This window comes from Streptomyces sp. NPDC015032, assembly GCF_043080425.1.
Taxonomy (GTDB): domain Bacteria; phylum Actinomycetota; class Actinomycetes; order Streptomycetales; family Streptomycetaceae; genus Streptomyces.
This window is the reverse complement of record NZ_JBIBVN010000007.1, coordinates 119,634-175,459: the sequence shown is the minus strand read 5'-3', so window position 1 is coordinate 175,459 and position 55,826 is coordinate 119,634. Positions and strand designations below refer to the sequence as shown.

Annotated in this window: 51 protein-coding genes and 2 pseudogenes (2 of these 53 cut by a window edge); 32 read left to right on the top strand and 21 right to left on the bottom strand. The window is 70.3% G+C overall.

Annotated elements, in window-relative coordinates:
• The 6 genes from ACF08M_RS13905 to ACF08M_RS13880 all read left to right on the top strand — a co-directional run.
• Window positions 1-772, top strand: partial view of an MCE family protein gene (locus ACF08M_RS13905; RefSeq protein ID WP_392185460.1) — the 3' portion only. The gene continues 491 nt to the left of window position 1, outside the view; the window shows 772 of its 1,263 coding nt (coding positions 492-1,263); its start codon lies off the left edge, out of view; its stop codon occupies window positions 770-772.
• A complete protein-coding gene (locus tag ACF08M_RS13900; protein ID WP_392185459.1) occupies window positions 769-1,290 on the top strand; it encodes a hypothetical protein in 522 nt (173 codons plus the stop codon). Before ACF08M_RS13905 ends, ACF08M_RS13900 begins: the two co-directional genes overlap by 4 nt.
• A complete protein-coding gene (locus ACF08M_RS13895; protein ID WP_392185458.1) occupies window positions 1,287-1,904 on the top strand; it encodes a hypothetical protein in 618 nt (205 codons plus the stop codon). The genes ACF08M_RS13900 and ACF08M_RS13895 overlap by 4 nt, the downstream gene beginning before the upstream one ends.
• A gap of 87 nt (window positions 1,905-1,991) precedes the next feature.
• Window positions 1,992-2,489 (top strand): hypothetical protein, encoded by a 498-nt coding sequence (locus ACF08M_RS13890; protein ID WP_392185533.1) that lies wholly within the window; start codon window positions 1,992-1,994, stop codon window positions 2,487-2,489.
• Window positions 2,490-2,528: 39 nt separating this feature from the next.
• The gene (locus tag ACF08M_RS13885; protein WP_392185457.1) at window positions 2,529-3,287 is read left to right on the top strand and encodes a hypothetical protein; all 759 of its coding nucleotides are present in this window, start codon (window positions 2,529-2,531) and stop codon (window positions 3,285-3,287) included.
• 22 nt (window positions 3,288-3,309) lie between these two features.
• Entirely contained in the window at window positions 3,310-4,524 is a 1,215-nt protein-coding gene (locus ACF08M_RS13880; protein ID WP_392185456.1) for a lytic murein transglycosylase, read from the top strand.
• Here the strand turns inward: ACF08M_RS13880 and ACF08M_RS13875 are convergent.
• Window positions 4,507-5,574 (bottom strand): ATP-dependent DNA ligase, encoded by a 1,068-nt coding sequence (locus ACF08M_RS13875; protein WP_392185455.1) that lies wholly within the window; start codon window positions 5,572-5,574, stop codon window positions 4,507-4,509. The genes ACF08M_RS13880 and ACF08M_RS13875 overlap by 18 nt on opposite strands.
• Window positions 5,575-5,672: 98 nt before the next feature.
• Between ACF08M_RS13875 and ligD the strand changes: the two genes are divergently transcribed.
• Window positions 5,673-6,683, top strand: a complete 1,011-nt coding sequence (gene ligD / locus ACF08M_RS13870) for a non-homologous end-joining DNA ligase (RefSeq protein WP_392185532.1) — start codon at window positions 5,673-5,675, stop codon at window positions 6,681-6,683.
• A 115-nt stretch (window positions 6,684-6,798) separates the two neighbouring features.
• On the opposite strand, the gene ACF08M_RS13865 is transcribed toward ligD, so the two are convergent.
• Together ACF08M_RS13865 and ACF08M_RS13860 are read right to left on the bottom strand one after the other, a co-directional pair.
• A complete protein-coding gene (locus ACF08M_RS13865) occupies window positions 6,799-8,952 on the bottom strand; it encodes an OmpL47-type beta-barrel domain-containing protein (protein WP_392185531.1) in 2,154 nt (717 codons plus the stop codon).
• Between the two features lie 74 nt (window positions 8,953-9,026).
• Complete coding sequence (locus ACF08M_RS13860) at window positions 9,027-11,522, bottom strand: ThuA domain-containing protein (protein WP_392185454.1); 2,496 nt, start codon at window positions 11,520-11,522, stop codon at window positions 9,027-9,029.
• Between the two features lie 329 nt (window positions 11,523-11,851).
• Here ACF08M_RS13860 and ACF08M_RS13855 point away from each other — a divergent pair, with 329 nt between their 5' ends.
• Window positions 11,852-13,051, top strand: a complete 1,200-nt coding sequence (locus ACF08M_RS13855; protein WP_392185453.1) for a multicopper oxidase domain-containing protein — start codon at window positions 11,852-11,854, stop codon at window positions 13,049-13,051.
• Window positions 13,052-13,056: 5 nt separating this feature from the next.
• Here ACF08M_RS13855 and ACF08M_RS13850 read toward each other — a convergent pair whose 3' ends face one another.
• Entirely contained in the window at window positions 13,057-15,279 is a 2,223-nt protein-coding gene (locus ACF08M_RS13850; protein WP_392185452.1) for a DEAD/DEAH box helicase, read from the bottom strand.
• A 96-nt stretch (window positions 15,280-15,375) separates the two neighbouring features.
• Window positions 15,376-16,158: an IclR family transcriptional regulator gene (locus ACF08M_RS13845; protein ID WP_392185451.1), complete on the bottom strand. Its 783-nt coding sequence runs from the start codon at window positions 16,156-16,158 to the stop codon at window positions 15,376-15,378.
• Window positions 16,159-16,577: 419 nt separating this feature from the next.
• Here ACF08M_RS13845 and ACF08M_RS13840 point away from each other — a divergent pair, with 419 nt between their 5' ends.
• The 3 genes from ACF08M_RS13840 (at window position 16,578) to ACF08M_RS13830 (ending at window position 18,362) form a co-directional block, all read left to right on the top strand.
• Window positions 16,578-17,408: a VOC family protein gene (locus tag ACF08M_RS13840; RefSeq protein ID WP_392185450.1), complete on the top strand. Its 831-nt coding sequence runs from the start codon at window positions 16,578-16,580 to the stop codon at window positions 17,406-17,408.
• Between the two features lie 85 nt (window positions 17,409-17,493).
• The gene (locus ACF08M_RS13835) at window positions 17,494-17,748 is read left to right on the top strand and encodes a WhiB family transcriptional regulator (protein ID WP_392185449.1); all 255 of its coding nucleotides are present in this window, start codon (window positions 17,494-17,496) and stop codon (window positions 17,746-17,748) included.
• Window positions 17,685-18,362 (top strand): tetratricopeptide repeat protein, encoded by a 678-nt coding sequence (locus tag ACF08M_RS13830; RefSeq protein ID WP_392185448.1) that lies wholly within the window; start codon window positions 17,685-17,687, stop codon window positions 18,360-18,362. The genes ACF08M_RS13835 and ACF08M_RS13830 overlap by 64 nt, the downstream gene beginning before the upstream one ends.
• Before the next feature lie 142 nt (window positions 18,363-18,504).
• Here the strand turns inward: ACF08M_RS13830 and ACF08M_RS13825 are convergent, their stop codons facing one another.
• Complete coding sequence (locus ACF08M_RS13825) at window positions 18,505-19,479, bottom strand: acyl-ACP desaturase (protein ID WP_392185447.1); 975 nt, start codon at window positions 19,477-19,479, stop codon at window positions 18,505-18,507.
• Window positions 19,480-19,695: 216 nt separating this feature from the next.
• Window positions 19,696-21,990: an ATP-binding cassette domain-containing protein gene (locus ACF08M_RS13820; RefSeq protein ID WP_392185446.1), complete on the bottom strand. Its 2,295-nt coding sequence runs from the start codon at window positions 21,988-21,990 to the stop codon at window positions 19,696-19,698.
• A 401-nt stretch (window positions 21,991-22,391) separates the two neighbouring features.
• Here ACF08M_RS13820 and ACF08M_RS13815 point away from each other — a divergent pair, with 401 nt between their 5' ends.
• Window positions 22,392-22,865, top strand: a complete 474-nt coding sequence (locus ACF08M_RS13815) for an ATP-binding protein (RefSeq protein WP_392185445.1) — start codon at window positions 22,392-22,394, stop codon at window positions 22,863-22,865.
• Window positions 22,866-22,960: 95 nt separating this feature from the next.
• Here the strand turns inward: ACF08M_RS13815 and ACF08M_RS13810 are convergent, their stop codons facing one another.
• A complete protein-coding gene (locus tag ACF08M_RS13810) occupies window positions 22,961-23,377 on the bottom strand; it encodes an SsgA family sporulation/cell division regulator (RefSeq protein WP_392185444.1) in 417 nt (138 codons plus the stop codon).
• Window positions 23,378-23,562: 185 nt separating this feature from the next.
• Between ACF08M_RS13810 and ACF08M_RS13805 the strand changes: the two genes are divergently transcribed.
• Window positions 23,563-24,663: a WD40/YVTN/BNR-like repeat-containing protein gene (locus ACF08M_RS13805; RefSeq protein ID WP_392185443.1), complete on the top strand. Its 1,101-nt coding sequence runs from the start codon at window positions 23,563-23,565 to the stop codon at window positions 24,661-24,663.
• A gap of 123 nt (window positions 24,664-24,786) precedes the next feature.
• Here the strand turns inward: ACF08M_RS13805 and ACF08M_RS13800 are convergent, their stop codons facing one another.
• On the bottom strand, window positions 24,787-24,993 hold the full coding sequence (locus ACF08M_RS13800) for a hypothetical protein (protein WP_392185442.1): 207 nt from the start codon (window positions 24,991-24,993) through the stop codon (window positions 24,787-24,789).
• A gap of 191 nt (window positions 24,994-25,184) precedes the next feature.
• Between ACF08M_RS13800 and ACF08M_RS13795 the strand changes: the two genes are divergently transcribed.
• Entirely contained in the window at window positions 25,185-26,213 is a 1,029-nt protein-coding gene (locus tag ACF08M_RS13795) for an MFS transporter (RefSeq protein ID WP_392185441.1), read from the top strand.
• On the top strand, window positions 26,210-26,383 hold the full coding sequence (locus tag ACF08M_RS13790) for a hypothetical protein (protein ID WP_392185440.1): 174 nt from the start codon (window positions 26,210-26,212) through the stop codon (window positions 26,381-26,383). The genes ACF08M_RS13795 and ACF08M_RS13790 overlap by 4 nt, the downstream gene beginning before the upstream one ends.
• Window positions 26,384-26,452: 69 nt before the next feature.
• Here ACF08M_RS13790 and ACF08M_RS13785 read toward each other — a convergent pair.
• A pseudogene (locus tag ACF08M_RS13785) lies at window positions 26,453-26,666 on the bottom strand (transposase); the annotation flags it as partial.
• A 568-nt stretch (window positions 26,667-27,234) separates the two neighbouring features.
• On the opposite strand from ACF08M_RS13785, the gene ACF08M_RS13780 reads away from it, so the two are divergent.
• Both ACF08M_RS13780 and mmpA read left to right on the top strand, forming a co-directional pair.
• Window positions 27,235-27,912 (top strand): endonuclease V, encoded by a 678-nt coding sequence (locus ACF08M_RS13780; RefSeq protein ID WP_392185439.1) that lies wholly within the window; start codon window positions 27,235-27,237, stop codon window positions 27,910-27,912.
• Between the two features lie 49 nt (window positions 27,913-27,961).
• Window positions 27,962-28,105: a morphogenic membrane protein MmpA gene (gene mmpA / locus ACF08M_RS13775; RefSeq protein ID WP_392185438.1), complete on the top strand. Its 144-nt coding sequence runs from the start codon at window positions 27,962-27,964 to the stop codon at window positions 28,103-28,105.
• Between the two features lie 48 nt (window positions 28,106-28,153).
• On the opposite strand, the gene ACF08M_RS13770 is transcribed toward mmpA, so the two are convergent.
• Window positions 28,154-29,155, bottom strand: a complete 1,002-nt coding sequence (locus tag ACF08M_RS13770) for a peptidoglycan-binding protein (protein ID WP_392185437.1) — start codon at window positions 29,153-29,155, stop codon at window positions 28,154-28,156.
• 257 nt (window positions 29,156-29,412) lie between these two features.
• Between ACF08M_RS13770 and ACF08M_RS13765 the strand changes: the two genes are divergently transcribed.
• Together ACF08M_RS13765 and ACF08M_RS13760 are read left to right on the top strand one after the other, a co-directional pair.
• Window positions 29,413-30,225 carry a glycoside hydrolase family 25 protein gene (locus ACF08M_RS13765; protein WP_392185436.1) on the top strand — a complete coding sequence of 271 codons (813 nt, stop codon included), beginning with the start codon at window positions 29,413-29,415 and terminating at the stop codon, window positions 30,223-30,225.
• 251 nt (window positions 30,226-30,476) lie between these two features.
• The gene (locus ACF08M_RS13760) at window positions 30,477-31,505 is read left to right on the top strand and encodes a peptidoglycan-binding protein (protein WP_392185435.1); all 1,029 of its coding nucleotides are present in this window, start codon (window positions 30,477-30,479) and stop codon (window positions 31,503-31,505) included.
• A 70-nt stretch (window positions 31,506-31,575) separates the two neighbouring features.
• Here ACF08M_RS13760 and ACF08M_RS13755 read toward each other — a convergent pair.
• Window positions 31,576-31,923: pseudogene (locus tag ACF08M_RS13755) on the bottom strand (saccharopine dehydrogenase); the annotation flags it as partial.
• 181 nt (window positions 31,924-32,104) lie between these two features.
• On the opposite strand from ACF08M_RS13755, the gene ACF08M_RS13750 reads away from it, so the two are divergent.
• The 5 genes from ACF08M_RS13750 (at window position 32,105) to ACF08M_RS13730 (ending at window position 38,174) form a co-directional block, all read left to right on the top strand.
• Window positions 32,105-33,247, top strand: a complete 1,143-nt coding sequence (locus tag ACF08M_RS13750) for a CaiB/BaiF CoA transferase family protein (protein ID WP_392185434.1) — start codon at window positions 32,105-32,107, stop codon at window positions 33,245-33,247.
• On the top strand, window positions 33,247-33,411 hold the full coding sequence (locus ACF08M_RS13745; RefSeq protein WP_392185433.1) for a hypothetical protein: 165 nt from the start codon (window positions 33,247-33,249) through the stop codon (window positions 33,409-33,411). The genes ACF08M_RS13750 and ACF08M_RS13745 overlap by 1 nt, the downstream gene beginning before the upstream one ends.
• Entirely contained in the window at window positions 33,411-34,553 is a 1,143-nt protein-coding gene (locus ACF08M_RS13740) for an acyl-CoA dehydrogenase family protein (RefSeq protein WP_392185432.1), read from the top strand. The genes ACF08M_RS13745 and ACF08M_RS13740 overlap by 1 nt, the downstream gene beginning before the upstream one ends.
• Before the next feature lie 36 nt (window positions 34,554-34,589).
• Entirely contained in the window at window positions 34,590-35,804 is a 1,215-nt protein-coding gene (locus tag ACF08M_RS13735; RefSeq protein ID WP_392185431.1) for an acetyl-CoA C-acetyltransferase, read from the top strand.
• 198 nt (window positions 35,805-36,002) lie between these two features.
• Complete coding sequence (locus ACF08M_RS13730; protein ID WP_392185430.1) at window positions 36,003-38,174, top strand: 3-hydroxyacyl-CoA dehydrogenase NAD-binding domain-containing protein; 2,172 nt, start codon at window positions 36,003-36,005, stop codon at window positions 38,172-38,174.
• A 21-nt stretch (window positions 38,175-38,195) separates the two neighbouring features.
• Here ACF08M_RS13730 and ACF08M_RS13725 read toward each other — a convergent pair whose 3' ends face one another.
• On the bottom strand, window positions 38,196-38,927 hold the full coding sequence (locus tag ACF08M_RS13725) for a MerR family transcriptional regulator (protein WP_392185429.1): 732 nt from the start codon (window positions 38,925-38,927) through the stop codon (window positions 38,196-38,198).
• A gap of 486 nt (window positions 38,928-39,413) precedes the next feature.
• Between ACF08M_RS13725 and ACF08M_RS13720 the strand changes: the two genes are divergently transcribed.
• Window positions 39,414-39,890 carry a macro domain-containing protein gene (locus ACF08M_RS13720; protein ID WP_392185428.1) on the top strand — a complete coding sequence of 159 codons (477 nt, stop codon included), beginning with the start codon at window positions 39,414-39,416 and terminating at the stop codon, window positions 39,888-39,890.
• Between the two features lie 109 nt (window positions 39,891-39,999).
• On the opposite strand, the gene ACF08M_RS13715 is transcribed toward ACF08M_RS13720, so the two are convergent.
• On the bottom strand, window positions 40,000-40,332 hold the full coding sequence (locus ACF08M_RS13715) for a hypothetical protein (RefSeq protein ID WP_392185427.1): 333 nt from the start codon (window positions 40,330-40,332) through the stop codon (window positions 40,000-40,002).
• A 520-nt stretch (window positions 40,333-40,852) separates the two neighbouring features.
• On the opposite strand from ACF08M_RS13715, the gene ACF08M_RS13710 reads away from it, so the two are divergent.
• Window positions 40,853-41,698, top strand: coding sequence for a hypothetical protein (locus ACF08M_RS13710; RefSeq protein WP_392185426.1), 846 nt, complete (start codon window positions 40,853-40,855; stop codon window positions 41,696-41,698).
• Here the strand turns inward: ACF08M_RS13710 and ACF08M_RS13705 are convergent.
• On the bottom strand, window positions 41,620-42,516 hold the full coding sequence (locus ACF08M_RS13705) for an aminoglycoside phosphotransferase family protein (protein WP_392185425.1): 897 nt from the start codon (window positions 42,514-42,516) through the stop codon (window positions 41,620-41,622). The two genes, ACF08M_RS13710 and ACF08M_RS13705, sit on opposite strands and share 79 nt — an antisense overlap.
• Window positions 42,517-42,946: 430 nt before the next feature.
• Here ACF08M_RS13705 and ACF08M_RS13700 point away from each other — a divergent pair, with 430 nt between their 5' ends.
• Complete coding sequence (locus ACF08M_RS13700) at window positions 42,947-43,150, top strand: hypothetical protein (RefSeq protein WP_392185424.1); 204 nt, start codon at window positions 42,947-42,949, stop codon at window positions 43,148-43,150.
• On the opposite strand, the gene ACF08M_RS13695 is transcribed toward ACF08M_RS13700, so the two are convergent.
• Window positions 43,131-44,072, bottom strand: a complete 942-nt coding sequence (locus ACF08M_RS13695) for an SDR family NAD(P)-dependent oxidoreductase (protein ID WP_392185530.1) — start codon at window positions 44,070-44,072, stop codon at window positions 43,131-43,133. The two genes, ACF08M_RS13700 and ACF08M_RS13695, sit on opposite strands and share 20 nt — an antisense overlap.
• A gap of 370 nt (window positions 44,073-44,442) precedes the next feature.
• On the opposite strand from ACF08M_RS13695, the gene ACF08M_RS13690 reads away from it, so the two are divergent.
• Window positions 44,443-45,357 (top strand): oxygenase MpaB family protein, encoded by a 915-nt coding sequence (locus ACF08M_RS13690; protein ID WP_392185423.1) that lies wholly within the window; start codon window positions 44,443-44,445, stop codon window positions 45,355-45,357.
• Here ACF08M_RS13690 and ACF08M_RS13685 read toward each other — a convergent pair.
• Window positions 45,320-46,375 carry a LacI family DNA-binding transcriptional regulator gene (locus tag ACF08M_RS13685; protein ID WP_392185422.1) on the bottom strand — a complete coding sequence of 352 codons (1,056 nt, stop codon included), beginning with the start codon at window positions 46,373-46,375 and terminating at the stop codon, window positions 45,320-45,322. The genes ACF08M_RS13690 and ACF08M_RS13685 overlap by 38 nt on opposite strands.
• Before the next feature lie 161 nt (window positions 46,376-46,536).
• On the bottom strand, window positions 46,537-48,030 hold the full coding sequence (locus ACF08M_RS13680) for a M1 family metallopeptidase (protein WP_392185421.1): 1,494 nt from the start codon (window positions 48,028-48,030) through the stop codon (window positions 46,537-46,539).
• Between the two features lie 209 nt (window positions 48,031-48,239).
• Between ACF08M_RS13680 and ACF08M_RS13675 the strand changes: the two genes are divergently transcribed.
• A complete protein-coding gene (locus ACF08M_RS13675) occupies window positions 48,240-50,234 on the top strand; it encodes a Xaa-Pro dipeptidyl-peptidase (protein WP_392185420.1) in 1,995 nt (664 codons plus the stop codon).
• The gene (locus tag ACF08M_RS13670; RefSeq protein WP_392185419.1) at window positions 50,231-51,544 is read left to right on the top strand and encodes a M14 family metallocarboxypeptidase; all 1,314 of its coding nucleotides are present in this window, start codon (window positions 50,231-50,233) and stop codon (window positions 51,542-51,544) included. The genes ACF08M_RS13675 and ACF08M_RS13670 overlap by 4 nt, the downstream gene beginning before the upstream one ends.
• A gap of 190 nt (window positions 51,545-51,734) precedes the next feature.
• Here the strand turns inward: ACF08M_RS13670 and ACF08M_RS13665 are convergent, their stop codons facing one another.
• Both ACF08M_RS13665 and ACF08M_RS13660 read right to left on the bottom strand, forming a co-directional pair.
• Window positions 51,735-52,235 carry a DinB family protein gene (locus ACF08M_RS13665; RefSeq protein ID WP_392185418.1) on the bottom strand — a complete coding sequence of 167 codons (501 nt, stop codon included), beginning with the start codon at window positions 52,233-52,235 and terminating at the stop codon, window positions 51,735-51,737.
• Window positions 52,236-52,279: 44 nt separating this feature from the next.
• Complete coding sequence (locus tag ACF08M_RS13660) at window positions 52,280-52,906, bottom strand: class I SAM-dependent methyltransferase (protein WP_392185417.1); 627 nt, start codon at window positions 52,904-52,906, stop codon at window positions 52,280-52,282.
• Between the two features lie 88 nt (window positions 52,907-52,994).
• Between ACF08M_RS13660 and ACF08M_RS13655 the strand changes: the two genes are divergently transcribed.
• A complete protein-coding gene (locus tag ACF08M_RS13655) occupies window positions 52,995-53,603 on the top strand; it encodes a helix-turn-helix domain-containing protein (protein WP_392185416.1) in 609 nt (202 codons plus the stop codon).
• Between the two features lie 188 nt (window positions 53,604-53,791).
• Entirely contained in the window at window positions 53,792-55,429 is a 1,638-nt protein-coding gene (locus tag ACF08M_RS13650; RefSeq protein ID WP_392185415.1) for an ABC-F family ATP-binding cassette domain-containing protein, read from the top strand.
• Window positions 55,430-55,813: 384 nt separating this feature from the next.
• On the opposite strand, the gene ACF08M_RS13645 is transcribed toward ACF08M_RS13650, so the two are convergent.
• On the bottom strand, window positions 55,814-55,826 hold the 3' portion of the coding sequence (locus ACF08M_RS13645; RefSeq protein ID WP_392185414.1) for a Tex family protein. 2,387 nt of this gene lie beyond the right edge of the window; 13 of the gene's 2,400 nt are visible here — the last part of the coding sequence; its start codon lies off the right edge, out of view — the gene reads right to left on this strand; it ends in the stop codon at window positions 55,814-55,816.

Here is a 55,826-nt window from a genome sequence, read left to right as displayed (position 1 = left end):
CGAGTTCGGCACCGCGTTCGAAGGGCGCGGCGACGATCTCCAGGTCCTCCTGGACACCGGGAGCGACTTCGTGCGGGCGGCCGACGACGCGCTGCCCGTCAACACCCGGCTGCTGGCCGACGGCGAGACCGTGCTGCGTACCCAGGCCGAACAGGGCGAGGCGCTCAAGGGCTTCGCCTCCGGCGCCGAGCAACTGGCCGCCGAACTCAAGGGATCCGACGCCGACCTGCGCAGGCTGATCGCGGTCGCACCCGGCGCGACCGGCCAGATCAGCGGAGTGCTGCGGGACCTCGACCCGAGCTTCGGCGTCGTCGTCGCCAACCTCCTCACCACCTCCGAGGTCGCCGTCACCCGGCAGCGCGGACTGGAGGAGCTCCTGGTGAAACTGCCCGCGGTGGCGGCCGCGGGATCGAGCGCGGTGGACGAGAACGGGGCCCGGTTCGGCATGTCGGTCACCTTCTTCGAACCACTGCCCTGCACCGCCGGATACGGCTCCACGGTGTACCGCAACGGTCTCGACACCTCGGCCGGGCCGCCCGTCAACACCAAGGCCCGCTGCACCTCGTCGCCCGGCACCGGCATCAACGTCCGGGGCAGCGCCAACGCACCGAAGGGCGGCGCCGTGCCCGAACCCGCCAGGCCCGGATCGATGCTCCTCGGACACGGTGCGGCGGGCCGGCTCCCCGGCACGCTCGGTGTCACCGGGGACGCCACGCCGGCGTCCGGCGGCATGGCCGGCCTGCTGGGACTCGGACAGGGAGGCGGCGCATGACGTCCCGTACGAAGACCCTGAGCGGCTGGGCGGTGCTGCTCGCCGCCGCGGTGGTCTGCGCACTCGGCGGCTGGTCGTACGCCGACGCGCGCGGCGACGAGGACCTGTCGTACGCGAAGAACCGCGATGCCGCGCTGGCCGACGGAGAACGCCACCTCGCCCGGCTGAACAGCCTCGACGGCAAGGACGCCCGGAGCGTCGACGCGGGCCTCGGGGCCTGGCTCGACTCGTCGACCGGGCCACTGCACGACCAGTTGGGGCGCACCCGCAGCAAGGACGCGAGCGCACTGACGAAGTCCGGTTCCACCGCGCGGGGCAAGGTCACCGACGCGGCGCTCACCGCACTCGACGAGCGCACCGGTACGGCGGAACTCATCGCGACCGTCGACGTGGACATCACTCCGCGCACCGGAAAGGGCGGCACCGAACGCAAGCGCTTCGAGGCCACCCTCGTCCGGACCGCGGACGGCTGGAAGGTGAAGGCGCTCACGGCGATTCCGGTCGGGGGCGGCGCATGAACGAGCGGGGAGGAACGATGGCCGTGAGTACGGACGTGGACGCGGAGGCCGTCGAGAACACGGCGGAACCCGGCGCGGCCGCGGACGAGGACGGCACGGACCCGCCCGAGTCCGGTCGCCGGTGGCCCCGCATCGTGGCAGCGGTACTGGTCGTCGCACTCCTCGCGGCGGGCGGCGGACTCTTCGCCGCGGGCAGGCAGATGCGCGACACCCCCGCCGCCTCGAACCGGGCCCTGACCGACAGCGCGGCGACCACCCGGGTCGTCGGCGATGTCGGCAACGCGCTCGGCAAGGTCTTCTCCTACAGCCCGCAGGCCACCGGTGTCACCAAGGAGTCGGCGAAGCAACTCCTGGCCGGCAAGGCACTCCAGCAGTACGCGGCCCTGTTCGGCCAGGTCGAGAAGCAGGCCGCCGACCAGAAGCTGACGCTCACCACGCATGTCGTACGCGCCGGAGTGACCCGGCTGACGGAAGACAGCGCCCACCTCCTCGTCTTCCTCGATCAGGTCTACGAACGCGAAGGCAGGCCGGCCACCACGGCGGCGGCACAGCTCTCCGTCACGGCCGAACTGCGGGACGGCCACTGGACCGTCGTCGAGATCACCTCCAGATAGCAGAGCCCACACTCGTCCAACTCAACACGGACCGGCCGCAGGGGAGAGACAGCAATGGCACGGATACGGAAGACGGGGAACCCGCTGATGGCGGTGGCGATCGTGCTGACGCTCGCGGCGGCCGTCGCGGCCGGATGGGGCGGAGTGTCCCGGTACGACGCCGCGCACGACGAGGCGGCGGTGTATGCGCAGGCCCGCGACGACGCGCTGGCCGCCGGCCAGCAGGCCGTGCAGAACATGAACACCCTGGACCACCGGAAGCTGGAGAACGGCCTCGACAGCTGGGAGAACTCCACCACCGGTGAGCTGCACAAGCAACTCGTCGACGGACGCGACGCGTTCGTGAAGCAGATCCAGCAGGCGAAGACCGTCAGCACGGCCCAGGTCCTGTCCGGGGCGGTGACCGAACTCGACAACCGGGCCGGCAGGGCCGGCGTCATGGTGGCGCTGCGGGTCACCGTGACCGCGCCGAAGGGCAAGCCCGCGGTGAAGGAGAGCCGGATGCTCGGGCAGCTCACCCGCACCTTTGAGGGGTGGAAGCTCAACGCCCTAGGCCAGGCACCCGTCGGCAACACGGCCGGCTGACGCCCCGACTGTCACCCGCCACCCGAGAGGACCCCGGACATGTCGACGACCCGCCACCTCGTCAACCGTCAGCGCCGTCTGGCCACCGTCGCCGCGGAGCGCGCCACCACGACCGCGCCGCCGCGCAAGCCCGCGCCCCCGGGCCCCTCACCCGGCGAACCCGGCGGGACCGGGGCCGCACAGAACACCGCCGCCGATGCCGCGGTCACCGACGACGCCGGTCCGGGGGCGGGCCAGGAGAGGGAGCGGGAGGAGGCGGAACCGCTACGTGACCGGCCGCTCCGTCTCCGTGTCCGGCTGCCTGCCGTCCTCTGCGCCCTCACCGTGCTCCTCGGTGCCTTCGCCGCCTGGGCGTTCGGCTCGGCCGCGAGCCTGCGCGACGACCCGGCCCGGCGGAACACGGCCCTCACCGACACCAGCCGTACCAGCGAGGTGAAGGGGCAGATCTCCGAGGCGGTGGGTGCGGTGTTCTCGTACAACTACGCCTCACCCGCCAAGTCCGAGCGCGCGGCGAAGAGTTATCTGGTCGGCAAGGCCGTCCGGCAGCACGAGGACATGCTCGCCCAGGTACGTGCCCAGGGGCAGAAGCAGAAGCTCGTGCTGACCACGACCGTCACGGACAGCGGTGTGGAACTCCTCGACGGCGACCGGGCCCGGCTGCTGATCTTCGCCGACCAGAGCAACACCCGTACCGGCACGTCGGACGAGACGACCTACGCGGCGGCCATGTTCGCCGTGGACGCCGTCCGACGCGGTGACACCTGGCGGATCTCCGGCATCGATACGTTCGCCCGGTGACCCGGGGGAAAGGGGAGCACGCATGAGATTCCACGGCACCCTGCGGCGTGGACTGGGCGGCACGGCAGCCGCGGTCGCCGCGATGGCCGCGCTCACCGCGTCCCAGGCACCGGGACCCGTCCGCCACGAACGGACCGCGAAGGAACGTCAGGAGGCGGACGAGGTCAGGTGGACCCACGTGGCCAACGACGACTCCTACCACACCGAACTGCCGCCGTTGCAGTCGCCGGAGCCGCCGAGGGCGGGCGTGAAGCAGAGCCCGGCCGCCGCCCGCTCCTGGGCCGAGGCGGGCATCCCGGCCACGGTGCTCGCCGCCTACCGCAAGGCGGAGGCGGCACTGGGACGCACCGACCCCGGCTGCCGTCTGCCGTGGCAACTGCTCGCGGCGATCGGCAAGGTCGAGTCCGGTCAGGCGGGCGGGGGACGGGTCGACGCCCACGGCACCACGTTGACCCCGATCCTCGGACCGGTGCTCGACGGCGCGGGTTTCGCCAAGATCCCGGACACCGACGGCGGCGTGTACGACGGCGACACCACCTACGACCGGGCGGTCGGCCCGATGCAGTTCATCCCGTCCACCTGGGCCCACTGGGGCAAGGACGGCAACGGTGACGGCCGTCGCGATCCCGGCAACATCTACGACGCCGCCCTGGCCGCCGGGTACTACCTCTGCGCCGGACCGCGCGATCTGTCGGTGAAGGCCGATCTGGACCGCGCGATCCTCAGCTACAACCACTCCGACACCTATCTGCGCACGGTGCTGTCCTGGCTGGAGTTCTACCGCAAGGGCATTCACCCGGTGGCCGACGGCAGGGGCACCGTCCCGAAGAGCCCGGGGGCGGGCGGACCGAACAGGCCGACGCACCCGGTGGGCGGTCCCGGCGCCCCGGGCGGCGGCATCATCGTGGGTCCGCAGCCCAGCGGTTCGCACGGCCCCTCGCCCTCCACGTCCCCGAAACCCTCCGGCTCACCCACCGGCTCGCCGGATCCCACCGGCTCCCCGGACCCCACCGATCCGGGCACCGGCTCACCCGATCCGACCGGCAGCGGCCCCGCCACCCCGGGCCCCGGTACGAGCCCCGACCCGGGCACCTCGGAGCCCGCCCCGGGCTGCCCGACGGGCACGCCGTCGCCGGATCCTACCGACTCGACCGGAACCACCGGGCCCCCGTCGCCCGAACCGGGCACGACCGAGGACCCGTGCCCCACGCCCTCAGACTCAGCGCCCGCCGGCTGACAGCACCTCGGACAGGTCGTACCGCACCACCTCTTCCAGCTGTGCGTACGTGCAGCCGCCGGGGGTGCGGTCCGGCCGCCACCGGCGGAACTGCGCGGTGTGCCGGAACCGGTCGCCCTCCATGTGGTCGTACGCCACCTCACAGACCCGTTCCGGACGCAGTGCCACCCATGACTGGTCCTTCTTCCCGGACCAGCGGCTCGGCGTCCCGGGCAGCCGGGCGTGTTCGTGCGCCTCGGCGTCCGCCCACGCCGCCCACGGATGACCGGCGAAATTGATGCGCAGCGGCGCCAGCTCCGCGACCAGCTCCTCACGCCGTCTCATCGGGAAGGCCGCACAGACGCCGACGTGCTGCAAAACCCCTTCGGAGTCGTACAGACCGAGCAGCAACGAGCCGACGACCGGGCCGCTCCTGTGGTGGCGGTACCCCGCCACCACACAGTCGGCGGTCCGCTCGTGCTTGATCTTGTACATCACCCGGGTGTCGGGGCGGTACGGCAGATCGAGCGGCTTGGCGACCACACCGTCGAGCCCCGCGCCCTCGTAGTGGTCGAACCACTGCTGGGCGACCGCCGGATCGGTGGTCGCCGGCGCGAGGTGGACGGGGGGCGAGGCGGCGGACAGAGCCGCCTCCAGTACGGCACGCCGGTCGGACTGCCGGACGGAGAGCAGCGAATCGTCGCCCACCGCCAGGATGTCGAAGGCGACCAGACTGGCCGGGGTCCGCTCGGCGAGCAGCCGCACCCGGGAATCGGCAGGGTGGATACGCTCGCTGAGCCGGTCGAAGTCGAGCCGGCCGCCGTACGCGACGACGATCTCACCGTCGATCACACAGCGCGGCGGCAGATTGTCGCGGACGGCGGTGACCAGCTCGGGGAAGTAGCGGGTGAGCGGCTTCCCGGTGCGACTGCCGATCACCACCTCGTCGCCGTCGCGGTGCACGATCGCGCGGAAGCCGTCCCACTTGGCCTCGTACTGCATACCGGGCGGGATCTTCGAGACGGACTTGGCGAGCATCGGCTTCACGGGCGGCATCACCGGCAGATCCATGGCCATGATTGTCGCCCATGAGTGAGCGCAAGTCTCCCAATATGCGGCATATGTGAACCCGGCCTACCGTGACCGTCATGGGCGCAGCAGGAACAGCGGTGGAGCTGGAAGCCGACGGACGGGCCGTACGGCTGTCCTCTCCGGACAAGGTCTACTTTCCGGAGAAGGGCTACACGAAGAGGGACGTGGCCGAGTACTTTCTGGCGGTGGGTCCCGGCATCACACGCGCCCTGCGCGATCGGCCGACCACCCTCCAACGCTTCGTGGACGGTGTCGACGGAGAGTTCTTCTACCAGAAACGGGCCCCGAAGAACCTTCCCGACTGGATCCCCACCGCCCGGATCGACTTCCCCAGCGGCCGTTCTGCCGACGAGATTTGCCCCACCGAGCTTGCCGCCGTCATCTGGGCGGCCAACCTCGGCACGCTCACCTTCCACCCCTGGCCGGTCCGCGCCGCCGACACCGACCACCCGGACGAACTGCGCATCGACCTCGACCCCCAGCCGGGAACGGACTACGCCGACGCTGTGCGGGCCGCCCACGAGCTGAGGTCCGTCCTCGACGACCACGGCCTGCGCGGCTGGCCCAAGACCTCCGGCGGCCGGGGCATCCACATCTTCGTCCCGATCGAGCCGCGGTGGACCTTCACCGCGGTCCGCCGCGCCGCCATCGCCACCGGGCGCGAACTGGAACGCCGGATGCCGGACCGGGTGACCACCGCGTGGTGGAAGGAGGAGCGCGGCGCGCGGATCTTCGTCGACTACAACCAGACCGCCCGCGACCGCACGATCGCCTCCGCCTACTCCGTACGTCCCTTCCCGCATGCCCCGGTCTCGGCCCCGCTGCGCTGGGAGGAGATCGACGACGCCGAACCGCGCGACTTCGACATCAGGACGATGCCGAAGCGCTACGCCGAGGCCGGCGACGTGCACGCGGACATGGACGAGCACGCCTTCCGGCTCGACGGGCTGCTCGAACTGGCCGACCGGGACGAGCGGGAGCACGGTCTCGGCGACCTGCCGTACCCGCCGGAGTACCCGAAGATGCCGGGCGAACCCAGACGGGTCCAGCCCAGCCGCGCCCGGCGCGTCGAGGGCGGCGACGCATGAGAAGAAGGTCTTCACGATCGTGCGGTCGGAGCGACGCGGGGTGACCCTGGATGTCGCCGCATGCCGGGGCCGCATGCCCCGGCATGCGGCCCCGGCCACCTGACGCCGGTCCGGGCTACAGCTCCCTGATCCGGATGTCGCGGTACGAGACCACGTCCGTGGTGCTGTGGACCTGGAGCCCGATGTAGCCGGAGGCGTACCGCCGGCCGTCGGTGCCCGGGTCGTCGCCCCGCGGCGGCTCGAAGACCTGGCCGCCGGTGTTGTCGAACTCGTTCAGCAGGACACCGTTGCGGTAGACCGAGTAGTGCTGGTCCACCACCCGGATCTCGTAGTCGTTCCAGGTGCCCTTGGGGGTGACCCCGGCACCGGCCAGACCGATCCGGTCGAATCCGTAGACGGAGCCGGTCTTGTACATGTCGCCGTCCGGGCGGTCGAGGATCTGCACCTCGTGCCCGTACTTGATGGCGACCCACTCCGGTCGTGACTCCTCGGGGTTGTCGTGGACGTTCGGGAAGCGCACGAACACACCGCTGTTGGCATTGCCGGTGCCGGGGGCGTCGTCGCGCCACTGGAGCTTCAGCGAGAAGTCGCCGTACTGCCGGCCCGGGAACCAGAGCATGCCCATGCCGTCCACCGTGGTGGAGCTGGTGATCGTGCCGTCGGCATTGAGTCCGAACCTGCCGCCACCCACCTGCTGCCACTTGGCGAAGGACGCCGCCGTGCCGTCGAAGAGCTTCTTGTAGCCCTCGTCCTGGCCCGGCCTGCCGATCCCGGACTCCTTGGCCGCCCGGTAGATCCTCTTGTGCTCGCGGGCGTCGATCACACCGGCCGTGAGCAGCTTGTCCAGGACGGTGTCGACGTGCTTGAGGAACAGGGCGTGCGACGACCAGTCCTTCTCGTCCTCGATCAGCTCGTTGATCGTGCAGCGATTACCGGTCATCCGGTTGGGAACCCCGGTGTCCACCGTGCCGACGATGACGGTGAGCCGTTCGTCGAACTCCGGGCAGTTCGGCGCCGGTACGCCGCCGCTCTCGGCGACGGTGAACGACACCTGCTTCGCCGTCGAGGTGTTGCCCGCCTTGTCCGTCGCCCGGTGGGCGACGGTGTGATAACCGACACGGTCGACGATGACGGTGGTGGTGTACGCGAGGTACGGACCGCCGTCGAGCGAGTACTCGATCCTGTCCACGCCCGACTCGGTGTCGGTCGCGGTGATGGTCACCTCGGCGCTGGTGATGTAGGCGTTGTCGGAGTTCTTGTCGCCCGCGACCGCGGCCGAGGTCTCCGGCGGCGTCCTGTCCTGCGTCGGCGGCGCGACGACGGTGAAGTCGACCGCCTTCTCCGCGGCCGCGTTGCCCGCTCTGTCGGTGGCCCGGTAGCGGACCTGGTGCGTGCCGGTCTCGTGCACCATCACCGGTGCGGTGTACGGCTGCCAGGCGCCGTCCGCCCCGATCGCGTACTCGATGGTGTTGACGCCGGACCCGGTGTCGGAGGCGGTCACGGTGACCGTTGCCATCCCCAGGTACCGTCCCTGGTCGTCCTTCTCGCCGGAGACGGTCGCCGAGGTCTCCGGCGGTGTCGTGTCGTCCGTCGGCGGGGCCGCGACCGCGAAGTCGACGGACTTCTCGGCGGCCGTGTTGCCCGCCCTGTCGGTGGCGCGGTACCGGATGGTGTGCGTCCCGACCTCGTTCACCACGATCGGAGTGGTGTACGGCTGCCAGGCGCCGTCCGCCCCGATCGCGTACTCGACGGTGTCCACACCCGAGCCGTCGTCGGTCGCCGAGACGGTGACCGTCGCCTGGCCGATGTAGGCGCCGTCGGCATTCTTGTCGCCGTCCACCTTCGCCGAGGTCCCGGGCGCGGTGGTGTCCGTACCGCCGCCGTCCGTCACGGTGAGGATGCCCTGCATCGCCTCGTGCCCCGGCATGGTGCAGTGGTAGAAGTACCGGCCGGGGGAGAGCGTGACTTCGGCGGTGTGCCTGCCGCCCTGGTCGTCGGCGGGGTTGGCGAGGATGTTCAGTGTGACGTCGTTGTTGAACTCAGGGTCCGAGACGCTGAAGGTGAGGGTGTGCGGCATCCCCGTGGTGTTGCCGGTCGCCGCGCTGTTCTCGAAGACAATGGTCGCCTTGCCGGCCACCGCGGTCTTCGGGGCGGACAGATAGCGGTCGATGGGGTCGCCCGCCGTCCAGGTGAGGACCTGGTCGGCCGCCGCGGCGGCGGAGCCCGCCGTGCGGCCGTACGCCGCCGTCGAGGTCAGCCCCAGCACCATCAGGAACGAACCCAGCAGCGCGAGCCACAACCGGACGGGCCGGTACCGCTGCCGCGAGAAGATCGAACGGTGTCTCACCGCGCTGCCGCCTTCCTGGCCAGGTCCTCGGCGGCCGGGGTCGGGCCGCCGCCCTTGTACGTCACACGCCACAGCGCGGACTTGGAGTCGGAGGTGAAGAAGCCGCGCCCGTAGTCCAGGACATACAGCGAACCGTCCGGGGCGAACTTCCAGTCCATCAGGTTGCGGATGCCGTCCGCGCCGACCGGGATGATCTTCTTCAGGGACTCGGCGTGCGTGGGCAGGCCGCCCTTGCCGGCCGTCTTCGGGTCGGTGAGCACGGCGTGCCGCGGCTGGGTGTCGTCGTAGAAGTCACCGACGAACCACTTGCCGTCCCAGTAGGAGGGCCACTTGTCGGCACTGGTGCTCGCTGCGTCGTACCGGTAGACCGGGCCGTTCATCGTGGCCTGACCGCCGCCCTTCAGCCACGGCAGCAGCTGCTTCTGCTCCTCCGCCCGGTAGCTCGGGATGCCGTTCGCGTCCCGCGGGTAGTCCACGCCACCGCCCTGCGGGGAGTACCAGATGGTGTTGGAGGTGATGGGCGGCACGTTCACCAGGCCGTCGTTGTTCGGCGACTCGTTCCTGGGGTGGTCGCAGTCGTACCAGCCGAGCGGCTTGGCCGGATCGGGCAGATTGCGGTCCCGGTAGGGCTGCTTGTTGCCCATGCAGTACGGCCAGCCGTGGTTGCCCGCCTCGGTGATCGCGGCGAAGGTGTCGTACTTGGCCGGACCCCAGGTGGTGGAGGGCGAGCCCGCGTCGGGGCCGACCCAGCCCGCGTACAGCGTGTCGGTCGCCTTGTCGACGGAGATCCGGGCGGGGTTGCGCACGCCCATCACGTAGATCTCGCCGCGCGTCCTGCCGCCTCCCTCGTCCGGCTCCTTGCCGGTGAAGAGATTGCCCTCGGGCAGTGTGTACGTGCCGTCGTCCTCGGGGTGGATGCGCAGGATCTTGCCGTTGAGGTTGTTGGTGTTGCCCGCGGTGCGCCGGGCATCGGCGAACGAGACGCCCTTGTAGTTCGGCGCCGGGTTGTTGCCGGAGTAGCCGTCGCTGAATCCGGAGGAGTTGTTGTCACCGGTGGCGATGTACAGATTGCCCTTGGAGTCCCAGGCCATCCCACCACCGGCGTGGCAGCAGCTGTGGATCTGCACCGGCCAGTGCAACAGCACCTTCTCGGAGGACAGATCGAGCTTGTCGGTGGCCGGGTCGAGGGTGAAGCGGGAGACCTGACGTACCGCCATCTGCTTGTCACGGTCGATCTTCGCGTGCGGTGTGTAGTGCAGATACACCCAGCCGTTCTTCTCGAAGTCCGGGTCCAGCTCGATCCCGAGCAGCCCCTCCTCGACCTTGACCAGCTCGTCGCCACCGCCCTTGTTGCCGAAGACCGTCAGCGCGCCGGCGAGGGTGACCTTCTTCGTCGCCGGGTCGTAGACATGGATCTCTCCCAGGCCCTTGCCGATGTCCGGGTCGTTCCAGTCGGTGACGACCGGTTTGCTGCTGTCGGCGCCGCCGCGACCGATGTACAGCACCCGTCCGTCCGGGGCGACGACCAGTCCGTGCGGCTCGCCGATCTGGTCGTTCCGGCCCGGCTGATTGGGCCGGGTGACGCGCTCCGCCCGGTAGTTGGAGGTGATCGTCGCCCTGCAGTCGGCCTGCGAGATCCGCGTCGTCCAGTTCAGCGCGCCGCGAAGATGGTCGCGGAAGTCGGTCTCCGCGAAGCTGTCGACCGTACCGCCCATCGCCGTGTAGAAGGACCTGCCACCGTCGTAGTCGCGGCACCAGGAGACCGGATGGTCCCAGCCGTTGGCACTCGCGCCCGGCTTGTACGTGAGCTCCCGTACGCGGGCCACGGTGTGCACATCGCCGGACGGATTCTTCGTCCAGTTCAGCCACCTGTCGGGACGCTTCCACTCCAGTGGCAGGTTCCTGGTCGCCGGATGCCGGCGGTCCCCGATCTCGACCGTCGCACGTTGTACGCCGGTTGGGCTGCCGACCGCCGGACGGGCCCCGACCAGACCGGTGAACCAGTCCGAGTACGGCTCGGTGCGGGCCGCGTCATGGATGCCGAGGAAGCCGCCGCCCGCCTCCATGTACGCCTCCAGGCCGGCCTCCTGCTCAGGGTCGAGCACATCGCCGCCACCGGTAAGGAAGACGACGGCGTTGTACGAGCCGAGCTGCTTGCCGTTGGTGAAGACGGCCGGGTCGTCGGTGGCGACGGTCCTGAACCGGCCGGACTCAGGTCCGGTGAGCCCGATCCTCTCGATGGCCGCGATCCCGGCGTCGACGGTCGGGGACTCCTCGGTGGCGGAGGCATGGAACACCAGCACCTTCACGTTGGCGCCGCCGGGCGGCGACGGCAGGGACAACGTTGTCGCCGCACGGTGCGGCCCCGGTTCCGGATAGGGCCTGGCACTGGCGGCGTTGCCGCCGAGCAGGGAAGCGGTCAGTGCGCCGGCCGCCAGGACCGCCGCCAGTCCACGTCGCGATCTGGACCTGTGATGTGGTGTGCGCTGCATGTGGTCACCCACCCCTCTTTGGTCGCTGCAACAGCGGATGAAGCTAGACCTCTTTTCGCGACTCGCCAATAGCTATGGCAGCAATGGCACGAACTTTGTCCTGGCTGTGGATAAACGTTGATCCCCCGGCTACGGTGTGGGCCGTCCGGGCGGCACCCGCGCCTCGCCAACCCCGGCAGCCTCTGAAGCCGCCGCGATCGCCGTAACCTCCGTATCTCCGTAGTCCCGCAGTCTCCGCGACCTGGCAGTTCCCGTGATCCGGGGGGACCCCGCGATCCGGGCATGTTCGCAAAACTCGGTAATTTCCTTAGTGCAGTGGGGAGTTCGTCATGGACAGAAGGAGCTTCAACCGGCGTTTCCTGGTGGGCGGCGGGGTGGCGGCCGCGACCGGCCTGACATCGTTGTCTCTCGGTACGATCGAGGCCCGTTCGGCGGAACCGCCGCCGAGGACCGCGCCGGCGGGAGGCGTCGTCCGCCATCTCAGGCTGTACGCGGAGAAACTGGCCGACGGTCAGATGGGATACGGCCTGGAGAAGGGCAAGGCGTCGATCCCGGGTCCCCTCATCGAGATCAACGAGGGCGACACCCTGCACATCGAGTTCGAGAACGCGATGGATGTGCCGGCCGGCCTGCATCCCCACGGCGTCGACTACGACATCGCGAGCGACGGCACCCGGTTGAACAAGAGCATCGTCGAGCCGGGCGGCACCCGCACCTACACATGGCGTACCCATACGGCGGGCCGTCGCCAGGACGGCACCTGGCAGCCGGGCAGTGCGGGCTACTGGCACTACCACGACCACGTCGTGGGTACGGACCATGGCACCGGCGGAATCCGGAAGGGCCTCTACGGTCCGTTGATCGTCCGTCGCAGGGGCGACATCCTGCCGGACAAGACGATCACGATCGTCTTCAACGATATGACGATCAACAACAAGGCGGCTCACAAGGCCCCCGACTTCCATGCCACGGTGGGGGACCGGCTCGAAGTGGTCATGATCACGCACGGCGACTACTTCCACACGTTCCACATCCACGGTCATCGCTGGGCGGACAACCGGACCGGCCTGCTCACCGGCCCGGACGATCCGAGCCGCGTCGTCGACACGAAGACCGTCGGTCCCGCGGACTCCTTCGGCTTCCAGGTCATCGCGGGCGAACACGTGGGAGCGGGTGCCTGGATGTACCACTGCCATGTGCAGAGCCACTCCGACATGGGCATGGCCGGGCTGCTGCTGGTCGCCAAGGCCGACGGCACCGTGCCCGGCTACGACCCGAACGCCAAGGCGACGCACGACAAGCCGGCGCCGAACAAGCCCGCGCCGGACAAGACCACGCCGAAGAAGACCACGCCGGACAAGCCCGCGCCGAAGAAGACCACGCCGGACAAGCCCACGCCGGACAAGACCACGCGGGGAGGGGCGCCTTCGGGTGGAACGGCTTCCGGCGGGACGGCGTCGGGCGACAGCGCTCCCGGCGGTACGGCGAAGGACATGGCGGCCCACGACCCGGTGGCGCACGGATCCTGAGCCGGTCAGGTCTCCGGCGCCGCTCCGACTGCCCCGGCGGCCCCGGCCGCTCCGGTGGCGAGGCGCAGCTGTTCCTCCTCGACGATGCGTCGGGCGAGTGCCCCGTCCGACACATCCACCGCGTCCGGCGTCGTCTCGGCGACGTCGCTGCGCCGTGCGTACAGGTCGAACAGCCGCTCCTTGCGGGCCAGGATGTTCAGCATCCGTTCGTCGACGCTGTCGGCCGCGAGGAGCCGGTGCACCCGGACCGTGCGTATCTGCCCCATCCGATGGGCGCGGGCCACCGCCTGATGTTCCATCGTCGGCTTGATCTGCGGCTCGCAGAGGATGACGACCGAAGCGGCCTGCATGTTCAGCCCGACACCGCCCGCCTGGATCTGGCTCAGCAGGACGGCATGTCCGTCGACGGCACCGAACCCATCGATCATCTCCTGGCGGCGGGCGGCCGGGAGACTTCCGGAGAGCGGGCCGAACACGCCTGTGCCCAGAGCCTGTTCGACGGTGCGGAGCACCTCGCGGAAGTACGAGAACACGACGACCTTGAGCCCGTTGTCCGCGGCCTCGGCGACCAGCTCGCGCAGCCGATTGAGCTTCGCGGACGTCGCGGGCCGGTCGTACGCGGCCCGGCGCATCCGCATGAACTGCCCGGCGCCCACCGCCTCACGGTAGGCGTCGAGATCCTCCGCGCTGAACTCCTCCCACTCGTCGGCCTGCACCAGCGCCGGGAGTTCGGTCAGCACATCCTCCTGGTTGCGCCGCAGGTAGGCCGGGGAGACGGCCCTGCGGAACGCGTGCGATCCGGCCGCCCCGTGGGTGATATGGATCGACGGGGCCAGTTCCGGCTGGAGATGGCGGACGAGGCTGCGGAACTCCTCGACCCGGTTCTCCATCGGCGTACCGGTCAGGAACAGCACGCGCTCGGTGCGTTGTGTCCAGCCGGACACGGCCCGGGAGCGGCGGGTCTCGGGGTTCTTGACGTAGTGGGCCTCGTCGACCACCAGCATGCCGGGCCTCATGTTGCAGTCCCGGGCGGCCGGCAGGGTGTGCAGGGCGTCGAACGTGGTGAGTGCGACCCCGCCGCTCTCGCGCCACTCGGCGAAGGCGCCCTGCCGCTCCGGGCCGTGCACCGGCAGCGCGCGCAGGGTGGAGCGGGCCCGGACCTCGCGCGCCCAGTTGATCAGCACACTCGCCGGGCAGACCACCAGGAAGTGTGTCTCACCCCGTGCCGAGAGGTGCGCGAGCGCGGCGATGGCCTGGACGGTCTTGCCCAGCCCCATCTCGTCACCGAGGATCACCCGCTTCTGCGCGAGCGCGAACCGTGCGCCGAACGACTGGTAGCCGCGCAGGGAGACTCGCAGATGGGCGTCGTCCAGCCGCAGATCGCGCACCCGGTCCGCGATTTTGGAGGGCAGGAACCCCTCCGCCGCGTCCCGGTCGGGGCCGGTGCCCGACATCTCGGCCAGCAGGCTGTAGTACTCGGCGGACCGCAGCTCGAAGTCGACCCACGCCGCAAGGTCCGACTCCGGGGCCCGCAGCAGATCGACCGACACCTGCCCGAACAGCAGGGGAAGCTCACGTGCGGTCGCCTCGGCGACGGCGGTCCGCACCGAGGCGACGGCCTCCAGCGCCTGGGTGCGGCCCGGGCGCCGGGTGAACAGCATGCGCAGCCGTCCCCGCGCGGGTCCCGCGGAGGCCACGAGGGGACCGAGCTGTCCGACGAGCCGGCCCGCCGCGTCCACGGCCCGGCGGACGTCGGGGCCGGCCTCGACCAGCCGGTGCAGGGCGGTGACGAGTGCGGTGGTGGAGTCGTCCGGGGCGTCCACGTCTATCCGGACCGTGACCGTGTCCCGTACCGCGTGGGCGATCTGCCCGGCCGCGGCCAGTGCCTGGTCGGCCGTCTGCGCGCCGACGCCGGGGATCTGGCGGAGCTCGTAGCGGTTCGCTTCATGGACCTGGCCCACGGTCGTGAAGCCGGCCTGTTCGACCGCGCCCAGCCGCAGTCGGCCCTCGGTGACGTCCTTGAGTCTGGAGACCGGGATGCCCGACAGCTCGTGGCGGATGAGGGAGTCGAGCAGCGGCGACAGCGCGGCGTGCACCGCATCGACGGCCCGGGCGTGATCGGCCACCACCGCGCGCGCCGTGTCCAGCAGCTGCTCGGCCTGCGCCAGCAGCTCCCGGGCCGCCCTTCCCGTGGGCGCCCGGACCTCCGTCGGTCCGGCCTCTGTCATGTACGTCCCTCTGTCCACGCAGCCGGGCTGTCCTCCCGCCCGGCACCTGCCCGAGCGATTCCTATCGTGCCACGCGGCGCGGACAGTCCCTCCGGCTCAGCTCGCCGACGGTCGGCGTTCCGCCGGGGAGAGCAGCAGGACCTCCAGGGCCCGCGCGCAGGAGCGGGCCTGCGAGAGGAACCACTGGGTGCGCGCTGCCGTGATCACGGACGGTGTGGCCCGGACCGCCAGAGCGAAGCGGGCATGCCCGCCGCCATCCAGTACCGGGACGGCCAGGGTCCGTACCCCGTAGGCCGACTCACCGTCGTTGAGCGCGTGCCCGGCGGACCGTACCTTCGCCAATTCGGCCTCCAGCGCGGCCGGTTCGACGATCGTACGGTCGGTGAACGCGGGTAGTGGAGGCAGCGAGGAGGGCCCGCCCTCGCCGGGCCGGGCCCAGGCCAGCAGCACCTTGCCGAGCGCGGTGGAGTGCAGCGGCCTGCGCAGCGCCACCTTCGGAGCGACCGAACCACCGGCGACGATCACCGCGTGGGAGCCGCTGCGCAGCGCCAGGTCGGCGGTGGCGCCCGTGCGCTCGGCGAGGTCGGTCAGTTCCGGGGCGGCCAGATGCAGACCGCGCTGGTGGTACGAGAGCCGGCCCAGCTCGGTCACTGCGGGGCCGAGCCGGTAGCGGGACGTGCGGGCGTCCTGTTCGAGGAAGCCCGCGCCGAACAGCGTGCGGGCCAGCCGGTGTGCGGTGGAGACCGACAAACCGAGGCGGCGGGCGAGGTCGGAGGCGCTGAGATCGGCGCCGTTGTCATGGAAGCAGTGCAGGACGTCCAGGGCGCGCCGTACCGCCTGCGCTCCGTCGGGAGCACGCGCCGTCGCGGCCTCGGTCATATCGGGTCACTCTCCGCTCGTGAGGGGGATGGCGGGCCATGTGATTGCCACATTACGGGAGCTCAGAAGCGGTAAGGTGCGGCTCCGAATCACTCCGTCCACACTCAATCCCATGTCAGGGGAGGTGAGTTGTCGGTCGGTGTGCGTCCGTGGCAGGGGCTGCAGGTCAGCACCGACGAAGCCGAGGGGAGCAGTGCCATGACCGGCCGCCGAACCGCGACCCACCGGGTGGCGGAGGCGGTGTTGCCGGCGTTGAGGTGAAGGGCTGAGACGCCGCGGACGTCTTTCCCGTACGGCGTACAGGGGGGCCACCCGCCCGTCGGGCGCGGGCTGCGGTTGTCGGCGCCCGGTGCGAGACTCGGAGCGTCAGGAATGGCGTGCCTGCACCGAGAGAACGGGCCCCGTCGAAGGAGTTCGACATGCTCACCACCCGTGGTGTCACCGGAGAGCCCAACTGGATCGACCTGGGCACGCCCGGCCTCGACGGGGCCATCGCGTTCTACAGCGGCCTCTTCGGCTGGGAGTACCGGCCCGGCGGCCCGGAGACCGGCGGTTACGGGCTGTTCACGCTGGGCGGGAAGACGGTCGGGGGCGTGACGGCGGTCACCGCAGAACACGCGAAGCCGTCCTGGTCGGTGTGCTTCCGGTCGCCGGACGCCCACGTCACGGCGAAGGCCGTGGAGCAGGCCGGCGGCAGTGTCCGGTTCGCCCCGACGGACATCCTGGACTTCGGCACGATGGCGGGTTTCAAGGACCGGGCGGGGGCGTTCTTCGGGCTCTGGCAGCCGAAGGAGGTTTTGGGCCTCGGCGTTGTGGGCGTCGCGGGCTCCCTGTGCTGGGCCGAGCTGTACACCCCGGACGTGCCCGCGGCCGCCGCGTTCTACGGCGCCGTGTTCGGCTGGGAGACCGAGCGGACACCGTTCCCGGGAGGCGGCGGTTCCTACACGGTGATCCGGCCTCGGGGCGGCGGTGAGGAGGCGGGCTTCGGCGGTCTGGTTCCGCTCGACGCCGTTGCGGCCAGAGCGGTCGCCGGACCGCACTGGCTGCCCTACTTCGAGGTCGACGACTGCGACGCGGCCGTCGCCGAGGTGCAGCGGCTGGGCGGCAGACTGACGCTGGAGCCGATGGAGATGGCAGGCGTCGGCACATTCGCCGATGTCGCCGATCCGGACGGCGCGGAATTCGCCCTGATCAAAAGTGCGCAGCCGCCCGGCACACAGCTGCGGGGGACACAGCCGCCGCAGGGCTGACCGGAAGCCATCGGCGCGCCGCATTGCGCACCGCATTGATGGCGCGTTGATCAGTCGTTTATCGCGACCGGGCACTGTGGGTGCCATGCTGATCAACACCGCGGCCGACCCCGCGCTCGCCTGGCAGGAGACGGCGCTGTGCGCACAGGCGGGGCCCGAGTTCTTCTTTCCTGCCCCCGGCAGCTCCACCCGTGAGGCCAAGCAGCTCTGCAATGCCTGTGAGGGACGCGAAGCCTGCCTGGAGTACGCCCTCGCCAACGACGAGCGGTTCGGAGTGTGGGGCGGGCTCTCGGAGAAGGAGCGGGAGCGGCTGCGCAGAACCGATCGTGCGCGGGCCTGAACACACCTTGTCCGTGCGATGCGCTTCGGCCCGCCCGGAAGACGGGCGCACACCGATGTGCGCAGGGCGGTCCCACAGCTGGACGGACCCAGCTGACCCGGGATTATGTCCGCATGAACGATGACGACAGAGACGCCCTGCTCGCGACGGCCGTGCGGCTGCGCACCGATGGCCGCCCGGAGGAGGCCCGACAGCAACTGCTCGCCCTCTGCGAAGCCTTCCCCGCGGACGCGGAAGTGGCCTACCAGACCGCCTGGGCCCATGATGTGCTCGGTCTGGAAGCCGAGGCCGTGCCGTTCTACGAGCGCTGCCTCGGCGGGACCGGGCTGTCGGAGGAGGACCGTCGCGGTGCCCTGCTCGGGCTCGGGAGCACCCATCGGGTCCTCGGACAGTACGAGAGAGCCGTCGAGGTCCTGCGCGGCGGCGTCGAGCGGTTTCCCGACGACGGCGCGATGCGGACGTTTTTGGCCATGGCCCTCTTCAACACCGGCGAACACCATGAGTCCACGCAGTTGTTGCTGAGGCTGCTCGCCACGACCAGCGAGGACCCGCAGGTACGGCAGTACCGAAGGGCGATCGAGCACTACGCGCAGGACCTGCACGCGACGATGTGACCCGGGGCGGGCCGAGAGCGGGGCGTGGCGCCCGGCCCCGGCCGCCGGACAGGCCCCGGGGCGGCGCCGTACAGTCTCACGGCCGCCGGGCAGGTCTGCGGAGCAGTGGCCCGTCCGGCGGCCGACGACGGCCGGGCGGACGTCAGGCCTGGGCGCGCGCCGCCATCCGCGCCTTGCGGGCGGCGAGCTTCTCGTCGAACTTCGACGCCTCGTTGTCCAGGCCGCCCATGTACAGGCCCAGCTCCTCCTGAGCCTTCAGCCCGTCGGGGCCGAGGCCGTCGATGCCGAGGACCTTCAGGTAGCGCAGCACGGGCTGGATCACGTCGTCGTGGTGGATGCGCATGTTGTAGATCTCGCCGATCGCCATCTGCGCGGCGGCCCGCTCGAAGCCCGGCATGCCGTGACCGGGCATCCGGAAGTTGACGACGACATCGCGCACGGCCTGCATCGTCAGGTCCGGGGCCAGCTCGAAGGCCGCGGCGAGGAGATTGCGGTAGAAGACCATGTGCAGGTTCTCGTCGGTCGCGATGCGCGCCAGCATGCGGTCGCAGACCGGGTCGCCCGACTGGTGGCCGGTGTTGCGGTGCGAGACGCGGGTGGCCAGCTCCTGGAAGGCGACGTACGCCACGGAGTGCAGCATGGAGTGACGGTTGTCGGACTCGAAGCCCTCCGCCATGTGCGCCATCCGGAACTGCTCCAGCTTGTCCGGGTCGACGGCGCGCGAGGTGAGCAGGTAGTCGCGCATCACGATGCCGTGCCGGCCCTCCTCGGCGGTCCAGCGGTGCACCCAGGTGCCCCAGGCGCCGTCACGGCCGAAGAGGGAGGCGATCTCGTGGTGGTAGCTGGGGAGGTTGTCCTCCGTCAGCAGATTCACGACCAGCGCGATCTTGCCGATGTCGGTGACCTTGGACTGGTCGGCCTGCCAGGCCTCGCCGTCCTCGAAGACGCCCGGGAAGTTCCGCCCGTCGGAGAACGGCACGTACTCGTGGGGCATCCAGTCCTTCGCGGCCTTGAGATGGCGGTTGAGCTCCTTCTCCACCACCTCTTCCAGGGCGTACAGCAGCTGGGCGTCGGTCCACGCCTTCGGACTGCCGAGGTGGGGAGCGGTGATCGTCACGGGGGACTCCTGGGGACGGGAGAATTACCTACGGGTACGTAGGTTACGAGACCGTAGGTTAAAGCGGCGGTAAGCCCACCGCCAATCCGGCCTCCTCGATGCCCGACTACGTAACGTTATGTGCGCAGGTGGAGAGGGTTTGGCGGCGCCGGTCCGGCCGGCTGACGGGTGTTCGTCCCCCCTCCCGGATCCACCGGTACGGAGTCGAGGGCGCCGTCATGACCCGTCGCCGGGGCGGCTCTCCAGGCCCAGATCGCGGCGCAGGTACTCGGCCGTGAACGAGGTGCGATGACCGAGCAGTGCCGCCGGTGTCCCCTCGAAGACCAGTTCGCCGCCGTTTCTGCCGCCCTCGGGGCCCAGGTCGATCACCCAGTCGGCGCGCTTGAGCACATCGAGGTTGTGCTCCACGCAGATCACGCTGTTGCCCGCGTCCACCAGCCGGTCCAGCAGATCGACGAGTGTGCCGGTGTCCGCCATGTGCAGTCCGGTCGTCGGTTCATCCAGCACGTACACACTTCCCGTCCGGTGCAGCTGGGTGGCGAGCTTGATGCGCTGGCGCTCACCGCCGGAAAGGGTGCTGAGCGGTTGCCCGAGCGTCAGATACGTCAGACCGACCTCGTCGAGCGTGTGCAGCTTCCGCAGCAGTGCCCGGTCGTCGAAGAGTCCGGCCGCCCGGGCGGCCGTCATCTCCAGGACGTCGACGATGGACGCACCGCCGACCCGGTGCTTCAGTACGTCGTCGTGGAAGCGCCGGCCCTCGCACTCCTGACAGGTGGTGGTCACCGGATCCATGAACGCGAGATCCGTGTGGATGACACCGCGCCCCTGGCAGTGCCCGCACGCCCCCGACGAGTTGAAGCTGAACAGGCCCGGCTCGACGTTGTTCTCCCGGGCGAAGGCCTTGCGGATGGAGTCCAGCGCGCCGATGTACGAGGCGGGGGTGGAGCGGGACGACGCGGTGATCGCCCCCTGGTCGATGACCACCGCCTCCGGGTACGCCGCAGTGAACACCCGGGAGACGAGTGTGGACTTGCCGGATCCGGCCACCCCCGTCACCACCGTCAGCACACCCTCGGGAAACGCCACGTCCACGTCCTTGAGGTTGTGCAGTGCGGCGCCGGTCACCGGCAGTCGCCCGGTGGGGGAGCGGACGGTCTCCTTGAGCGGCGTCCGGCGGCGCAGACACCGGCCGGTGAGGGTGTCCGCCCGGCGCAACCGGTCCACCGGGCCCTCGAAGACGACGTGTCCACCGTCCGCGCCGGCCCTCGGGCCCATGTCGACGATGTGGTCCGCGACGGCCATCACGTCCGGGTCGTGCTCGACGACGACGACGGTGTTGCCCCGGTCGCGCAGCCGTACCAGGAGATCATTCAGCCTGCTGACGTCGCGCGGATGCAGACCCACGCTCGGCTCGTCGAAGATGAACGTCAGACCGGTCAGTGAACTGCCCAGGTGCCGGACCATCTTGAGCCGCTGCCCCTCGCCGCCCGACAGCGTGGTGGTCTCCCGGTCCAGGCTGAGATAGCCGAGACCGATCCCCACCAGCCGCTCCAGTCGTGCGCGGGCGGCCGAGGCGATCGGACCGGCCACCGGATCGTCGATCCCGGCCAGGACATCCACCAGGTCGGCCACCTCCATCCGCCCGTAGTCGGCCACGGAGAGGCCGTCGATGCGGGTGGCGAGCGCGGCCGCGTTCAGCCGAGCACCGTCGCAGGACGCGCACACCGACTCGGTCGTGAACCGTCGGGCCGCCTCGCGCCGCCGCTCGGAGAGCGCCTCGGTGTCCCGCTTCAGGTAGAGCCGGGTGAACCGTTCGACGATCCCCTCGAACCGCATGTCGGCCGAGGACGACTTCAGCCGCAGCCGTACCGTGAAGCCCCCTCCGTACAGGAGAAGGCGGAGCTCCTCCTCGGTGAACTCCGCGAGCGGCCTGTCGTTGTCGAAGCGTCCCGATCCGGCGTAGAGCTGCCACTCCCAGCTGCCCACCGACAGGCCCGGCAGCAGCAACGCGCCCTCGTTGAGCGACTTCGTGACGTCGATCGCCCGGTCGATGTCGAGACGGACGGTGCGCCCCACACCGTCGCACTCCGGGCACATTCCGCTGGGGTCGTTGAAGGAGTACGCCGTCGCCGGGCCCGCGCTCGGCGTCCCGTACCGTGAGAACAGCACCCGGATCACCGACCAGATGTCGGTCATCGTGCCGACGGTGGAACGGGCGTTGCCGCCGAGCGGCTTCTGATCCACGACGATCGCCACCGAGAGGTCGTCGATGGAGTCGGCATGGGGCCGCTCGTACTTCGGAAGCCGGTTCCGGATGAACCAGGTGAAGGTCTCGTTCAGCTGCCGCTGCGATTCCACGGCGATGGTGTCGAAGACGATCGACGACTTGCCCGACCCGGAGACTCCGGTGAAGACGGTGATCCGCTCCTTGGGGACGCTGAGGGAGACCTCGCGCAGATTGTTCGCGCGTGCCCCGGTGATGACGATGCTCCGGTTCGCTTTCCGATCCATGCGCCCGAAGCTAGCCGCGATACCGGACATCTTCTGTCTGGATTTTCCGGGACGTGCTCCCCGGTCTGCAGCAGACCGGGGATGTGCGTGGTCGTCGAGGTTGTCAACTCCACTGTGTGGTGCTCCAGTTCGGCGATGTCGAGGAGCCCGGGAAGCAGCAGTCCGCGATGCTTCTCCCGCCAGCCACTGGCCCGCTCCTGGGCCATCTCGGCGAGCAGATCGACCAGGCCGGTGTCCGGGCAGCCGTAGTTGAAATTCCCTTCCAAGGGTGGAGATTGAGTGAAATGACCGGAACCGTACAAGTAGTAGCACTGTGCTCCAGTGTGCGCTACCGTCGGTAGCGCACGTCTCACGTGGGGCGACTGCGCCTATGCGTGATCGCTAACACAATTACCGGAAATGTGAGCATCTTGATGAAGGGCGCACTGCGTTGTCTGCCGGCTTTCGCGAAATCCGGACCCCACCCGCCGGTGGCGGACAATCTCAGTTATTCGTTCGCGCTCCCGGGCGGCGCCTTCTGCGCCGGTCTCGCACGTAGTGCCGTGGGGGAACTCATCGCCCGGCACGGCCTCGCGGAACTCCGTGAACCGGCTGTCCTTGCCGCCTCCGAACTCGTCGCGTCCGCCTACCGGTTCACCCCGGACCGGGAAATGCTGCTGCGGGTCCACTGGCAGTTCGACGCGTTGCGCATCATCCTTTATGACCAGCACCCGTCCCATTCCTCGGCCGCGAAGTCCGAGGAATGCCGTGAGCGCCGCAGCGAGAGCATGTGGCTGCTGGCGGCCGCGGTCGATTCGCATGGCGGGGACTGGGGACTGACGCCCGCGCTGACCCCGTCCGGCGGCTGCAAGACCTGGGCCTTACTCCACAGGTGACCGCCCCACGGACCGTTCCGCAACACTCACGCTCCCGCGCATCCCTGTACGGCCGCGATGCGACCGCGAAAAAACGCCGCCCGCCCCATGTCCGGTCAGCAGGCTCCGCCGAGCAGGTCGGTCAGGCTCCGGTCGAGATCCAGGAACCGGTGTTCGTCGCCGACCGGCACCAGTTCCTGCGCCCGTTCGAGGAAGCGGCGCAGCTCCCCGGTACGGACATGCACCATCGCGATTCCCTCGGCGGCGTGGAACTCCAGGACCGTACGGTCGTATCCGAACGGCCTGATGCGTACGTCGCCGACACCGGCGGTTCTGTGCAACCCCGCCGAGAGCAGTTCGCGGGCGAACTCCCAGGACACATCGGTGCCTTCCAGGGTGGCCGTCGCGGGGAACGTCATGCGCACGGCGAACGGATCCCTCCGGTCGTAGTGCAGGGTGGCAGGAAGGGTCTCCATCCGCGGCGCGGAGGCGACCATGCGGGCCTGCACGGACTGCTCGATAACGGTGGACAAGACCTGCTCCCTCTCGCGGCCGGACGAACGGTTCCCGGCACTGAGGGAGACGACGGAACTCCCGCATCCGTGCACCGGGGAGGGGCGTGAGGTGCATCACCGCACGCCGCCGCACCGATCGTGTGCCCGCTGCCCGCCGGTGCCCCCCTGGACGGAGCGCGACTCGTGGGCTAACTTCCAGCGCCATGAGAGCCATGGGGAAGATGAGACGACTGATGTCATGGGGGCTTTGTGTGGCGGCGGTGACCGCGACACTGGCCACACCGGCAGCCGCGGTGACACCGGGGGAGCGGCACCGGCCCGGGGAACGGCCGGTCTGGACACTCACCGAAACAGGGACCGACGCCCGCTTCCGCGGCCTCGCCGCCGTCAGTCGTCGCACCGCCTGGGTCGCGGGCTCCGGGGGGACCGTGCTGCGCACCTCCGACGGCGGCCGCCACTGGCGCGACGTATCACCTCCCGGTGCGGCTCAAGAGGCGCTGGAGCTCCGCGACATCGAGGCATTCGACGGCCGGCGCGCGGTGGTGCTGGCCGTCGGGGAGGGCGAGGCGTCCCGGGTCTTCCGCACGGACGACGGGGGCAGGACCTGGACGGAGTCGTTCCGTAACACCGACGCCCGTGCCTTCTACGATTGCCTCACCTTCTTCGACAGCCGGCACGGACTCGCGATGAGCGATCCCGTCGACGGGAAGTACCGCATCCTGTCGACCGCGGACGGTGGCCGCAGCTGGCGGGTGCTGCCCGCCGCGGGAATGCCGGACGCCCTGGCCGGTGAAGGGGCGTTCGCCGCCAGTGGTCAGTGCCTGGTCGCATCGGGCCCGAAGGACGTCTGGCTGGCGACCGGGGGCGCTGCGACCGCACGGGTGCTGCACTCCGCCGACCGCGGGCTGACCTGGACCGCGTCCGATTCGGGGATCCCGGCCGGCGCCCCGGCGCGCGGCGTCTTCGGTCTGGCCTTCCGCGACCGTCACCACGGCATCGCCGTCGGCGGCGACTACGAGGCCGGCCGGCCGTCGCCGAACGCCGCGGCGGTGACGGGCGACGCGGGCCGCAGCTGGCAGCGGTCCGCCAACCCGCCGACCGCCTACCGCTCGGGCGTCGCCTGGCTGCCGCACAGCAGGTCGGGCGCGCTCGCGGTCGGTCCGACCGGTACGGACCTCACCCTGGACGGCGGCCGTACCTGGCGCACGGTGGACACGGGGTCGTACGACACCGTCGACTGCGCACCGGACGGCGGCTGCTGGGCGGCGGGCGAGAGCGGACGCGTGGCGCGCGCGGGCTTCTAGCAGCTCGGCCACGCGCGCCGCGCGGACGTCGGCGGGCCCCCGCCCGGCCGGGACAGGAAGCGGAACGGGGCAGCGCGGGGGCATCCGCTCAAGTCACCTGTTCAGGAGCTGCGCTCGTACGGATCAGTGGTCGGCGAAGCTCCAGAACAGGCCCGCTTCGCTGGCCGGGACGACGCCGGCCCAGCCCCGGGGGTCCGGGACCCGCGCCATCACGAGGACATCGCACGTCCAGTCCTTGTGGCGGCGCGGGCCTGTGGAGATGTATGCGTACGGGCCCTCATAAAGGTGGTGCACCACGGCTTCCCGGGACCTCCGGTCGACGGACGGCATGTGGTGCAGGGTCCGCAGTCCGCTAAAATTTCCGGATGCTCATCGTGATGTTCATCTGACGGTCCTGGGTCTCTCCCGCCCAGGTTCTGATCCGCTGAGGGTGCGGTTTGTTGTGCTCTCCGGACCTCGATAGCCGTCAGATTCTGCCGACCGCGCATACGACGCCGGTTGCACATCATCGGAGCTTCTTCGTGCTCGCAGTGCTTCTCCTTCCTGGCGCGCTTCGCGCCTTCCTCCCCGCCTTGATCGGTCGGTCCGCTCTCGCGATGGGCGGTCTTGCCCTCCTCCTGGCCGTCCAGGACAGTACGGGTTCGTACACGCAAGCCGGTTTCGCAACAGCGGTGTTCGGAATCGCCAACGTCATCGCTGCCCCCTGGCGGGCCCGGGCCGTCGATCGATTCGGTCAACGAATCGCCCTCACCGTCATGGCATCGGGCCAGGCCTCAGGGTTCATCGCTCTCGCGCTCGTCACGGAAGCCGAGGGAACTGCGGATATCTGGTTCCTCGTTCTCAGCGCGTTGATCGGCCTCTCATCGCCGCCCCTGGGGGCGGCGATGAGAATGATCTGGGCGTCGCTCACGACGGCCGGTGACCAGCGAACGAAAGCCTTCAGCATCGACGCGGTGTGCGAAGAGCTCCTCTTCGTCGCCGGCCCCGTCGTCATCACCGCGGTCATTGTCGCCAGTTCTCCCAGCACCGGGCTCTGGCTGACCGCGGCAGCCGTTTTCCTCGGTACCGCAGCGATGACGTCCAGCGCGTCGGCGCGGGCACTTCGCGGAACAGGAGGGGGCGTCGCGCGAGGTGATCGCCCGCTGCGCCGACCGGGTTTCGCAAGGGTGTTGATCGTCCTCCTGGGCGTCGGTGGTGTACTCGGCGTCGCGGAGATCGCAGCACCGGCAGCCGCTGCGCACCATGATGCTGTCGCAGCTTCGGGCTGGCTTCTGGCAGCCTTCGCCGGCGGAAGTGCTCTCGGCGGATTTCTCTACGGGCAGCTGAACCTCAAGGCGGGAATCGGCAAGAGACTGTTCGCCCTGTGCGCAGGCATGGGGTTCGCCGCGGTGCTCGTGTCGCGGCTGGACACGCTGGGTCTGTTCGCTGCGGGCCTCGCGCTCGTCGGCCTGTTCCTCGCTCCGTCTCTCATCACCGGTACCTCATCGCCGACACCATCGTTCCGGAATCCAGCCGGACGGAAGCGTCGACATGGATCAACACCTCCGTGAACCTCGGCGCATCGCTGGCGTCCGCGGCAGCTGGAATCGTCATCGACGGTTCTGGCGCATGGTTCGCCCTTCTGCTCGTGGGAGCGATCGCTCTCGTGCTCGCCTCAGCTGTGCCATTCGCGCAACTGCGCAAGATCGAGCCGCCTGCGGCCCACGCACTCGATCGTTGAGAGCACAGCTGATCAGCAACCCTGCGGGCCGCGGGCCCGTGCGCTTTGCGGCGAGCGCTGTGTCCACTCGGCCGTGACGGTGGCGGCGTCGTCGCCCGGGGCCGGCCGCGCGGCGCGTCCAGCGGCGCGGTCCACGAACTGCGGCCCGTTTCCAGGGCGCAGAGCACCAAGTACGGCCGGGGCCGGGAACAGGGAAGTGCTGGTCCTCGCCCCGGCCCTGGGGATGGCACAGGATCTGCTGCGGTGAGGTGTGCGCGCTGGGTCGCAGCCGGCAGGTGATGTCGGCCAACGTGAAGTCGCCGGTCAAAGGGCTGGTGTGACCCGTGCTCGGGGTACTCACCCTGGTCGTAAAAGGCAGTCCGAGGAGTAGACCGTCCGTCAGCGTGGTCCGTTCGCTTGTTGGCCTGCTTACGAGTTGCGCGAGTTTGGCGGCACTGGGGTACTCGCTGCGCATGTGGGGTGGGTCCTGTCACCAGGAGCCCCGTCCTGCCGCAGCGGTGGTCTGCCGAGACTTGTTGTGTGCTATTTCAGACATTGTGTGTTCCGAAACTGCAACGGAACCAGATTCAGGGTGGTGGTGTTGCAGATAGTGCCGGTGATCCGAGGAGAGTCGACAACGGGGGATGAGGTATGACCAGGAATCAGTGGATTGGCAACGCCCCTACCGGCATCCTCTGGCGCCCCGACGCCTTCTACCTCACCGCCCCCACCGTCCACACCGCCCGCGCCTGCACCGCCTAGAAGATCACGGAAAACGTTTCGGGGTCCGGCCTCGCCCGGTCCGGCGACGATGGCACCGGCAAAGGGACGATGACACCGGCAAAGGGACAGCCCTTAGACTTGACAGCACTATGACAACGCTCCCGATGCCCGCCGGCGAGGCCGAAGCCCGAGCCGTTCAGGACACCCTGCGTTCCCGTGTGGTGCTCGACGAACCGGGCCCACCGCCCGGATCCGGCCGGGTCACGGGGGTCGATGTCGCCTACGACGACGAGCGCGATGTCGTCGTGGCGGCAGCGGTCGTCCTGGACGGCACGACGCTCGACGTGGTCGCCGAGGCCACCGCCGTCGGCCGGGTCACCTTCCCGTACATCCCTGGTCTCCTCGCCTTCCGGGAGATCCCGACGGTGCTGTCCGCGCTGGAGTCCCTGCCGGTCGACCCGGGACTGGTGATCTGTGACGGATACGGCCTGGCGCACCCGCGTCGTTTCGGACTCGCCAGTCACCTCGGGGTACTTACCGGGCTCCCCGTGATCGGCGTCGCCAAGAACCCGTTCACCTTCTCGTACGAGCAGCCGGGACCCCGCCGGGGCGACTGGTCTCCGCTTCTCGACGGCGAGGAGGAGGTGGGCCGGGCACTGCGTACCCAGGACGGCGTCAAGCCGGTCTTCGTCTCCGTCGGACACCGGACAAGCCTGGACAACGCCTGCGCCCACACTCTGCTGCTGGCACGGGATTTCCGGCAGCCGGAGACCACTCGCAGGGCCGACGCGCTCTGCCGTCGGGCCCTGCGGGAAGCGACCGCCTGAGTACATGTACGGATATCGCCCGCCGATCACGACGGGCAGACTGGTACCCATGACCGAACATCGAACGTCCACGCGACCAGGAACCGTCTACCTCGCCCAGCGCCGGGTCGCGGTGGGGATGACGCTCGGCATTCTGGCGGGAGCGGCCTGGGTCGTCTCGATGATCTGCACACTGGTGGCCTGGGTGTTCTGACCCCCTGGGAACTCCGGCCCGATAGAGCGCGTCGCTCCGCCACCGCGGCTACTTGTGCTGGTCAGGGCCTTGCGCATTGAGCAGGGCGCGCCAGGTGCCCTCGTCCCCGATGCCCGTCACGGGCAGATTCCGGGACGCCTGGAACTCCTTCAGCGACCGCATGGTCGAAAGGGTGTACGTGCCGGTGCTGTCGGTCGGTACTCCGGCTTGGTGCAGCAGGTACTGCACGGCCGTGATGGCCTCGGGCTTCGACGTACGCGAGTCGACCGTCACGATCAGCAGGGGCCAGGTGTCCTTCCCGACCTTGCCGTCGGCCGTCAGGCCATGAGCGGTCTGGAACTTCTTCACCGCCTCCGCCGTGGCCCGTCCGAAATCGGCGTCGACCTTCACGTCGAAGCCGTTCGCCCGGAGCAGGTATTGCACGGTACGGGCTTTCCAGAGCACATTGCCCTTGCGTACCAGCGGCCACTCGGTGCCCTCCGACGGACGGTCCGACACCTTTGCGGTGGCCTTGGCATCGTTCTGTCCCGTGGTCGGAACCATCCACCACGCGAGACAGCCGAGCACGACGAGGAGAAACACCGAGACGGCCAGGGTGGGGAACGCGACGGGGGAGCGGTCCCACAGACGGGCCGCCGGATCGCGCCCCGCGGCCGGGCCGGCGGATGATACGGACGTGCCGGTGACCGTCTCCACCGGTCCGGGCGCGGCGGGCATCGGGCCGGGCGGCGGCGTGGGCGCCGGGCGTTTCCTGGCCGGCGAGGCCCCGGCCGCGGCGTCGGCCAGGGCGCGCGCCCGGACCAGGTCATCGGCCGGTGCCCGGAGCACCGCATGCAACTGCTCGACGATCCTGCGCGGGGCGTTGGACGCGTGAGCGGGATTCAGGTAGCGCGACAGAGTGGTCTGGTCGACCCCCAGCCGCTTGGCGAGGGACTGCTGGGTGGGCTTCTCACGGCCGTCGCGCGCAGACGACTCCCACCAGTTCCTCAGTAATTCGGCGAGAGTACGCCCCGGATGTTCCTCGTGGCCGGCCGCAGTGCTGTCCGTCATTGTTCCTCCCCGGCTTCCTGTGTGCATAGCCGCAGGTCAGAACCGTGCATCGTGGTGATGCATAGGTGCATCGACCTGCGGGACGCAGATCGTAGTGAAAGCTCCGTTCCGTGCTGCACAGTTGAAGAGCGGCCGGCCCGGCGGGCCCCGCGAACCCACCCCGTTCCCACCCCTGTCAGGGGGTGCTCCTGCCTGCGCATTCGCGGCGGACGGGGATGCCCACGGCCTTCTCGCCAGAGGAACAAGGAGACCTGAATATGCCTCAGACATCACCCGTAAGAGTGCGCGTAGCCCTGACCGGCACCGCCGTGGGAGCGGCCCTGCTCGCGCTGGCCGCGATCGCTCCGACCGTCGAGGCCGCGCCGCCCTCGTCGTACGGGGTCAGCGGTGTGGACACCAGTCATTACAACCACGAGTCGAAGGGGAAGCAGCAGACGACGGCGATCGACTGGAACCGCGTGGCCGCCTCGAACAGCTTCGCCTTCCTCAAGGCCACGGAAGGGGCGTCCCGCAAGGACGGCTGGTTCGCCCGTGACTACGCCGCCGCTGCCAAGACCTCCTTGCTCCGCGCCCCGTACCACTTCTTCCGCCCTCGGACCACGGACGACGGAGCCGCGCAGGCACGGCACTTCGTCGCGACGGCCCGAGCGGCCGGCTACCAGGGAAACCTGGCGGGTGAGCTGCCACCGGTGCTGGATGTGGAGAAGCTTCCCGCGGGCCGCACGGAGGTCTGCCCGAAGGCGCTGCGCCCGGACCAGCTGCGGATCTTCCTTCGCGATGTGCAGAAGGCCTTCGACGTCACCCCGATCGTCTACACCCGGGCGTCCTTCGTGAAGGAGTGCCTGGGCGGCAAGGGCGAGGTGTTCGCCGGATATCCGCTGTGGCTCGCCCGGTACGACAGCCACGCGAACGAACCCCAGCAGGTGCCCGGCGCCAACCGTTCCTGGACCTTCTGGCAGTACACCAGGACGGGAACCGACCCGGGGATCACGGGGCCGGTGGACCGCAACGTCTTCCGCGGCAGCCAGGCCGAACTGCGGGCGATGGCGAAGGGCGGGGCCCGGTCGTGACAGCGGCCCGGCGCCGACCGGCCGGCAAGCGAGCCGCCCACACAGGCACCAAGGACACCACAGGCACCAAGGGCACAACAGGCACTACAGGCACCAAGGGCACCACAGGCACTACAGGCACCAAGGACAACACAGACCTCGCAGACCTCATGGGCGTCAGGAATCTTACGAGGCGCACGGAGCCCATGAGGGAAGCCGCCGCCCCGACCCGCCACCGAATGATCACCACCACGCAAACCGAGGAGTCACCCATGTACGCATCTCCCACCCGGACCCGCCGCACCGCAGCCCGCCTCGTCGCCGGAGTCGTCGCCATCGCCGCACTGACCGGCCCGGCGACCTCCCTCGCCGCTGCGGGCGAACTCCCGACGACGGCCCCGGTCGCCGCCGAGCGCCCGGTCCGGCTCGCCGCCGTCGGCTGGCCGACCCTGAAGGCGGGCAGCAAGGGCGCCGAGGTCACCGCGCTCCAGTACCTGCTGAACTCCCGCGGGCAGGCGCTGGCGGTCGACGGAGCCTTCGGCCCGTCCACGACGGACAAGGTGAAGGCCTTTCAGAAGGCCCGGCACCTCGCCGTGGACGGCGTCGTCGGGGCCGGGACCTGGACGGAGCTCGTCGCCACCTTGCGCAGCGGCGCGAAGGGCCCGGCCGTGAAGGCCGCACAGACCCTGCTGAAGGCGCGGGGGCAGGCGGTGGCCGTCGACGGGTCCTTCACCGCGGCCGTGGCGGACAGGGTGAAGGCGTTCCAGAAGTCCGCGGGGCTCGCGGCCGATGGTGTCGTCGGCGCCCGGACGTGGGCGGCCTTGCTGAACGGCGCGCCGTCCGGCGGCAACAACCGGGCGGCCCTGGCCAAGCAGATCCTGGCCCGGAAGCAGATCACCCTGGCCACCGTCCACCCGGGCGGCACGCACGCCGGGTCGACGGCGCGGCAGAACATCGTCGATACGGCGAACGGAAAGGGAGCGCTCACGAGCCCGTGGGGCGACAGGCCCAACCGGCGGGTCGCCCTCGATCCCCGGATGCTGAACGGCCTGTTGAAGCTGAGCACCCAGTACAGCTACCGGCTCTCCGTCTCCGAGATCGTCGGCGGCGACCACAGCGGCAACTCCCGGCACTACGCCGGAATCGCCTTCGACATCACGTACATCAACGGCCGCCACGTCGGCAGCGGTGCCCCGCACAAGCAGCTCATGGCGGCCTGCAAGAAGCTCGGTGCGCCGGAGGTCCTCGGCCCGGGCGACGCCGGACACAGCAGGCATGTGCACTGCGGCTGGTCCCGCTGACCCCGACCCGCAGGAGAAGGACAGGTGTCCGGCCACCCCACCCGGGGCGGCCGGACACCGCCACGTGGTTGCCCGGCTGGTGGCGGCCCATCAGCCAGGACCGTGCCGCCGGTACCTGCGCGGCACCGAGGAGGGCGCCGATCGCGGCCGTGCCGCCCAGCGCTACGGACAGTTGCCGCACCGAGGCGAAGTGCCGGTCACGGAAGTCGGGGCCGTACCGGGCAAGAACCCGCGCCGAACGCTCGACGACCTGCGGGTCCAGTGCCGGCAGCGGCAGCGCCCAGGTGCCGGTCTCCGTACTGAAGTGCGGGGCGCCGTACGGGACGTGGGCGCGGCGGACAACCGGACGGGGTTCGTGCAGACGGCGTTCCCGCGCGGCGCTCAGCATCCGAGGGCCGCGGTCCATCGCGGTGAGCGCGGGGCCGGCGCCGATGTGGCAGGCAGAGGTTGGCGGAGGGGGCCGTGGCGGTGTGCGGCCGGGCGGTGCTCGTGGGGGAGGATCCCCTAAGCGCTTGCTCGGCCCAAAGGGTTGTGCGGAGTGCGATGCCTTCTTAGCATCATCGCTGTTACATCAGTTGTGTCATACCGATGGGGGCTTGATGACTACGACGGAGCACGGCCCGCTGGCAGGCGTGCGCGTGGTCGAGCTGGCAGGCATCGGACCCGGTCCGTTCGCCGCGATGCTCCTCGCGGACCTCGGCGCCGACGTCGTCAGGGTCGACCGGCCCGATGGCTCGGGGCTCGGCATCGACTCCGCGTACGACCTCACCAACCGCAACAAACGCTCCGTGCTCATCGACCTCAAGGCCGCGGACGGGGCCGCCAAGGTTCTCGATCTGGCCGAGCGCGCCGACATCCTGATCGAGGGATACCGGCCGGGAGTCGCCGAACGTCTCGGCGTCGGCCCCGCGGCCGCGCTGGCCCGCAACCCGCGGCTCGTCTACGGACGGATGACCGGCTGGGGCCAGGACGGACCGCTCGCCGAACGGGCCGGCCACGACATCGCCTACATCGCCCTCACCGGCACCCTCTCCGTGATCGGCAAGCCGGGGGAGCCGCCCACCGTCCCGGCCAATCTGGTCGGCGACTACGCGGGCGGCTCGCTCTACCTCGTCGTCGGTGTCCTCGCCGCCCTCCAGCACGCCCGCACCCCCGGCGGCCGGGGCCAGGTCGTGGACGCGGCGATCGTCGACGGCGCCGCCCATCTCGCCACGATGATCCACGGGATGCTGGCGGCGGGCGGCTGGCAGGACCGGCGCGGCTCCAACCTCCTGGACGGCGGCTGCCCGTTCTACGGCTCGTACGAGACCGCCGACGGCCAGTACATGGCGGTCGGCCCGCTGGAACAGCGGTTCTACGACGAATTCAGCACCCTCCTCGGCATCGAGGACGAAGCACCGGACCGGTGGGACACCGCCCGCTGGGAGGAGCTGCGCACGCTCGTCGCCGAACGGTTCAGGACCCGTACGCGCGCGCAATGGACCGAGGTGTTCGAGGGCACGGACGCCTGTGTCGCCCCTGTCCTCTCGCTCCGCGAGGCGCCCCGCCATCCGCACATCGCCGCCCGCTCCACCTTCGTCGAGCACGGCGGACTCACCCAGCCGGCCCCCGCACCCCGTTTCTCCGCCACCCCGGTCTCCGTACGCAGCGGGCCGGCGCGGCCCGGCGCGGACACCGAGGCCGTCGCCGCCGACTGGGACGTACCAGGCATCACGAGGACCCGGAAGGACCCCGACGGCTGATGGAACTCTCCCCGCCGCTGATCCGCGCGGGTGACCCGCGCGCCGCGTGCGACCAAGTCGCGACCGGTGCGGCCATCCTCGACGTGTACTCCCGCGACCTTGTCCTCATCGCCCGTACCGGTGAGGGACCCGACGTCAGGAACCGGCTCCAGGAGGCCCCGTAGTGCAGCGGCAGATCTTCACAGAAGAACACGACGCGTTCCGAGAGACCGTCCGCACCTTTCTCACCAAGGAGGTCCTCCCGGACTACGAGCAGTGGGAGAACGACGGCATCGTCTCCCGCGAGGCGTGGCTCGCCGCAGGCCGGCAGGGGCTGCTCGGCCTCGCCGTACCCGAGGAGTACGGAGGCGGCGGTACCACCGACTACCGTTACAGCGCCGTCCTCGCCGAGGAGTTCACCCGGGCCGGTGCCCCCGGACTGGCGATCGGGCTGCACAACGACGTCATCGGCCCCTACCTCACCGGCCTCGGCACCGAGGAGCAGAAGCGGCGCTGGCTGCCCGGCTTCTGCAGTGGCGAGATCATCACCGCCATCGCCATGACCGAACCCGGAGCCGGCTCCGACCTCCAGGGCATCCGCACCACCGCCGAGGACAGGGGCGACCACTGGCTGCTCAACGGCTCCAAGACCTTCATCTCCAACGGCATCCTCGCCGACCTGGTGGTGGTGGTCGCCAGGACCACCCCGGAGGGCGGCGCCAAGGGGCTCTCGCTGATCGTCGTCGAACGAGGCGCGGAGGGCTTCGAGCGGGGCCGCAACCTCGACAAGATCGGCCAGAAGTCCCAGGACACCGCCGAGCTGTTCTTCAACGACGTCCGTGTCCCGAAGGAGAACCTGCTCGGCGAGCGGGACGGCGCCTTCATCCATCTGATGACCAACCTCGCGCAGGAACGCCTGGGCATAGCGGTCGCCGGGATCGCCGCCGCCGAACATCTGCTGGAGATCACCACGCGGTACGTCAAGGAGCGCGAGGCCTTCGGGCGCCCGCTCTCCAAGCTCCAGCACATTGGGTTCGAGATCGCGGAGATGGCCACCGAGTGCACCGTCACCCGCACCTTCGTCGACCGCTGCATCGTCGATCATTCCGACGGAAAGGTCGACGCCGTGCACGCCTCGATGGCCAAGTGGTGGGCCACCGAACTACAGAAGCGCGTCGCCGACCGATGCCTCCAACTCCACGGCGGATACGGCTACATGGCGGAGTACCCGGTGGCCAAGGCATTCACCGACGGTCGTATCCAGACCATCTACGGTGGCACGACCGAGATCATGAAGGAGATCATCGGCCGCGCGCTGCTCGCCTGACCCTCGTCGCACAACCACCCCCGAAAGGCTGCTGACTTGAGCACCGAAGCGTTTGTCTACGACGCGATCCGCACCCCGCGCGGCCGCGGCAAGGCCAATGGCGCCCTGCACGGCACCAAACCGATCGACCTCGTCGTCGGCCTCATCCACGAAATCCGCAGCCGCTTTCCCGGCCTGGACCCGGCGGCCATCGACGACATCGTCCTCGGTGTGGTCAGCCCGCTCGGCGACCAGGGGTCCGACATCGCCCGGATCGCCGCCATTGCGGCCGGCCTCCCGGACTCCGTCGCGGGCGTCCAGGAGAACCGCTTCTGCGCATCGGGCCTGGAAGCCGTCAACCTGGCGGCCGCCAAGGTCCGTTCGGGCTGGGAGGACCTGATCCTCGCGGGCGGCGTCGAGTCGATGTCCCGCGTCCCGATGGGCTCCGACGGCGGCGCCTGGGCGATGGACCCGATGACCAGCTTCGACACCGGCTTCGCCCCGCAGGGCGTCGGCGCCGACCTCATCGCCACCATCGAGGGCTTCTCCCGCCGCGACGTCGACGAATTCGCCGCGCTCTCCCAGGAGCGCGCCGCCCAGGCATGGAAGGACGGCCGCTTCGCGCGCTCCGTCGTCCCGGTCAAGGACCGCAACGGCCTCGTCGTCCTCGACCACGACGAGCACCTGCGGCCCGGCACCACCGCCGACACGCTCGCCGCGCTCAAGCCGTCCTTCGCCGCGATCGGCGAGATGGGCGGCTTCGACGCGGTGGTCCTGCAGAAGTACCACTGGATCGAGAAGATCGACCACGTCCACCACGCGGGCAACTCCTCCGGCATCGTCGACGGCGCCGCGCTCGTCGCGATCGGCAACCAGGAGATCGGCGAGCGGTACGGACTCACCCCGCGCGCCCGGATCGTCTCCGCCGCCGTCTCCGGCTCCGAGCCCACCATCATGCTGACCGGCCCCGCGCCCGCCACCCGCAAGGCCCTCGCCAAGGCCGGACTGACCATCGACGACATCGACCTCGTCGAGATCAACGAGGCGTTCGCCGGAGTCGTGCTGCGCTTCGCCAGGGACATGGGGCTCTCCCTCGACAAGATCAACGTCAACGGCGGTGCCATCGCGCTCGGCCACCCGCTCGGCGCCACCGGAGCGATGATCCTCGGCACGCTCATCGACGAACTGGAGCGCCAGGACAAGCGGCACGGCCTCGCCACCCTCTGCGTCGGCGGCGGCATGGGCATCGCCACCGTCATCGAGCGTCTCTGACCGTCCCCCGGCCCCCGCGAGGGGCCGGCAGCGGGTGGCGTGGCGTCGCGGGGTCGGGGCACGCGCCTCGCGGCGTTGTCGTCCCTCACCATGGCTCCGCCATGGATCGGTCCTCCGCCTTGCGATCCACGCACCCCGACCCCGCTCCTTCACCCACGCCATCCCCTGCCGGCCCCTCTCTTACGGAGAAGAAGAGCAATGACCGAGAGCACGACCATCCGCTGGGAACAGGACGAGACCGGCGTCGTCACCCTCGTACTCGACGACCCCGGCCAGTCCGCCAACACGATGAACCGGGCATTCAAGGACTCCATCGCGGCCGTCGCCGACCGCGCCGAGGCCGAGAAGGACTCCATCCGCGGCATCATCTACACCTCCGCCAAGAAGACCTTCTTCGCGGGTGGTGACCTGAAGGACATGATCAAGGTCGGCCCCGAGAACGCCCAGCAGGCCTTCGACACCGGCACCGCCATCAAGAACTCGCTGCGCCGCATCGAGACCCTCGGTATCCCCGTCGTCGCCGCCATCAACGGTGCGGCGCTCGGCGGCGGCTACGAGATCGCCCTCGCCTCCCACCATCGCGTCGCCCTCGACGCGCCCGGCTCCCGGATCGGCCTGCCGGAGGTCACCCTCGGCCTGCTGCCCGCGGGCGGCGGCGTCACCCGCACCGTACGTCTCATGGGCATCGCCGACGCGCTGCTGAAGGTCCTCCTCCAGGGCACTCAGTACACCCCGCGGCGCGCCCTGGAGAACGGCCTGGTCCACGAGGTCGCCGCCACCCGCGAGGAGATGCTCGACAAGGCCCGCGTCTTCATCGACGCCCACCCCGAATCCCAGCAGCCCTGGGACGTCAAGGGCTACCGGATCCCCGGCGGCACCCCGTCCAACCCGAAGTTCGCCGCGAACCTGCCCGCCTTCCCGGCCAACCTGAAGAAGCAGATCGCGGGCGCCCCGATGCCCGCGCCCCGCAACATCCTGGCCGCAGCCGTCGAGGGCTCCCAGGTCGACTTCGAGACCGCACTGACCATCGAGGCCCGTTACTTCACCGAGCTGGTCACCGGCCAGGTTTCGAAGAACATGATCCAGGCGTTCTTCTTCGACCTCCAGGCCGTCAACTCCGGGGCCGGCCGCCCCAAGGGCATCGAGGAACGCCAGGCCCGCAAGGTCGCCGTCCTCGGCGCCGGGATGATGGGCGCGGGCATCGCCTACTCCTGCGCCCGCGCCGGCCTCGAGGTCGTCCTCAAGGACATCTCCGCGGAGGCCGCCGCCAAGGGCAAGGCGTACAGCGAGAAGCTCCTCGACAAGGCGCTCTCCCGGGGCCGCACCACCGAGGCCGAGCGCGACAAACTGCTGGCCCGCATCACCCCGACCGGCGATCCGGCCGATCTGGCGGGCTGCGACGCCGTCATCGAAGCGGTCTTCGAGGACACCGCGCTCAAGCACAAGGTGTTCCAGGAGATTAGGGACGTCATCGAGCCGGACGCCCTGCTCTGCTCCAACACCTCGACCCTGCCGATCACCGTCCTCGCCGAAGGCGTCTCGCGCCCCGCCGACTTCATCGGGCTGCACTTCTTCTCGCCCGTGGACAAGATGCCGCTGGTCGAGATCATCAAGGGCGAGCGGACCGGCGATGAGGCCCTGGCCCGAGCCTTCGACCTGGTCCGCCGGATCAAGAAGACCCCGATCATCGTCAACGACTCCCGCGGCTTCTTCACCTCGCGCGTCATCGGCCAGTTCATCAACGAGGGCGTCGCCATGGTGGGCGAGGGTGCCGAGCCCGCCTCGGTCGAACAGGCCGCGGCGCAGTCCGGCTACCCGGCCAAGGTGCTCTCCCTGATGGACGAGCTGACCCTCACCCTGCCCCGCAAGATCCGCAACGAGACCAAGCGGGCCGTCGAGGAGGCCGGCGGCACCTGGGCCGGGCACCCGGCGGACGCGGTCATCGACCGGATGGTCGACGAGTTCGACCGGCCGGGTCGCAGTGGGGGCGCGGGCTTCTACGAGTACGACGAGAACGGCAAGCGGACCCGCCTCTGGCCCGGACTGCGGGAGCACTTCACCAAGCCCGACAACGACATCCCCTTCATCGACATGAAGGAACGGATGCTGTTCTCCGAGGCGTTGGACAGCGTCCGCTGCCTGGAGGAGAACGTCCTCGTCTCCGTCGCCGACGCCAACATCGGCTCCATCATGGGCATCGGCTTCCCGCCGTGGACCGGCGGCGTGCTCCAGTACATCAACGGGTACGCGGGCGGCCTGCCCGGCTTCGTCGCCCGTGCCCGGGAGCTCGCCGAGCGCTACGGCGACCGGTTCCTGCCTCCGGCGCTGCTCCTGGAGAAGGCGGCGAAGGGCGAGACCTTCCACGACTGACGCTCACCCCGCGGGCCGTGTTCACTCCGCCGTGAACGCGGCCCGCAGCTCCTCCTTCAGCGACCGCTGGAACGCGGTCACCAGGGCCTGCAGCACCATCGGCTGCATATCGGCCGACAGCGACTTCATGGCCGCCACATGCTCCGGGTCCGACTCCCGTTCCCGGTACGGACCCCACACCTCGTCCCGGAACAGCCGGGTCAGCTCCTGTGCGGCGGACCGGGAGTGCTCCAGCAGAACCGTGCGGGCGGCCAGGATCGTCTCGTGCGCGATGGGTACGCCGAGCAACTCGACGCCCAGCCGCAGCAGTCCCGGATCCACCCGGTACCTGCCGTCGGCCGGCTCCGCGCGCTCCAGCACGCCCATCGCGGCCAGCCGCGCCATGTCCTGCCCGGTCAGCGCCCGGCCCGCACGCCGCTCCAGCTCCGCCCGTGTCGCGTCCTCCGCCGTGTCCGGCGCCCAGGACGCCACCAGCGCCCGGTGGATCGCCAGGTCGTGCGCGCTCAGATCCGGCGGAAGCTGCTCCAGATAGCGTTCGATCGCGGCCAGCGTCATGCCCTGATGCTGGAGTTCCTCGATGAGCGCGAGCCGGGAGAGATGCTCATGCCCGTAGTGCCCGACCCGACGCGGCCCGATCACCGGCGGCGGCAGCAGGCCCCGGGTGCTGTAGAAACGCACGGTGCGTACGGTCATACCGGCGCGCGCCGCCAGCTCGTCGACGGTGAGCGTCGGGTCCTCGGTCCCGGTCGCCATGTCTGCTCCTCGCCTTCCGGCCCGGCGGCGGACTGCCGTGCCTGCACCGATCAGGTGGAACAGTATTGCTGTCTCACCACTGTTGTGAAAGTGTCCGGCAGGATCCCGGCGCAGTCCCCCTGCGGTACGGACCCGTACGGTCCGGCCGACGGCGACAGAAGGCGGTCGTGGCCATGCCTCTGCGCCCCCACGGAAACCGGGCAACTCACCCTGCCCGCCCTCATACCGCCTGCCGGGAGCGGGGTGAACGGCCACCCGCCCCGCTCGAAGCCGCGTACCGGCGGGCCAAGTCCACGCCAAGTGCCACCGGCCGCTCCCGGAGGAATGGGGCCCCGGGACGGGCGAACCGACCCCCTCGCTGAAACTGTGCCGACATGTGATCCGTGACAAGTACGCCGAACTGACCGAGGCGTTGCACGGGGAGGCCGACGGCCGGGGCTGACGGGACCCGGCGCAGTTGTCAGTGGTGGCTCCTACGCTGGTGTCATGGCAGGGATCACGTATGTACGAGGGGACGCGACCGACCCGCAGGGCAAGGGCGTCAAGCTGATCACGCATGTCTGCAACGACCTGGGCGGCTGGGGCAAGGGCTTTGTCCTGGCCGTCTCACGCCGCTGGCCCGAGCCGGAGGCGGCCTACCGCAACTGGCACCGGGGGCGCGCGGGAAACGACTTCGCCCTGGGCGCTGTGCAGTTCGTCCAGGTGAGCCCGTACCTCTGGGTGGCGAACATGGTGGGCCAGCGGGGGATGCGCACGGGCAGCAAAGGGATACCGGTGCGCTACGAGGCTATCGACACGGCCCTGGGGGCCGTGGCCGACCGGGCCGCCGAGCTGGGGGCGTCGGTCCATATGCCGCGGATCGGCTGCGGGTTGGCGGGCGGCACATGGTCGAGGATCGAGCCGTTGATAGAGAAGCAGCTGCTGAGCCGGGGAACGGCGGTGACGGTGTACGACTACGCGTAGGGGGCTGCCTGCCGATCGCTTCATGGGCGACCGCACCGCTCTTGTACGGGGCGGGCGGTGTCCATGGGGGAGACGGCCTGCCGATACCGGCCAGGGCCGGTCACACGCGTCAGGCCGCGAAAGCTCTCCAATTGCTCCAGCAACCGCCGCATACCTTCCCGGCCAAGGCGGGCAGCCGGACGGTGTCCGCGAGCCCGTCCGTTCCCGCCGGCCGGAAGCCCGTCAGCAGGTCGGCCACGACGACCGGCTTCCCGGACCGGAGCGGATCCAGCAGCCGGGGCAGGCCACGGGGGGTCGCGGCGCTCGCCACGGCGTGCCCGTTGGCGGCACAGGCCGTGCCCGCGGTGTCCGCGGTCCCGAGCGGGACCCACCGGACGTCGCACCTCGGGTCGGCCTCGACCATCGCGTCGTCCGCCAGCCGCCGTGGGGATGGCGGCGTCACCGGTCCGGCATCGCCGATGGATTGCCCAGTTCGTCGATGAGGCGCCGGTATGTCTCGAAAGCCGGCTTGGGGGTGTAGTCGTCGCGCAGAAGACCGAAGCGGTGGAAGCATGACAGCGCTGCACTGCGCGCACGCGAACGCGAGATCAGCGAACGCGCCGAGGCCGCGCTGACGACTGCCCTGGCCGAACACCGCTACCGGACCGGGCCAGAGCAACCACCTGATGCCCGCACTCCTCGCAGGCGCTATCGCCGGAACACACCGCGCCGTCCTGCGCGAGCTTCAACGATGCATCTTGTCCGGCGAGTCACTCACCGACGCCCGCGACAACGTCGCCACAGTGGCAGTTCAGGCATTCAACCTGCTCTGCTCCGGAATCCACACAGCCACCGACCAGACGTCCCAGGAGCTACAGCTCCCTCGGTAACCCCGTAGCCCGGCTATACCTGGCAGCAGCGCTGGATGGCCACGGGGGCCGAGGACTTGTCCGGAGCCGCCTGGGTGGTGCTCCCTGGGTCCGTTGAGCATCGAAGGGCCGGTGGACCGCTACCGGATCCGTTGCAAGCCGGTACGCGATTTGATCGTTGACTATCTGCGCGAGCGCCAACCATCGCTGGACTTCGCCGGCCTGGACGCGATCTCGCGCACGCTCGCGGGCCTGATCCGGGCCCGGATCGAATCGCTGGCACCGGGAATCGACTCACTGCGGCTGCCCCCGGTGGCGGCTCGCGCTTGGAAGGACGACCTGAAGGTCAAGAAGCGCACTGCCGTCGGCTCCGACGGCAAGAGTGCCGAGGTCTCCAGCCCGCGACTCGACGCCAAGGACGAACACATGCGCGTTCGGGCGTTCTACCTCGACATCCCGCAATGGGCCGCTGAGGAACCGGCCCGCCGGGGGCCATGGGCCGTGCCCTGCCCGATCAGCGACGACGAGATTCACAAGGCCGAGGAATTCAAGCGGCGCAAGGCCCGGATGGATCAGCGCACCCGCGAGCGGTTTCCCGTCCTCCCCATTCTGGTCAGCACTACCGAGCGGCGGCGCCGAGAAGCCGCCGGCCTGCTCCAGGCGGCGGGGGACCCCGGGCCCGGGGCGCTGATCCCCGCCACCGGCGGCGCTCTGCGCAGAGCCATCGCTCCGAAAGCCGCAGGCCACCTCAGCTGGGTCGAGGTAGCATGCGGCCGTGGGCCTTGGCATCCCCATCCATGCGTGGTGATCGATGAACTCACGAAGGTGGGCTGCCGCATGGCCCTCAAGCAAGATCGAGGACCAGTTCAAAGAAGCGTGTATCAAACGCCCTTCAGAACGCGATCAAGTGCCGCCCGGCCCGCAGGTCCCCAGTGCGGCTTGCCGCCGGGAAGGCCCTGATCTCCGTTCTGCCCCATGAGCATCAGGAAGAGGCTCTTCATAGCGGCCAGTCCGCGGGCACGCCGGATCGCCGCCTCGTCTGCATGTGCGTACATGTCGAAGAACCGTGAGGCCGTGCCCGCGGGTAGCAGCACCCATGCGGCGGCGAGGTCCCACGCCGGATCGCCGGCGAACAAGCAACCGAAGTCGACGATGCCCGAGAGCGTTCCGTCCGAGACGACGACGTTCGCGGGATGGAGGTCGCCGTGCACCCATACCGGCGGGCCCTCCCACGCGTGGGCCGCAACGGCGTCGTCCCAGACGGCGCGGACCTCGGCAGCGATGTCGTCGGGGGCAACGGCCTGGAAGAAGGTCTCGAAGCCGTCCGTGCAGTTCCTGGGATGGGCACCGCGGTCCGTGGTGATGGGCGCCCCGGCGGGCGCTTCCACATGGAGCGCCTGGAGGAAGCCTGCCAGCGTGTCGGCCGCGTGGGCGCCGCGGCTGATCGAGCTGTGGTCCAGCGGCTCGCCGGGAACCCACGTCATCACGGTCCAGTGCTTGGGGAAGCGCTCGGACGGTTCGCCGAGCCGCACCGGGGTCGGCACCGGGAGCGGCAGGCGCGGGGCCAGCACGGGTAGCCACCGCCGCTCGTTGAGCTGGAGCTCCGGGGTGGGGTCCATGCGCTGCATGCGCACGGCCAGCTCGTCCCCGAGGCGCCACATTTGGTTGCCCCAGCCGCCCGCCACCTCACGGATGGCCAGCCCTGCAAGGTCTGGATGTTGTTCCTGCAGCAGGTCACGGACCAGGTCTGCGGTGATCTCGATCTCGGTGTCGGTCATGCGAAGTCACAGTACTGCGGCGGCAGGCGGCAGGCGGCAGGCGGAGCGGCTCTCGCTCTCCGGATCATCTCGCTGTGATTCCTCCGGCATCACCGACTCGGCTTCAGAGAGCTGCAGATCAGAGGCTTTGGGACGGACCGGCCCCAAAGTTCGGAGAAGCCTGCATCCGCTGCCCTGTGCTCCAGCTCGATCCGCAGCAGCGGCCCCGCCTCATCGAGATCATCCGCAACCTCCGTGAGCGCATCACCGAGGCCCGTGCCAACGGCCGGCGCGGCGAGGGCGAGTGACTCCAGGTCAGTTTCGATGCCGTCATGGCCAAGCTCATCAGCCTCAACCGGACTTCCACCGACGGCCGCCCCGGCTGGTCGACCTCGGCATGCCCCTCTTCACCGGCCAGCCGGCACATCAGTCCGACTGACAGGAGATCCGCATGCAGCCAATCCGCCTGATCTCGTTCGGCTACCTGCACCTCGACGACGGGCCACCGCCCACGGCCGTCCGGGCCGAAGACGTCCGCGACCGCCTGCGCGGTCCGGCAGCCGCCCGCGGCATTCTCGACCTCGACGGCTGGCACCCACCCATCCAGGCTGTTGACCAACGCGCCCGCGCCCGAGCTATCCGGAGATGGTGCTGAGGTCGGCGCCGGTCAGATCGCAGCTTGCGTCCCACAACCGCGCCGCGACGGAGGGATCGGCAAGGTGGTTCCACACCGGTTCACGTCGGGGCTCGCCGCGCAGGCCGAAGACGCGCGGTCCCCACATCTGGCCTCCACGCACGGCCGGGTCGAGTACCGCTCGGACCGCGGGCCATGCGCCGGCGTGCTTGCCCTGGACGAGGAGGGCCGCAGGTGCCGCGCTCAGCCGTGCGCCGGCAGTTCGCACATGGACCGGTGGCCGCGACGGGGTGAGGGAGTCCAACGCGCCGCCGGGATGGACCACCACGCTTGCCACGGTGCTGCCGGCAGCGCGCAGGCGGCGGTCGAGTTCGACGCCGAAGTACATCTGCGCCAACTTGGACCGGCCGTAGGTGCGCTTGGGCTGGTAGTCCTTCCAGGACTGCAGGTCGTCCAGGTCGAGCCGCTCGGACCTTGCTGCGAAGCTGCCCATGGTCACCACGCGGGCCGCCGGCGCAGCTGACAGCAGCGGCATCAGCCACTGGGTCAAGGCGAAGTGCCCGAGGTGGTTCGTGCCGAACATGAGCTCGTGACCGTCCCCGGTCTCCTTGCGCGGCGGGTCGTCAAGCGCGACGCCGGCGTTGTGGACTACCGCGTCAAGGCGCTCCACCTCCAGCGATTTCACCGCTGTTTCGAGCGACGAGAGGTCGGCGAGGTCCAGCCGTACGGCCCGCACCCGCGAACCGGGGACACGCGCACGGATCGAGGCCATGGCGGCTTCGGCCTTGGCGGGATTCCGGCTGCCGAGTACGACGGTCGCTCCGGTTGCCGACAACTGCTCCGCGACGAAGTACCCGATTCCGGCGTTGCCGCCGGTGACCAGGAAGACGCGGCCATCGGCACCGGGTAGCCGTTGGACATTCCAGGGTGGGGCGGAGGACATGGACAACATGGCGACGGGGCTCCCTGCTGTTGAAGGCGGCTGCGGCTGTTCCCTTGGGCAACTTCCCACGGTTCCGGCGGCCACCGACACATCGCCTATGGATCACCGACAGTCCCGCCGGAGGGTCGACATCCCGCCGACGCGGTGCCGGCCCATCGCCGCACCGCGCCGCTGAGCGTCACGTCGGCCAACCGGAGGGCGCAATGGCCAACCGGGACCGCTCAGGCACAAATCGCGTCGACACCGCCGACGCGCTCATGCAGCAAGAGGTGCCCCGGGGCCCCTACGCGCCGGAGCGGAAGCGATCGCATACTGGATCACACAGGGTCGGGCACCGAGCCGCACGCCCCGCCGACCGTCGGGAGCACTCATGAGTACCGAAGCAGCCCGGGACGACACCCCCGCCCCGCCGCCCGGCGGTGTGCTCTGGAGCCTCTCCGGCGACATCCGGGCCCTGCTGATGCTGCCTGCCGCCTTCACCCTCCAGGTCGCCCACCCGGCGGTCGGTGCGGGCGTCGACGAGCACTCCGTCTTCCGCACGGACCCGTGGGGGCGCGGCGAGAGGTCTCTGCGCTCGCTCCAGCTCTGGGTGTACGGGGGTGACGCGGCCGCCGAGGAGGGACGTCGGCTGCGCAAGGTGCACCGCACCATCCGGGGCACCGACACCCGGGGGCGCCGCTACCATGCGCTGTCGCCCGCGAACTATGCGTGGGTGCACGCCACGGGCTTCCCCGTGTACCAGCACGCCGCGCGCTATCTCGTCCGGCCGCTCTCCGACGCGCAGGAACGAGCCCTCTACCGGGAATGGCTCCAGGTCGGCCGGGTGCTCGGCATCCACGACCGGGACATGCCGCAGACGATCGAGGAGTTCTGGCCGTACTTCCGCAAGGTGCTCGCCGAGGAGATCGAGCCGACCGTCGTCGTCGAGGACCTGATCGCCACCGACCGCCCCGTACCGCCGCCCGACCGGGGACCGCTGTGGGTGCGGCTGCTGCTGAAGGTGCTGTGGCCACTGCTCCTTCCGCCGCTGGCCCGGTTCCGCCGCTTCGTCACCATCGGGCTGATGCCACCGGAGGCGCGGGAGGCGATCGGGCTGGAGTGGACGGACGCGCAGGAGCGGAAGCTGCGACGGTTCTGCGCAGTCGTGCGGTGCGTCGTACCCGCGCTCCCCGAGCGGCTGCGTTATCTGCCGTACGCGCGCAGGGCGCGGGCGGCGTACCGCGAGGCCGCCCGCGGCGCCGGGGGGCTCAGGCGGAAGCCCGGCGCACCAGCTCCGTCGGCGTGATCACCGATTCGAGTGCGCAACCCTCGTTCCCGGCCTCGCCGTTCAGCCGTCGCATCAGCATCCGCACCATCAGCCTCCCCATGCGCGCCACGTCCTGACGGACCGTCGTCAGCGGCGGATCGGTGGCCTCGGCTACCGATACCATGTCGTCGAATCCGACCAGGGCCACCTCCTCCGGCACCCGGTGACCGCGCTCGCGCAGTACCCGCAGGGCGCCCGAGGCCATCAGGTCGTTCGCGGCGAAGACCGCGTCCGGGCCGGGGTGCCGATCGAGGAGCCGGGCCATCGCCCGTGCGCCGCCCTCGACGGTGAAGTCGCCCTCGACGAGCAGTGCCGGATCCGCGTCGGGCAGCACGTCGTGATAGCCGTCTCTCCGGTCGAGTGCCGACGTCTGGTCGTGCGGCCCGGCGATGTGCGCGATCCTCCGCCGGCCGAGGGAGACGAGGTGGCGTACGGCCTCGGCCGCGCCGCCCCGGTTGTCGCAGTCGACGTATGGGGCGGCCAGTTCGGACGCCGCGCCCGGCCGGCCGGGGCGGCCGCCGTAGACCGTGGGTACCCGGAACCGCCGGATGATCGCGGGGAGTGCGTCGTCCGTATGCAGCGAGAAGGCCAGTGCGCCGTCCACATGGCCACCGGCCAGGTAGCGGGCGACGCGGTCGAAGTCCCCGCTGCCCTCCACCAGGAGCAGTACCAGCTGGGCGTCGTACACGGTCAGTTCACGGCTGATGCCGCGGATCTGCTGGGAGAAGAACGGGTCGGAGAAGATCCGGAACTCCGGCTCGTCGATGATCACGGCGACCGCGCCGTTACGCCGGGTGACCAGGGTCCGGGCAGCGTGGTTCGGCACATAGCCGAGCTCGTCGACCGCCTTGCGCACCTGCTCCACGAGCGGCCGCCGCACCCCCGCCCCGCCGTTCACCACCCGGGAGGCCGTCGCCCGTGAGACCCCGGCCAGGGCCGCCACGGCCTCCAGCGTGGGCCGGGAATCTCCAGGGGGACCGGGGGCCGGACCGGGCAAGGGACGCTCCTCGTACGCGCGGGATCGGGCCTGAACCGGCCGGGGCCGGCCGGACGGCACCGACCCCATCAGCGTAACCGGCGCCCCCGGCCGTCCGCCGGGCACCGTCGCCCCGCCGACGAGAGGGGGGCGACGGAACCCGGAACCGATCCGTCGACCCGTCAGTGGTGGTCGTGGATCGTGTTCGTCGCCGCGATCTGCTTCCATGACGCGGGCCGCGCCGGGTGCGCGGGCGCGCGCAACGAGCGCGCCCCGGCAGCGGCCGGGGTCTCGGGCCGCGTCGGCCGGTACAGCCAGGTGTCGAAGAAGCCGGCGAGCGGCTTGCCCGAGACCCGCTCCGCATAGGTCACGAAGTCTCCCACGCTCGCGTTCCCGTAGGCGTGCTCGGCCGGCCAGCCCTTCAGGAGCGCGAAGAAGGTCTCGTCGCCCAATTCGTTGCGTAGCGCCTGGAGAGCCAGCGCCCCCCGGTCGTAGACGGCCGCGTCGAACTGGTTGTCCGGGCCGGGGTCGCCCGGCTTCACCGTCCAGAAGGCGTCGTCCGCCGGATGCTGGGCGTACGTGTAGTCCGCCAGCTCCTGTGCGGTGCCCTCGCCCTCCTTCTCCGACCAGAGCCACTGGCTGTAGCGGGCGAAGCCCTCATTGATCCAGATGTCCTTCCAGCCCTTGAGGGACACGCTGTCGCCGTACCACTGATGTGCCAGCTCATGGACGACGACGGAGACGTTCGCACCGTTCGCGAACTGCTTCGGGCTGTAGAACGGCCTGGTCTGGGTCTCCAGCGCGAACGAGCTCTTCACGTTGGGGGAGTAGCCGCCGAGCGCGTCGAAGGGGTACGGCCCGAAGACCTCCGTCAGCCACTCGGCGACCTCGGTGGTCCGCTCGATGCTGGCGCGTGCCGCACCGCCGTTGGCACCGAGGTCCTTGCTGTACGCGTTGACGACCGGCAGCCCGTCCGAGGTGGTGTCCGTGGTGATGTCGAACTTGCCGATCGCCAGCGTCGTCAGATACGTCGCCTGCGGCTTGGCGGAGCGCCAGTTGTAGCGGGTCCAGCCGAGCTTCGAACTCTGCGACTGGAGCGTGCCGTTGCTGATCGCCTGGGTGCCGTCCGGCACGGACACCGAGATGTCGTACGTCGCCTTGTCCAGCGGGTGGTCGTTGCTGGGGAACCACCACGCGGCCGACTCCGGCTCCTGCGCGGCCACGGCACCGTCCGGGGTACGGACCCAGGAGGTCCAGCCGTTGATCTTCACCTCGGACGGCTTTCCGGCGTACCGGACGACCACCGAGACGGCCTTGCCCTTCGCCAGCGCCGCCGACGGGGTGATCTCCAGCTCCTGTTCGCCGCTCCTGGCGAAACCCGCCTTCTTGCCGTTCACCCGCACCTCGGAGACGTCCAGCCCGAAGTCGAGGTTGAAGCGGGAGAGCTCCTGGGTGGTCGTGGCAAGGATCGTCGCCGTTCCCTCCAGCAGGTCGGTCGCGGGCTGGTACTTCAGCCGCAGGTCGTAGTGGGACACGTCGTAGCCGCCGTTGCCGCTGGCCGGGTAGTAGGGGTCGCCGATGCCCGGGGAGCCCGTGGTGCCTTCGGCGGCCGAGGCCGGAATCGCCAGCAGCAGGGAGGCCGCGAGTGCGCTCGGGACGATGAATCTGCGGTGCACGAATGCTCCAAGTCGTCGGGGCGAATGATCTTTCGAACCGTCATGCCGAGACTATGCGGCGACTGTCGCGTCAGTCGTGTACATGGCCTCATCCGTCACACGATCGCCATTCGGCCGACATGGCGCGCGACCCTCCGTGCGGCACCTACGTCATGCGTGCCGGTGATCGCCCCCTTTTGCACAGGAGTTGGCCGGGGTACCTTCCGCCCATGCCGACACGTGCGCGGGGCACCCGCTTGACGTACAGATCGCTGGTGGTGGCGGCCGTCGCCGCCCTGATGGCCGTCCTGCTCTCGCCGGCGGGCGCCCAGGGCGCGAGCCCCCGAAGGAGCGGGCCCCCGGAGAGCCGGCCCGTCCACTCGTACGAGAACGCCGTGCGCGAATCCGTCTGGGTCGACACCGGACTGGACGGCGACGGGAACGGCAGGAACGATCGCGTCGCCGTCGACATCGTCAGGCCGCGCGAACCCGCCCTGCGGGGCCACAAGGTCCCCGTGATCATGGACGCCAGCCCGTACTACTCCTGCTGCGGCCGCGGCAACGAGAGCCAGCTCAAGACGTACGGCGCCGACGGCCGGCCGGTCCAGTTCCCTCTGTACTACGACAACTACTTCGTGCCGCGCGGCTACGCCTTCGTCGCCGTCGATCTGGCCGGAACCAATCGCTCCGACGGCTGTGTCGACGTCGGCGGACGTTCCGATGTGCAGTCCGCCAAGGCCGTCATCGACTGGTTGAACGGCCGCGCCCGCGGCTACACCACCCGCACCGGTGCCGAGCGCGCCACGGCCGGCTGGTCCAACGGCCGCACCGGAATGATCGGCAAGAGTTACGACGGCACCGTCGCCAACGGTGTCGCGGCGACCGGCGTGGACGGACTGCGGACCATCGTCCCGATCGGTGCCATCTCCTCCTGGTACGACTACTACTTCGCCCAGGGCGCGCCCCTCTACGGCGGCGGCCCCGACGGGCTCTCCGACTACGTGGAGAGCCCCGGGGCGCGGGACCGCTGCGCCGCCGTCCAGCGGCAGCTCGCCGACGGGGCGCCGCGTACCGGCGACTGGACGAAGTCGTGGAGCGAGCGGGACTACGTGAAGAACGCACGCAAGGTGCGGGCCAGCGTCTTCGCGGTACACGGCATGCAGGACCTCAACGTCCGCACCAAGCACCTCGGTCAGTGGTGGGACGCTCTCGCGGACCGGGGCGTGGAGCGGAAGATCTGGCTCTCGCAGACCGGGCATGTCGACCCGTTCGACTACCGGCGCGCCGATTGGGTCGACACGCTCCACCGCTGGTTCGACCACTACCTCCTCGGCTACGACAACGGCATCGACCGCGAACCGATGGCCGACATCGAACGCCACCCCGATCAGTGGTCCACCGACAGGGTCTGGCCGCCCCGCACCACGCACACCACCACCGTGCGCCCCGGCTCCGGCAGTGCGCCGGGCGTCGGTACCCTCGGTCTGCGGCCCGCCCGCCCCGGCGCCACCGAGACGTTCACCGACGATCCGGCGCAGGACGAGACGCGGTGGGCCGCCGACCTGGACCGGACCACGAGCGCCAAGGCCGGATTCCGCACCGCGCCGCTCACCCGGGACCTGCGGCTCTCCGGATCGTCCACGGTGACCGCCACCGCCACCCCGACCACGTCGACCGCCCATCTCTCCGCGGTTCTCGTGGACATCGGCCCCGACACCATCCGTGACTACGGCTCGGCCGGCGAAGGCATCACCACCCTGGCCGACCGCACCTGCTGGGGCGCGAGCACGGTGGGGGACAGCTCCTGTTTCAAGGAGACCAGGGCCGCAACGGCCGCGGTCGACCGGACCGTCCTCAGCCGCGGCTGGGCCGATCTCGGCACATACGCCTCCGCCGGAAAGGGCCGCCCCCTCACCCCCGGCAGGGCCTACACCCTCACCATCCAGCTGGCGGCCACCGACCACGTCGTCCCCGCCGGACACCGGCTCGCCCTGATCGTCGCCGGTACCGACCGGGACCTCATCGACCCGCCGGACTCCACGCCGACGCTCACCCTCGACCTGGCCCGTACGTCCGCGAAGCTGCCGTTCACCGGCGGTGCCGGAGCCTTCGTACGAGCCACCGCGGGTTCCGCACCCGTGACAGCCACCCCCCGCGCAGTCCACTCCGAGGGCGTGACGCCACCGCGTCCCGCTCACCGCATCCCGGGAGGCAGCCGCTCATGACACCCCGCACACCGACCGCACGCGGGACCGTCCGCCGCAACCTCGTCCTGACCGCGGCCGCCGCCGTCCTGGCCGTCCCGCTGGTCACCGCGCCCGCCGAAGCCGCGCACACCCGGCCCCAGCCCCGTACCGGCTTCGAGATCAGTGAGGGCGCCCGGTGGACCGGCCAGCCGGAGGAGCAGTCCTTCCTGGCCGCCGTCGACCGGGGCAGTGACCGGGTCTCCGTCGACCGGATCGGCACGACGAAACAGGGTCGCCCGCTCCAGCTCGTCCGGATCGGAAACCCTCGCCCCGCGGCCGGCACGATGCTGCTGATCTGCAGTCAGCACGGCGACGAACCGGCCGGCCGCGAAGCGTGCCTGACGACCATTCGCGATCTGGCCCAGGCCCGGGACCGGCCGACCCGGGACTTCCTCTCCCGCACCCATGTCCTCGTCGTGCCCACCGCCAACCCCGACGGGCGCGCCGCCGGCACCCGGGGCAACTCCGACGGCGTGGACATCAACCGCGACCACATCGCGTTGCAGACTGCCGAGGCCCGTGCCGTGGCGGCGGTCATCCGCGACCGGAAGCCCCAAGTGATCTACGACCTGCACGAGTACGGGGCCACCCCGCCCTACTACGACAAGGACCTCTTCGTCCTGTGGCCCCGTAACCTCAACGTCTCCGACCGGGTGCACGGCGAATCGCGGACCCTCGCCGAGCGCTATGTGCGGCCCACCGCCGAGAAGGCCGGCTACAGCAGCGGCCTCTACGGCATCTGGACCGACCCCGTCACCGGCGATCCGATCAAGCAGACCGCGGGCGACGGACAGGAACGCATCCTGCGCAACACCTCAGGCATCAAGCACGCCGTCGGCCTGCTCATCGAATCCCGTGTCGACGCGCTCACCGACGCCGAGAAGACCGACCCGGCACTCAACAGCCGGCGCCGTGTCGATTCCCAACTCGCGGCACTCGACGGCCTGTTCGCCTTCGCCGACGAACACCGCGGCCGGATCGGGGCCGCCACCGCCGCGTCCCGCGCCGCAGGAACGGACGACCGCGGCCCCGTCTACCTCGGCGGTGCCGACAACGAGGCACCGGACGCCGGCCGAGTGCTCCAGGACCCGCCGTGCGGATACCGGCTCACCAGGGCCCAGTTCGACGACGTCAAGGACGAACTGGCCCTGCACGGAGTCACCTTCCGGCGCGCAGGTGAGGGAGCGTATGTACCGCTGCGGCAGTCGGCCCGCAACCTGATCCCGCTTCTCCTGGACGGGCGTGCGACCTATCACCTCACAAAAGGGCAGGTTGATACCGCGTGTTGACGCCATGAGATGAGCGCCACGCGTGGCACTGCCTACGGGGAGCCGAAAGGCGGCTTCCGGGAAAGGTGTCATCCGTGCCGCACGACGCACGGAGAACGGGTGGCCGGGGAGCTCTGCCGGAGACGGCGGACCTCCCCGGCCACCCGGCGCCGAACCGGCACCCCACGACGGACCGGGTGGAGAAGGCGGTTCAGCGGCCGGTCGAGCCGTCGATCAGTTCGCGGAGGATGTCCGCGTGGCCCGCGTGACGGCCGGTCTCCTCGATCATGTGGGCCAGCGCCCAGCGGACGCTGGGACCGGGGCGGCCGGGCCGCGGCCGAGGGACCGGTGCGCCGGGGTCGGTGCACCCGTCGAGAACATCGTTCGCGCGCCCGACCGTCTCCCGGTAGCGGGCCACGACATCGGCCACGCTGTCCGCCGGTGCGGCCTGGAACGTCGCCTGCCAGTCGGTGACGTCGTCCCCGAGAAACATCGAGCGCTCGACGAACGTCAGGTGGTTGAGCAGGCCGAGCAGGTTCGTGCCCGACGGCACTGCGGCTGTCCGCACCTGCGGCTCGGGAGCACCTTCGGCCTTCGCAGCGATCGAAGTCCGGAGGTAGTCGAGGAATCCGCGCAGGACCTCGGTCTCGCTGTTTCCGGTCCGGGGCGGCGGGGCGTCGCCGCGGTGGTCGTGGGGCGTGGTGCTGGGCAAGAGTGGTCGCCTTCCTTCGTCGGGGGGTCGCGCCGGTCGCCGTGTCAGGCGGCGCGGCGGATGAGGAGGACATGGTCGGTGACCTCGGCGGTGCGCCCGCCCGGTCCGGTCGCGATCCGACGGGGTGCGTCGGCCCGCTCGACCGTCCATGTCTCCGGGGACAGCCCGATACCTGCGGCGACCTCCTGCGGGCTCGGGTACCGGGTACCGGGGTCCTGCTGCCACGACCACGGCGCGGCCGAGCCGTGGTCGACGACCAGGAGTCGCCCGCCCGGGCGCAGCGCGTGCGCGGCCGAGCGCAGGACGGTTGCCCGGTCCAGGTCAACGGGGGTGTGCAGGTAGTGGGCGCAGATCAGGTCGAATCCGCCGGGCGGGAAAGACGTGTTCAGGTCGTGCTGCACGGTGATGACGTGGTCGCCCAGGCCGTGCGAGCGGGCGAGGGCGGCGAGCCGCTCGACCGCCACGGCCGAGATGTCGGCGGCGGTGACCTGCCAGCCCTGGCCGGCGAGCCACAGCGCGTCGCCGCCGTCGCCGCATCCGAGGTCCAACGCGTCACCGGGCGGCAGGCCCGTCACCGTCTCGGTGAGGCGAGCATTCGGCTGCGGGTTTCCGGCCGCCGGCCGGCCCGCGTAGACGCCGTCCCAGAACGTGACCGCATCGGTGGTGCTCATCAGGACTCCTTGTGTCGGTGGGCGCTCAGTCTTGCCAGGCCCACCACGACCTGGCACGAAAACTTGCGACAACGGCAAGATGGGTCTCATGGACCACAAGACGGAAGACAACGTGCTCGACGCGGTGGGGCCGCGGCTCCGTGCGTTGCGTCGTGACCGCGGCATCACCCTCGCCGGCCTCGCGGCGACGACCGGTGTATCGGAGAGCACCCTGTCCCGGCTGGAGAGCGGGCAGCGCCGGCCGAGCCTGGAACTGCTGCTGCCGCTGGCCCGCATCTACGACGTCCCGCTGGACGACCTCGTCGGTGCCCCGCGCACCGGTGACCCCCGGATCCACCTCAAGCCGATCCGACGGCACGGAATGACCTTTGTGCCCCTGTCCCGGCGACCGGGCGGGGTGCACGCCTTCAAGATGATCATCCCCGCCCGGCCGGCACCGCTCGAACCGACCCCGCAGACCCATGAAGGCTTCGAATGGCTCTACGTACTCAACGGCCACCTGCGTCTCGTGACCGGCGAGCGCGACCTGACGCTGCCGCCCGGTGAGGCAGCCGAGTTCGACACGTCCTTGCCGCACTGGCTGGGCAGTGCCGATGGCGGCGCGGTCGAGCTTCTCATCCTGTTCGGCCCGCAGGGGCTGCGTGCGCACATACGCACCGACCCCGATCGCTCCTCCCGGGCCGAGCCCCGGCGATGAACCCGGCGAGAGATTCCGCGGTCGCGTCGGCAGTGAGCCATGCGTGCCGGAGCCGCGGGGATGCCGGAGCGCTCGGCCGGCCGCGACAGGCGGGAGGCCGTCGCACCGCCGGGCAGACCTTCGACCCGCTCGAAGGCCGGGCCGGGCTGCTCCGCCCTCCCCGGCCGACGATTAGGATCGGCACCCTGATGACTGCCACCCTCGTCGCCAAGGACCTCGCCGCCGGACACGGCGACCGCACACTCTTCGCCGGGCTCGACCTCGTCGTCGCGCCCGGTGATGTGATCGGTCTCGTCGGAGTCAACGGCGCCGGTAAATCGTCCCTGCTCCGGCTGCTCGCCGGACTCGACCGCCCGGAGGAGGGTGAGCTGCGGCTCTCCCCGCCCGGCGCCACCGTGGGCCACCTCCCGCAGGAGCCGGAGCGGCGTCCGCAGGAGACGGTGCGGGAGTTCCTGGCCCGCCGCACCGGCGTCGCCGGCGCCCAGACGGCGATGGACACCGCCACGCAGGCCCTCGTCGACGGAGCGCCGGGCGCGGACGACGCGTACTCCGAGACACTGGAGCGCTGGCTGGCGCTCGGCGGCGCGGACCTGGACGAGCGTGCCGAGGAGGTCGCCGCCGACCTCGGACTGACCGTCGGCCTCGACCTGCCGATGACCGCGCTCTCCGGCGGCCAGGCGGCCCGCGCGGGCCTGGCCTCCCTCCTGCTCTCCCGCTACGACGTCTTCCTGCTCGACGAGCCCACCAACGACCTCGACCTGGACGGGCTGGAGCGGCTGGAGCGCTACGTCTCCGGGCTGCGCGCGGGCACGGTCGTCATCAGCCACGACCGCGAATTCCTGATGCGTACGGTCACCAAGGTCCTCGAACTGGACCTGGCCCAGCAGCAGATCAACCTGTACGGCGGTGGGTACGCCGCCTACCTGGAGGAGCGCGAGAGGGCCCGCAGGCACGCCCGTGAGGAGTTCGAGGAGTACGCGGACAAGCGTGCCGCTCTCGAAGGGCGCGCCCAGATGCAGCGCTCCTGGATGGACAAGGGCGTGAAGAACGCCCGCCGCAAGGCCACCGACAACGACAAGACCGGCCGCAAGTTCCGGAGCGAGTCGAGCGAGAAGCAGGCCGCGAAGGCCCGGCAGACCCAGCGCATGATCGAGCGGCTGGACGTCGTCGACGAGCCGCGCAAGGAGTGGGAGCTGCGGATGGAGATCGCCGCCGCGCCCCGCTCCGGCTCGGTCGTCGCGACCCTGCGCGAAGCCCGGGCCGTACGCGGCGACTTCAGCTTCGGGCCGGCTTCGCTGCAGATCGACTGGGCGGACCGGGTCGCCATCACCGGCGCCAACGGAGCGGGCAAGTCCACGCTCCTCGCGGCACTCCTGGGGCGCCTCCCCCTGGACGCCGGGCATGCGACGCTCGGCTCGGGCGTGGTGGTCGGCGAGGTCGACCAGGCGCGCAAGCTGTTCCATGGTTCGCAGACGCTCCTGGAGGCGTTCTGCACGGCTGTCCCCGACACCGAACCGGCCGAAGTCCGCACACTGCTCGCCAAGTTCGGACTGCGCGCGGACCATGTGATGCGTCCCGCGACCACGCTCTCGCCCGGCGAACGCACCAGGGCGGCGCTCGCCCTGCTCCAGGGCCGGGGCGTCAACCTCCTCGTCCTCGACGAGCCGACGAACCACCTCGATCTGCCCGCCATCGAACAGCTGGAATCGGCGCTGGACTCGTACCCGGGGACGTTGCTGCTGGTCACGCACGACCGGCGCATGCTGGAAGCGGTACGGACGACGCGGCGCGTCGAGGTGGTGGACGGCAGGGTGGCGGAGCTGTGACGGTGCCGGGCCCTCGCCCGGCACCGGACGTGACGCGGGGCCCGCCCCGGTCCGGCATCCCAAGCCCCTCCGAAGTCCGAGGACCGGAGTTCCGGGGCTGAGAGCCTGTCGGGTGACCTCTGATCGGGCGGCCACGCCCTGGCACGCACGCTTCCCGCGTTGCCGGAATGCCCAAGTAGCTCCTTCCCCAAGCTCTCAGCTTCGTTCGAGCAGGGGAGACCCCATCCGAGGACATCCCGGCGCCTTGGAATCGCACGCACCAGACCGCGTCCGCTACCCGATCGAAGGTCACCCGACAGGCTCTGAGCCCCGGTTCCGGGAAGGGGCGGGGACCGGAAGGCTCCGCGCAGCGGACCGCACCGGTCTCCCGCCCCGCCCTCGGCGTCAGCCCCTCTTG

What these genes read in the sequence shown, in the direction of transcription:
- ACF08M_RS13690 (WP_392185423.1), top strand. Translation starts at nt 44,443, where the DNA reads ATGAGTACCGAAGCAGCCCGGGACGACACCCCCGCCCCGCCGCCCGGC.
- ACF08M_RS13670 (WP_392185419.1), top strand. Translation starts at nt 50,231, where the DNA reads ATGACACCCCGCACACCGACCGCACGCGGGACCGTCCGCCGCAACCTC.
- mmpA (WP_392185438.1), top strand. Translation starts at nt 27,962, where the DNA reads ATGACCGAACATCGAACGTCCACGCGACCAGGAACCGTCTACCTCGCC.
- ACF08M_RS13805 (WP_392185443.1), top strand. Translation starts at nt 23,563, where the DNA reads ATGAGAGCCATGGGGAAGATGAGACGACTGATGTCATGGGGGCTTTGT.
- ACF08M_RS13720 (WP_392185428.1), top strand. Translation starts at nt 39,414, where the DNA reads ATGGCAGGGATCACGTATGTACGAGGGGACGCGACCGACCCGCAGGGC.
- ACF08M_RS13865 (WP_392185531.1), bottom strand. Translation starts at nt 8,952, where the DNA reads ATGGTGCTGGGGCTGACCTCGACGGCGGCGTACGGCCGCACGGCGGGC.
- ACF08M_RS13900 (WP_392185459.1), top strand. Translation starts at nt 769, where the DNA reads ATGACGTCCCGTACGAAGACCCTGAGCGGCTGGGCGGTGCTGCTCGCC.
- ACF08M_RS13660 (WP_392185417.1), bottom strand. Translation starts at nt 52,906, where the DNA reads ATGAGCACCACCGATGCGGTCACGTTCTGGGACGGCGTCTACGCGGGC.
- ACF08M_RS13895 (WP_392185458.1), top strand. Translation starts at nt 1,287, where the DNA reads ATGAACGAGCGGGGAGGAACGATGGCCGTGAGTACGGACGTGGACGCG.
- ACF08M_RS13730 (WP_392185430.1), top strand. Translation starts at nt 36,003, where the DNA reads ATGACCGAGAGCACGACCATCCGCTGGGAACAGGACGAGACCGGCGTC.
- ACF08M_RS13650 (WP_392185415.1), top strand. Translation starts at nt 53,792, where the DNA reads ATGACTGCCACCCTCGTCGCCAAGGACCTCGCCGCCGGACACGGCGAC.
- ACF08M_RS13655 (WP_392185416.1), top strand. Translation starts at nt 52,995, where the DNA reads ATGGACCACAAGACGGAAGACAACGTGCTCGACGCGGTGGGGCCGCGG.
- ACF08M_RS13725 (WP_392185429.1), bottom strand. Translation starts at nt 38,927, where the DNA reads ATGGCGACCGGGACCGAGGACCCGACGCTCACCGTCGACGAGCTGGCG.
- ACF08M_RS13860 (WP_392185454.1), bottom strand. Translation starts at nt 11,522, where the DNA reads ATGCAGCGCACACCACATCACAGGTCCAGATCGCGACGTGGACTGGCG.
- ACF08M_RS13840 (WP_392185450.1), top strand. Translation starts at nt 16,578, where the DNA reads ATGCTCACCACCCGTGGTGTCACCGGAGAGCCCAACTGGATCGACCTG.
- ACF08M_RS13820 (WP_392185446.1), bottom strand. Translation starts at nt 21,990, where the DNA reads ATGGATCGGAAAGCGAACCGGAGCATCGTCATCACCGGGGCACGCGCG.
- ACF08M_RS13890 (WP_392185533.1), top strand. Translation starts at nt 1,992, where the DNA reads ATGGCGGTGGCGATCGTGCTGACGCTCGCGGCGGCCGTCGCGGCCGGA.
- ACF08M_RS13800 (WP_392185442.1), bottom strand. Translation starts at nt 24,993, where the DNA reads ATGCCGTCCGTCGACCGGAGGTCCCGGGAAGCCGTGGTGCACCACCTT.
- ACF08M_RS13765 (WP_392185436.1), top strand. Translation starts at nt 29,413, where the DNA reads ATGCCTCAGACATCACCCGTAAGAGTGCGCGTAGCCCTGACCGGCACC.
- ACF08M_RS13885 (WP_392185457.1), top strand. Translation starts at nt 2,529, where the DNA reads ATGTCGACGACCCGCCACCTCGTCAACCGTCAGCGCCGTCTGGCCACC.
- ACF08M_RS13745 (WP_392185433.1), top strand. Translation starts at nt 33,247, where the DNA reads ATGGAACTCTCCCCGCCGCTGATCCGCGCGGGTGACCCGCGCGCCGCG.
- ACF08M_RS13700 (WP_392185424.1), top strand. Translation starts at nt 42,947, where the DNA reads ATGCAGCCAATCCGCCTGATCTCGTTCGGCTACCTGCACCTCGACGAC.
- ACF08M_RS13770 (WP_392185437.1), bottom strand. Translation starts at nt 29,155, where the DNA reads ATGACGGACAGCACTGCGGCCGGCCACGAGGAACATCCGGGGCGTACT.
- ACF08M_RS13850 (WP_392185452.1), bottom strand. Translation starts at nt 15,279, where the DNA reads ATGACAGAGGCCGGACCGACGGAGGTCCGGGCGCCCACGGGAAGGGCG.
- ACF08M_RS13695 (WP_392185530.1), bottom strand. Translation starts at nt 44,072, where the DNA reads ATGTCCTCCGCCCCACCCTGGAATGTCCAACGGCTACCCGGTGCCGAT.
- ACF08M_RS13780 (WP_392185439.1), top strand. Translation starts at nt 27,235, where the DNA reads ATGACAACGCTCCCGATGCCCGCCGGCGAGGCCGAAGCCCGAGCCGTT.
- ACF08M_RS13705 (WP_392185425.1), bottom strand. Translation starts at nt 42,516, where the DNA reads ATGACCGACACCGAGATCGAGATCACCGCAGACCTGGTCCGTGACCTG.
- ACF08M_RS13875 (WP_392185455.1), bottom strand. Translation starts at nt 5,574, where the DNA reads ATGGATCTGCCGGTGATGCCGCCCGTGAAGCCGATGCTCGCCAAGTCC.
- ACF08M_RS13835 (WP_392185449.1), top strand. Translation starts at nt 17,494, where the DNA reads ATGCTGATCAACACCGCGGCCGACCCCGCGCTCGCCTGGCAGGAGACG.
- ACF08M_RS13845 (WP_392185451.1), bottom strand. Translation starts at nt 16,158, where the DNA reads ATGACCGAGGCCGCGACGGCGCGTGCTCCCGACGGAGCGCAGGCGGTA.
- ACF08M_RS13855 (WP_392185453.1), top strand. Translation starts at nt 11,852, where the DNA reads ATGGACAGAAGGAGCTTCAACCGGCGTTTCCTGGTGGGCGGCGGGGTG.
- ACF08M_RS13880 (WP_392185456.1), top strand. Translation starts at nt 3,310, where the DNA reads ATGAGATTCCACGGCACCCTGCGGCGTGGACTGGGCGGCACGGCAGCC.
- ACF08M_RS13760 (WP_392185435.1), top strand. Translation starts at nt 30,477, where the DNA reads ATGTACGCATCTCCCACCCGGACCCGCCGCACCGCAGCCCGCCTCGTC.
- ACF08M_RS13750 (WP_392185434.1), top strand. Translation starts at nt 32,105, where the DNA reads ATGACTACGACGGAGCACGGCCCGCTGGCAGGCGTGCGCGTGGTCGAG.
- ACF08M_RS13675 (WP_392185420.1), top strand. Translation starts at nt 48,240, where the DNA reads ATGCCGACACGTGCGCGGGGCACCCGCTTGACGTACAGATCGCTGGTG.